At 64.8% G+C, this 57,461-nt stretch carries 47 protein-coding genes; 20 read left to right on the forward strand and 27 right to left on the reverse strand.

Going from position 1 to position 57,461, the window contains the following annotated elements; translation table 11 throughout:
- Window positions 1–13: 13 nt before the first annotated feature.
- From fabG to H146_RS21855, 4 genes are all read right to left on the reverse strand, one after another.
- Window positions 14–736, reverse strand: a complete 723-nt coding sequence (gene fabG / locus H146_RS0107400) for a 3-oxoacyl-ACP reductase FabG (RefSeq protein ID WP_019951240.1) — start codon at window positions 734–736, stop codon at window positions 14–16.
- Complete coding sequence (locus H146_RS18790; RefSeq protein ID WP_019951241.1) at window positions 733–1,224, reverse strand: hotdog family protein; 492 nt, start codon at window positions 1,222–1,224, stop codon at window positions 733–735. The genes fabG and H146_RS18790 overlap by 4 nt, the downstream gene beginning before the upstream one ends.
- The gene (locus tag H146_RS21310; protein ID WP_019951242.1) at window positions 1,214–1,375 is read right to left on the reverse strand and encodes a hypothetical protein; all 162 of its coding nucleotides are present in this window, start codon (window positions 1,373–1,375) and stop codon (window positions 1,214–1,216) included. The genes H146_RS18790 and H146_RS21310 overlap by 11 nt, the downstream gene beginning before the upstream one ends.
- 210 nt (window positions 1,376–1,585) lie before the next feature.
- A complete protein-coding gene (locus H146_RS21855; RefSeq protein ID WP_211213306.1) occupies window positions 1,586–1,756 on the reverse strand; it encodes a hypothetical protein in 171 nt (56 codons plus the stop codon).
- Between the two features lie 481 nt (window positions 1,757–2,237).
- Here H146_RS21855 and H146_RS20665 point away from each other — a divergent pair, with 481 nt between their 5' ends.
- On the forward strand, window positions 2,238–3,134 hold the full coding sequence (locus H146_RS20665) for a LysR family transcriptional regulator (RefSeq protein WP_083920813.1): 897 nt from the start codon (window positions 2,238–2,240) through the stop codon (window positions 3,132–3,134).
- Between the two features lie 20 nt (window positions 3,135–3,154).
- Here the strand turns inward: H146_RS20665 and H146_RS0107425 are convergent, their stop codons facing one another.
- The 17 genes from H146_RS0107425 to H146_RS0107505 form a co-directional block, all read right to left on the reverse strand.
- Complete coding sequence (locus H146_RS0107425) at window positions 3,155–4,570, reverse strand: YfcC family protein (protein WP_019951245.1); 1,416 nt, start codon at window positions 4,568–4,570, stop codon at window positions 3,155–3,157.
- A 46-nt stretch (window positions 4,571–4,616) separates the two neighbouring features.
- The gene (locus H146_RS0107430) at window positions 4,617–5,795 is read right to left on the reverse strand and encodes a M24 family metallopeptidase (RefSeq protein WP_026351824.1); all 1,179 of its coding nucleotides are present in this window, start codon (window positions 5,793–5,795) and stop codon (window positions 4,617–4,619) included.
- A gap of 205 nt (window positions 5,796–6,000) precedes the next feature.
- On the reverse strand, window positions 6,001–6,492 hold the full coding sequence (locus H146_RS18800; protein ID WP_019951248.1) for a hotdog family protein: 492 nt from the start codon (window positions 6,490–6,492) through the stop codon (window positions 6,001–6,003).
- A complete protein-coding gene (locus H146_RS0107440) occupies window positions 6,482–7,663 on the reverse strand; it encodes a beta-ketoacyl-ACP synthase (protein ID WP_033195554.1) in 1,182 nt (393 codons plus the stop codon). Before H146_RS0107440 ends, H146_RS18800 begins: the two co-directional genes overlap by 11 nt.
- A complete protein-coding gene (locus tag H146_RS0107445; RefSeq protein WP_019951250.1) occupies window positions 7,660–8,211 on the reverse strand; it encodes a DUF3261 domain-containing protein in 552 nt (183 codons plus the stop codon). The genes H146_RS0107440 and H146_RS0107445 overlap by 4 nt, the downstream gene beginning before the upstream one ends.
- Window positions 8,208–9,452 (reverse strand): NAD(P)/FAD-dependent oxidoreductase, encoded by a 1,245-nt coding sequence (locus tag H146_RS0107450; RefSeq protein WP_019951251.1) that lies wholly within the window; start codon window positions 9,450–9,452, stop codon window positions 8,208–8,210. The genes H146_RS0107445 and H146_RS0107450 overlap by 4 nt, the downstream gene beginning before the upstream one ends.
- Window positions 9,453–9,465: 13 nt before the next feature.
- Window positions 9,466–11,772 (reverse strand): MMPL family transporter, encoded by a 2,307-nt coding sequence (locus H146_RS0107455; RefSeq protein WP_019951252.1) that lies wholly within the window; start codon window positions 11,770–11,772, stop codon window positions 9,466–9,468.
- A 5-nt stretch (window positions 11,773–11,777) separates the two neighbouring features.
- On the reverse strand, window positions 11,778–12,350 hold the full coding sequence (locus H146_RS0107460) for an outer membrane lipoprotein carrier protein LolA (RefSeq protein WP_019951253.1): 573 nt from the start codon (window positions 12,348–12,350) through the stop codon (window positions 11,778–11,780).
- A 7-nt stretch (window positions 12,351–12,357) separates the two neighbouring features.
- Entirely contained in the window at window positions 12,358–13,329 is a 972-nt protein-coding gene (locus tag H146_RS0107465; RefSeq protein WP_019951254.1) for a lysophospholipid acyltransferase family protein, read from the reverse strand.
- Complete coding sequence (locus tag H146_RS0107470) at window positions 13,329–14,111, reverse strand: glycosyltransferase family 2 protein (protein ID WP_019951255.1); 783 nt, start codon at window positions 14,109–14,111, stop codon at window positions 13,329–13,331. The genes H146_RS0107465 and H146_RS0107470 overlap by 1 nt, the downstream gene beginning before the upstream one ends.
- On the reverse strand, window positions 14,108–15,775 hold the full coding sequence (locus tag H146_RS18805; protein WP_019951256.1) for an ApeI family dehydratase: 1,668 nt from the start codon (window positions 15,773–15,775) through the stop codon (window positions 14,108–14,110). The genes H146_RS0107470 and H146_RS18805 overlap by 4 nt, the downstream gene beginning before the upstream one ends.
- A complete protein-coding gene (locus tag H146_RS21720) occupies window positions 15,772–16,320 on the reverse strand; it encodes a COG4648 family protein (protein ID WP_019951257.1) in 549 nt (182 codons plus the stop codon). Before H146_RS21720 ends, H146_RS18805 begins: the two co-directional genes overlap by 4 nt.
- Before the next feature lie 14 nt (window positions 16,321–16,334).
- The gene (locus H146_RS0107485) at window positions 16,335–16,610 is read right to left on the reverse strand and encodes a phosphopantetheine-binding protein (RefSeq protein WP_019951258.1); all 276 of its coding nucleotides are present in this window, start codon (window positions 16,608–16,610) and stop codon (window positions 16,335–16,337) included.
- Between the two features lie 124 nt (window positions 16,611–16,734).
- Window positions 16,735–17,451 (reverse strand): beta-ketoacyl synthase chain length factor, encoded by a 717-nt coding sequence (locus H146_RS0107490; RefSeq protein WP_019951259.1) that lies wholly within the window; start codon window positions 17,449–17,451, stop codon window positions 16,735–16,737.
- A gap of 78 nt (window positions 17,452–17,529) precedes the next feature.
- Window positions 17,530–19,056, reverse strand: a complete 1,527-nt coding sequence (locus H146_RS0107495) for a PhnE/PtxC family ABC transporter permease (RefSeq protein WP_019951260.1) — start codon at window positions 19,054–19,056, stop codon at window positions 17,530–17,532.
- A complete protein-coding gene (locus H146_RS0107500) occupies window positions 19,043–19,735 on the reverse strand; it encodes an ATP-binding cassette domain-containing protein (RefSeq protein WP_019951261.1) in 693 nt (230 codons plus the stop codon). The genes H146_RS0107495 and H146_RS0107500 overlap by 14 nt, the downstream gene beginning before the upstream one ends.
- A gap of 4 nt (window positions 19,736–19,739) precedes the next feature.
- Window positions 19,740–20,594: a putative selenate ABC transporter substrate-binding protein gene (locus H146_RS0107505; RefSeq protein ID WP_019951262.1), complete on the reverse strand. Its 855-nt coding sequence runs from the start codon at window positions 20,592–20,594 to the stop codon at window positions 19,740–19,742.
- A 444-nt stretch (window positions 20,595–21,038) separates the two neighbouring features.
- Between H146_RS0107505 and zwf the strand changes: the two genes are divergently transcribed.
- From zwf to H146_RS0107520, 3 genes are read left to right on the forward strand one after another with little or no spacing between them, the layout of a single operon-like run.
- Window positions 21,039–22,520 carry a glucose-6-phosphate dehydrogenase gene (zwf, locus tag H146_RS0107510; RefSeq protein WP_019951263.1) on the forward strand — a complete coding sequence of 494 codons (1,482 nt, stop codon included), beginning with the start codon at window positions 21,039–21,041 and terminating at the stop codon, window positions 22,518–22,520.
- Complete coding sequence (gene pgl / locus H146_RS0107515; protein ID WP_019951264.1) at window positions 22,507–23,187, forward strand: 6-phosphogluconolactonase; 681 nt, start codon at window positions 22,507–22,509, stop codon at window positions 23,185–23,187. The genes zwf and pgl overlap by 14 nt, the downstream gene beginning before the upstream one ends.
- A 56-nt stretch (window positions 23,188–23,243) precedes the next feature.
- A complete protein-coding gene (locus H146_RS0107520; RefSeq protein ID WP_019951265.1) occupies window positions 23,244–23,906 on the forward strand; it encodes a bifunctional 4-hydroxy-2-oxoglutarate aldolase/2-dehydro-3-deoxy-phosphogluconate aldolase in 663 nt (220 codons plus the stop codon).
- A gap of 158 nt (window positions 23,907–24,064) precedes the next feature.
- Here the strand turns inward: H146_RS0107520 and H146_RS0107525 are convergent, their stop codons facing one another.
- From H146_RS0107525 to glk, 3 genes are read right to left on the reverse strand one after another with little or no spacing between them, the layout of a single operon-like run.
- Window positions 24,065–24,931, reverse strand: coding sequence for an aldo/keto reductase (locus H146_RS0107525; RefSeq protein WP_019951266.1), 867 nt, complete (start codon window positions 24,929–24,931; stop codon window positions 24,065–24,067).
- A complete protein-coding gene (locus tag H146_RS0107530) occupies window positions 24,928–25,803 on the reverse strand; it encodes a D-hexose-6-phosphate mutarotase (protein ID WP_019951267.1) in 876 nt (291 codons plus the stop codon). Before H146_RS0107530 ends, H146_RS0107525 begins: the two co-directional genes overlap by 4 nt.
- Entirely contained in the window at window positions 25,800–26,759 is a 960-nt protein-coding gene (gene glk / locus H146_RS0107535; RefSeq protein ID WP_019951268.1) for a glucokinase, read from the reverse strand. Before glk ends, H146_RS0107530 begins: the two co-directional genes overlap by 4 nt.
- Before the next feature lie 582 nt (window positions 26,760–27,341).
- Between glk and gap the strand changes: the two genes are divergently transcribed.
- From gap to H146_RS18810, 4 genes are all read left to right on the forward strand, one after another.
- Window positions 27,342–28,343, forward strand: coding sequence for a type I glyceraldehyde-3-phosphate dehydrogenase (gene gap / locus H146_RS0107540; protein ID WP_019951269.1), 1,002 nt, complete (start codon window positions 27,342–27,344; stop codon window positions 28,341–28,343).
- Between the two features lie 142 nt (window positions 28,344–28,485).
- Complete coding sequence (locus H146_RS0107545; protein WP_019951270.1) at window positions 28,486–29,184, forward strand: haloacid dehalogenase type II; 699 nt, start codon at window positions 28,486–28,488, stop codon at window positions 29,182–29,184.
- A gap of 173 nt (window positions 29,185–29,357) precedes the next feature.
- The gene (locus H146_RS0107550; RefSeq protein WP_019951271.1) at window positions 29,358–29,669 is read left to right on the forward strand and encodes a hypothetical protein; all 312 of its coding nucleotides are present in this window, start codon (window positions 29,358–29,360) and stop codon (window positions 29,667–29,669) included.
- 211 nt (window positions 29,670–29,880) lie between these two features.
- The gene (locus tag H146_RS18810; protein ID WP_019951272.1) at window positions 29,881–30,738 is read left to right on the forward strand and encodes a dienelactone hydrolase family protein; all 858 of its coding nucleotides are present in this window, start codon (window positions 29,881–29,883) and stop codon (window positions 30,736–30,738) included.
- Between the two features lie 57 nt (window positions 30,739–30,795).
- Here the strand turns inward: H146_RS18810 and pncB are convergent, their stop codons facing one another.
- Window positions 30,796–31,962, reverse strand: a complete 1,167-nt coding sequence (gene pncB / locus H146_RS0107560; RefSeq protein WP_019951273.1) for a nicotinate phosphoribosyltransferase — start codon at window positions 31,960–31,962, stop codon at window positions 30,796–30,798.
- A 165-nt stretch (window positions 31,963–32,127) separates the two neighbouring features.
- Here pncB and H146_RS0107565 point away from each other — a divergent pair, with 165 nt between their 5' ends.
- Together H146_RS0107565 and H146_RS0107570 are read left to right on the forward strand one after the other, a co-directional pair.
- Window positions 32,128–33,267: a GNAT family N-acetyltransferase gene (locus H146_RS0107565; protein ID WP_019951274.1), complete on the forward strand. Its 1,140-nt coding sequence runs from the start codon at window positions 32,128–32,130 to the stop codon at window positions 33,265–33,267.
- Window positions 33,268–33,305: 38 nt separating this feature from the next.
- Entirely contained in the window at window positions 33,306–33,875 is a 570-nt protein-coding gene (locus tag H146_RS0107570; RefSeq protein ID WP_019951275.1) for a fasciclin domain-containing protein, read from the forward strand.
- 10 nt (window positions 33,876–33,885) lie between these two features.
- Here H146_RS0107570 and H146_RS0107575 read toward each other — a convergent pair whose 3' ends face one another.
- Window positions 33,886–34,914, reverse strand: a complete 1,029-nt coding sequence (locus H146_RS0107575) for a nickel/cobalt transporter (protein WP_019951276.1) — start codon at window positions 34,912–34,914, stop codon at window positions 33,886–33,888.
- On the reverse strand, window positions 34,899–35,522 hold the full coding sequence (locus tag H146_RS0107580) for a DUF1007 family protein (protein WP_019951277.1): 624 nt from the start codon (window positions 35,520–35,522) through the stop codon (window positions 34,899–34,901). The genes H146_RS0107575 and H146_RS0107580 overlap by 16 nt, the downstream gene beginning before the upstream one ends.
- 569 nt (window positions 35,523–36,091) lie before the next feature.
- On the opposite strand from H146_RS0107580, the gene glgA reads away from it, so the two are divergent.
- From glgA to glgB (H146_RS0107630), 10 genes are all read left to right on the forward strand, one after another.
- Window positions 36,092–37,675: a glycogen synthase GlgA gene (gene glgA / locus H146_RS18815; RefSeq protein ID WP_019951278.1), complete on the forward strand. Its 1,584-nt coding sequence runs from the start codon at window positions 36,092–36,094 to the stop codon at window positions 37,673–37,675.
- Window positions 37,672–39,882 carry a 1,4-alpha-glucan branching protein GlgB gene (gene glgB / locus H146_RS0107590; protein WP_019951279.1) on the forward strand — a complete coding sequence of 737 codons (2,211 nt, stop codon included), beginning with the start codon at window positions 37,672–37,674 and terminating at the stop codon, window positions 39,880–39,882. Before glgA ends, glgB (H146_RS0107590) begins: the two co-directional genes overlap by 4 nt.
- Window positions 39,879–41,678 carry a malto-oligosyltrehalose trehalohydrolase gene (gene treZ / locus H146_RS0107595; RefSeq protein ID WP_019951280.1) on the forward strand — a complete coding sequence of 600 codons (1,800 nt, stop codon included), beginning with the start codon at window positions 39,879–39,881 and terminating at the stop codon, window positions 41,676–41,678. The genes glgB (H146_RS0107590) and treZ overlap by 4 nt, the downstream gene beginning before the upstream one ends.
- A complete protein-coding gene (gene malQ, locus H146_RS18820; protein WP_083920815.1) occupies window positions 41,657–43,678 on the forward strand; it encodes a 4-alpha-glucanotransferase in 2,022 nt (673 codons plus the stop codon). The genes treZ and malQ overlap by 22 nt, the downstream gene beginning before the upstream one ends.
- Entirely contained in the window at window positions 43,671–46,559 is a 2,889-nt protein-coding gene (gene treY, locus H146_RS18825; protein WP_019951282.1) for a malto-oligosyltrehalose synthase, read from the forward strand. Before malQ ends, treY begins: the two co-directional genes overlap by 8 nt.
- Window positions 46,560–46,683: 124 nt before the next feature.
- Entirely contained in the window at window positions 46,684–47,091 is a 408-nt protein-coding gene (locus tag H146_RS18830; protein WP_019951283.1) for a DUF2934 domain-containing protein, read from the forward strand.
- A 169-nt stretch (window positions 47,092–47,260) separates the two neighbouring features.
- Complete coding sequence (gene glgX, locus H146_RS0107615) at window positions 47,261–49,486, forward strand: glycogen debranching protein GlgX (protein WP_019951284.1); 2,226 nt, start codon at window positions 47,261–47,263, stop codon at window positions 49,484–49,486.
- 111 nt (window positions 49,487–49,597) lie between these two features.
- On the forward strand, window positions 49,598–51,646 hold the full coding sequence (locus H146_RS0107620) for an alpha-1,4-glucan--maltose-1-phosphate maltosyltransferase (protein WP_019951285.1): 2,049 nt from the start codon (window positions 49,598–49,600) through the stop codon (window positions 51,644–51,646).
- An 88-nt stretch (window positions 51,647–51,734) separates the two neighbouring features.
- A complete protein-coding gene (gene treS, locus H146_RS0107625; protein ID WP_019951286.1) occupies window positions 51,735–55,163 on the forward strand; it encodes a maltose alpha-D-glucosyltransferase in 3,429 nt (1,142 codons plus the stop codon).
- A gap of 4 nt (window positions 55,164–55,167) precedes the next feature.
- Window positions 55,168–57,417, forward strand: a complete 2,250-nt coding sequence (gene glgB / locus H146_RS0107630) for a 1,4-alpha-glucan branching protein GlgB (RefSeq protein WP_019951287.1) — start codon at window positions 55,168–55,170, stop codon at window positions 57,415–57,417.
- Window positions 57,418–57,461: the final 44 nt, after the last annotated feature.

Raw genomic sequence — 57,461 nt, forward strand, 5'->3', positions numbered from 1 at the left:
CGCAAGCAGGCCTTCAATAAAGCCCGCCGTTGACTGCAATCACCTGGCGGGTTACGTAGGCGCTATCCGGCGAGCAGAGGAAACTGACCACCCCGGCGACCTCCTCGGCGCTGCCCATGCGCTGCATCGGTACCACCTTTTTGATCTCGACGTCGCTGCCTGCCGTCATATCGGTGTCGATCCAGCCCGGGGCCACACCGTTGACCGTGATCCGTCTTTTGGCCAGTTCCAGCGCCAGCGACTTGAGCGCCGCGATCACGCCGCCCTTGGCGGCAGCGTAATTCACCTGGCCGCGATTGCCCACCTGGCCCGCCGCCGATGAGAGCGCCACGATGCGCCCGCCGCGGCGGCGCTGGATCATCGGCATCACCAGCGGCCGGAGGACGTTGTAGAAACCGCCCAGATCGACGTTGAGAACGCTGTCCCACTGTTCATCGCGCATGCCGGGGAAAGGCGCGTCGTGGTGGAGCCCGGCGTTGAGCACCACTCCATAGTAGGCGCCGTGCTCGGCGATATCCGCCTCCAGCCGCTGACGGGCCTGCTCGCGCTCGCCGACATCGAATGCCAGCCGCCGCGCGCAGCGCCCCAGCGCCTCGATCTCGGCGCACACCTCGCGTGCTTCGCATTCGCGGCTTTTGTAGTGCACCACGATATCGAAACCGTCGGCGGCCAGCCGCAGGGCGCAGGCGCGGCCGATGCCGCGGCTGGCGCCGGTCACCAGTATCGTATTGGTCATGGCGCGTCTTCCTGATGGCCGGTGTCGGCTGTGTCGGCACGTGGGGTGGGCGGCGTCTGCAGCACGCTCAGGTCGGCTTCGGCCAGCGGTTGGTGGGTCTCGCCGTCATGCAGGCTGCCGATAAAACGCCCCAGGCCGCTGTCGGCAAGTACCTCCAGGCGCACTCGCACCTGCAGTGCGCGGTCGAAGGGCAGCCAGTCGCAGTGCGCCGTAAATCGCCGCGCGCCCAGCAGCATGCCCTCACGTGGTCCCTCGTCACCCTCGCCGGGATTGAGCGTTGACCAGGCGGCCGCCGCCTGAGCCATCCACTCCAGCGCAGCATGCACGTGTACCCCTTCGGCTTCTGCCAGCAGGTCGTCGCGACGTGGTGTGACCTGTGCCACGATCTCGTCGCTGTCGACATTCACCACGCCGTCGAGCAGACACATCGGCCCCTGATGGGGGACCAGCATGGCGATATCGACGGACAGCAGATAATCAGGCGTCATCGGTGCGTTCCAGCAGCAGAGCGGCATTGTTGCCGCCAAAGGCGCGCTTGGCAGGGTCGACCTCCAGCGTGGTGACCTCGGCATCGTCGTTCAGCAGGCCTGGATAGTAGTGGGTGTACCATTCGCAGCCCACCATCAGAATCCGTTTCATGTCGTCGCGCTCGGCGGTAGCAGGCAGAATGCGCTAAGCGGTCAGGGTAGGGGTAGCGCAGCCGCACTCCGCGCTGGTCCAGCGCTCTGAATGCACGAGGCCCTGATAAAGCGTCGCTTTCGCGCCCATGAATTCTCCTCTGGATCAGTATTGTTGTTCATGGAACACCCCCTGTGAAGGGGCTGCTTTCCCGAGACTGAATAGAGAGCGTCAGTAGGGCCTGCCGTTGACCGCGATGCGTCTTGTGGACAGCGCCAGCGGCCTGAGCGCCGTGATCACGCCGCCCCTGATGGCGGCGTAATTCACCTGGCCGCGATTGCTCACCTGACCCGCCGCCGAGGAGAGCGCCACGATACGCCCGCCGCGGCGGCGCTGGATCATCGACATCACCACAGCGGCCGGAGGACGTTGTAGAAACCGTACGGATCGACGTTGAGGACGCTGTCCCACTTTTCATCGCGCATGCCGGAGAACGGCGCGTCGTGGTGGAGCCCGCATAGTAGTTGCCGTGCTCGGCGATATCCGCCTACAGCAGCTCTGATTGGGACCATCAAACGTCTCGGGCATTTTGATCACAATAGCCCGATTTTTTGCTACTGATGTATGACAGCTGTGCCCGCATTGCTCTCATTGTGGCACCATCCTGAAGGCACAGTGAATGATCGCAAGGGGATAGGTGGAGCCGTGCGTTACCAATTTCCGGATGTTGTGTTTTAAATGATTTGTCAAAAGAGTACGTGCATAGGCGCAACGGAATCCGCTTCTGGTGGCGCTATCTTTTAACGAAGAGTCCATGCTCAGGCATCTCCTCCGGGAATGCTTCGCATGATTTTTCAGGCCTTGCAATAATGTGAGATATAAAATGGAATTAAGGCATTTAAGATATTTTGTTGCTGTTGCTGAAAATCTTCACTTCGGTCAAGCTGCACGGCAGCTAAATATTTCTCAGCCGCCGCTCAGTAGTCAGATTAAAAACCTGGAGGAAGAGGTTGAGGTTCAGTTGTTGATTAGAAATAACAAGGAGGTAAGGCTGACACCGGCAGGAAAGAATTTCCTCACGGCGGCTAAAAATTGCATAGCCACCCTGGAGCGTGATATTGCGGTGACGCGAAGAATTGCCGAGGGTAAGCAGGGTAGTGTTTCGATTGGTTTTAGTGGAACAATGTCGTTCCATCTTGTACCGGAGATTGTAAAGAATTTAAATGAACACCATCCGGATATTGATATCCAGCTTCAGCAACTAACCACACATGATCAGGTTGCCAGCCTATTACATGGTGATATCGATGTCGGTTTTTTAGTGTCACCTGTGCTGGATGATCGGATTGATACCGTAGCCATAGTTGAAGAACCATTTGTAGCCTGTTTGCCTGAAACTCACGAATTGGCACAGGCAATTGAGCCCTTGAATCTGGGGAAGCTGAGTTGCGATGCGTGGGTTATGACGCCAAGGGAAGCTGGCCATGGCTACTATGATGCAGTTCTCGCACTCTGTAACGGACATGGATTTAGCCCTCATGTTGTTCAAAACGCTCAGGAGCAACAGACACTTGTTGCGCTCGTCGCGGCGGAGGTAGGGGTAGCGCTATTGCCTGCCTCAGCCGCATGTATCATAAATGAAAGGGTCGTTTTTAAAACTATTAATTCTGACGTTAAAAAAATAAACTCCATGGCGTGGAACCCCGCCTTACTCACAGACGTTGGTGCCTTTTTTGTGAGCTATATTCGCGCCAATTTTATTGGCGGCACGAAAACCTGAAGCCATCGTGCCGCTGTGTGTCAGAATGGGCCTAAATTGATCATGACAGCGATGCTCAAGGCGACAGCACCGATTGCCATCCATATAAGTAGCAGTGGAATCACGAATTTTATCCACTTGATCCATGGAATGCCACCGATGGCAATGCTGGCCATCAAGATACCTGAGGTTGGTGTGACAATATTGGTAAACCCATCTCCAAAGTTATAAGCCAGGACAGCAACTTGTCGCGTTAGTCCAATGGCGTCGGCCAGTGGCGCCATGACAGGTACGACGATGGCAGCCTGACCGCTAGCAGAGCTAATAATAAGGTTGAATCCGAGATTGAAGATATACATTCCCAGTGCAGCTACGACATGTGGCAGCGGGCCCAGCATTACAGCAATACTGTTAACGATAGTATCCAATACATATGCGTCTTCGAGTACAACGACGATAGCTCGAGCCAAACCAACGATGAGCGCTGCATAGAGCATGCCCTGAGCGCCCTGAATAAACAGGCGCACATATTGATTTGGGTTTATCCTGTTGATAGCGGCCGTTCCGAGGCTTATAACCATAAATAGCGCGCCCATCTCGCTAAGCCCCCAGCCTAACGTAAAAACTCCAGTGACGTAACCTGTCATACAGAGTGTGAAATAGGCAAGAATGATCTTATGAAGTTTTGTGAAATTGTTGGGGATGGAAGAAGAGTTTTCAATTTCAGCGGGGAAGGGAGTCTTTCCAAGAATAGACTGGCTTTGATCTTTTGAAATTTTTGATATGTAGCGGCAAAGGTAAATCACTGTCGCGGCAAGTACGCAAAGGTAGACAGCAAATCGGAACCAAAGTCCGCTGAATACAGGAAGGCCTGCAATCTCCTGACCGAATCCCGTAGTGATTGGGTCAAGTCCACCAATCGTATAGCCGGCATAAGCCCCCAGGTAAATAATCGCGACGCCCGCGATGGCATCCAGTTTGAAGGCGCGAGCGATAATAATGCCGATAGGTATAAATGCGATTACGGCGGTTTGCAAGGCGCCTATAAAACCTGCGATGGAGAAAACTACAGATACCGTGACAACAAGGGAGTACTTCTTCCCTCTTGTCTTGTTGATAAGGCGCATGATACCAGCTTGTATGGCTCCCGTGTAGTCGAGTATCGCAAAAGCGCCACCTATGATTAATACCAAAAAAATTATATTGGCCGAGTCAATGAGGCCTGCCTGGATCGAGAGAAAGAAATCCAGCAGTGTCGTTGGGTTTGAGTGGAGAGACTGATAGCTGTCCGGAACAACCATGGGGACGTTATCGCCGGTTGTCCTCTCGAAGCTTCCCGCTGGGATCAACCATGTGGTTATAGAAGCCACGATCAGCATGGCGAGCAGGATAACGTATGAGTCTGGTAAAGCTCTCTTCTTGTCTTTCTTGCTGCTGGGGTTTTGAGGTATATTCATTTTGATCTCTTCTTGTACTGATTGTGTAGGGATATGCTTTCACATTCTAGATAATGAGAGATTCGAGGTCTCTTGGGTAATATGTGATCATTTCCATTCCCTTGTCGGTTACCACAATCGTATCGGAGTGTCGAAACGCGCCTATACCCTCTACATATAGACCAGGCTCTATGGAAAATACCATGCCTGGCTCAAGTATGGTTTGATCACCCAAATCGAAAAATGGCGCCTCATGGTTCAGGAGTCCCATGCTATGGCCCGAATGGTGTTTCGCATAATCCAGGAGTTTGTTTTCCCTGAAGTACTTTTGAACTTCCTCCTCAATACGGCAAGCTGGAAGGCCTGGCCTGATAGTTCGGAATGCTATTTCCTGGGCTTCATGCATGTGGCGAAAGAAATTTTCCTGAGTTTTCGAAACTTCTCCGATAAACATCGTCCGTTCGAGTTCGCTTTTATAGCCCCACACGTCGCTGGCTGCCTGTGAGACTACGTTATAGCCGGTCTTGAACATTGCATTCTGGTTCTGGGAGTGTGGGAAAGCCGAGTGCTCCCCTATCTGACCTCGATAGAAAGCGTGAGCGGGAGAGCCATAAGGCCTATAACCGGCACCCAGGGTGTCGAACATTGCACGAGTTGCTTCATTTGTGGAACGGCTTTCGGCCTCAATCTCTCGCTCTCCGGGAACCGTGTATTTGACCAGTAATGTATGTGCCAGATTGCCCCAACGTGCGGATTCTCTGATTAATTCAATTTCGTTGTGAGATTTAATATAGCGCTGCTGTTCGACGACTCCCTTGAGAGACTTTGTCTCTTTAAATGAGCATATGGTGGTTAGATGAGGGCCTGTATAACCCTTTGCAGAGGCATATCCCTCGGCATCCACACCTACCCTGAGATTTTTAAAATTTCTATCTTCAAGTATGTTGGCCATGTATTTCATTGGATGGGTCTTGCCAGGGTACTCTGGATATTCGTGAGTTTCTTCAATCACCGCATAGCGATGTGCGTGCTCACGTTCCATACGTGGGACCAATAGAGAGAAAATGCCTTTCGGATCGATTATGAGGGCAATCGGACGCTCGGAAGGTCGAAAATGAAAGCCTGTAAGGTAAAAAATATCAGTCACACTAAACAAGACGGCAGCATCACATTCCTTTTTTTGCAATGTTTCAAAAAATGTCTGCTGCCTGGATTTAATTTCCGATTCGGGAATTTCCAAAATCATGCGGGCTCTCCATGGAATAGATTATGGAAAGCTATCAGGTTCTTTCTATAGAGGTAAAATACTGTTTATGTTTTAAACGATACGCGAAACATATCGTTGCTAACGTTTACCCAAAAGCATGGGTCAGCGCTATAATGCCTGCTCTCACTAGTGTCCCCCACTTCCCGATATCAACGGCTGGCGCCGGTCACCAGTATCGTATTGGTCATGGCGCGTCTTCCTGATGGCCGCTGTCGGCTGTGTCGGTGCGGGAAGCGGGCGGCGTCTGCAGCACGCTCAGGCCGGCTTCGGCCAGCGGTTGGTGGGTCTCGCCGTCATGCAGGCTGCCGATAAAACGCCCCAGGCCGCTGTCGGCAAGTGCCTCCAGGCGCACTCGCACACGCAGCGCACGGTCGAAGGGCAGCCAGTCGCAGTGCGCCGCAAATCGCCGCGCGCCCAGCAGCATGCCCTCACGTGGTCCCTCGTCACCCTCGCCGGGATTGAGCGTTGACCAGGCGGCCGCCGCCTGAGCCATCCACTCCAGCGCAGCATGCACGTGTACCCCCTCGGCTTCTGCCAGCAGGTCGTCGCGACGTGGTGTGACCTGGGCCACGATCTCGTCGCGGTCGACATGCGCCACGCCGTCGAGCAGACACATCGGCCCCTGATGGGGGACCAGCGTGGCGATATCGACGGACAGCAGTGAATCAGGCGTCATCAGTGCGTTCCAGCAGCAGAGCGGCATTGTTGCCGCCAAAGGCGAAGGCGTTGGAGAGCGCCAGGCGCGGCGGCGAGCGGTCGAAGCCGGCCTCGATCAGCGTCAGCGGCATCAGTGTCGGGTCGAGCGGCAGCTCGTGCACATGGCGGGGATAGAAGCCGCGTTCCAGCGCCAGCCAGCAGAAGGCCGCCTCCAGCGCGCCGGCGGCGCCCAGCGTATGGCCGGTGAGCGCCTTGGTGGCGCTGGCAGGCGGTGCTGCGTCGCCGAAAAGCGCGTGCAGGGCGCGCGCCTCCATGGCGTCGTTGTGGCGGGTGGCGGTGCCGTGCAGGTTGAGGTAATCCACCTCTGCAGGACGGCGCCCGGCCATGTCGAGGGCAGCGCGCATGGCTTTCAGGGCGCCGCTGCCCTCCGGGTCAGGCGCCGAAATATGGTGGGCATCCGAGCTTTCGCCGTAGCCCGTGAGCTGAATGCCGCCCGTTTCACGGGTCACCACGAACAGGGCCGCTGCCTCGCCTATGTTGATGCCGCCGCGCTCGGCAGTGAAGGGTTGGCAGGCTGTGTCGCTGATCGCGCCCAGCGCATCGAAGCCGTTGATGGTCAGACCGCACAGCGTATCGGCGCCGCCGGCGATCACCGCGTCAGCCTGACCGGAGAGCAGCAGCCGGCGCGCGGCGGACAGCGCCCGGGCGCCGGAGCTGCAGGCGGTGGAGATCGTCCAGGCCGGTCCCGCAAGCCCCAGCCGGTCGCGAATGAAGTGCGCCGGCGCGCCCAGCTCCTGGTGAGCGTAGCGATAGCGTTCATCGAAAGGCTGTCCCGGTCCACAGCGCGCTATCGCCGCTTCTGTTTCGGAGATGCCCGAGGTGCTGGTGCCCATGACGACGGCGATGCGCTCCGGGGCATGATGGCTCAGAGCGGCATCGAGCGCCTCGCCCAGCGCCGCCAGCGCACTGGCGATCAGGCGATTGTTGCGGCTGGCCCACTCGGCCGGCCAGCCCTCGGCATCTGCCAGCGGCGCTTCGATGGCGCCCAGCGCCAGCGGCCGTCCCGGCGTGTAGCGGTCGCTGTCGGTCAGGCCGCGCCGGCCGTCACGCAGTGCCTGGACGATGCGCTCATGATCGGCACCGAGGCTGCAGATCACTGCCGGGCGAGATAGGCGGCAGGGCGCTGTCATGACGCTGAGGTCTCGCCGAAGGGAGCGATCACCATGCGAAAACCGAACTGAAAATCGGTCAGTACCTTGCGGCCATCCCGGAAGCCGTCGATACGCGCGCGCAGGGTATCGCCCTGGTAGATGCGCCGCACCGGGCCATGCTCGAAGTGCTGCTGTTCGACCCGCCATTCACTGCCGGCAAAGGCACGCGCCAGCTCGGCTTCGGAACGCAGGCTCCACTCGAGGCGCTGAGCGAACCAGCCGGCGGGGAAGGGGGGATCCATCAGACTCTGCGTATAACGCGCGCCGTCGGCGTCACGCTCCAGCGTCATCAACCGCTGGCCGGTGGGTGTCGTGACCACCACGCGCATCCCCTCCGGGGTGAGGCGGGTGACCGTCAACAGGGTGCGCTCGGGCTGCGTATCGTCGAATGGCTCGAGAGTCAGGCGGCGCTTGAGGGTTTGCGTTTCGCTCCAGCCGGCCGGCGGCTGGGGCGCCATGCTCGGCACGCTACAGGCGCTCAGCGTCAGGACAAGCAACAGGGCAACAGCAGGACGCGCTTTGATCATGAGGCGTATCCGCACAGGGCGGCCAGGGTATCGAGGTGACGGCGCGGCCGCGCCACGAAGGGGTTATCGGTATCCCACACATAACCGGCCAGCACGGCGCTGATAGGGCGTCGCAGCCAGTCGGGCGGTTCGGGGTGAAAGATGATGGCCGGTAAACGGCCATCGTACCAGGCCTCGACGAAGGCGCGAAAGACATCAATGCCGCGTCGTAGCGGCTGCTCCCATTCGCGCTGCCAGTCGACCGCTTCGTCGTCCAACTGGCGGTCGATCAGCGGCGCGGCGAGACAGGCAGAGCGCACTGCCACGGTTACGCCGGAGGAGAAGATAGGGTCGAGAAACTCACCGGCGTTGCCCAGCAGCCGGTAGCCGGGGCCGATGAGCGAGCGGGTATTGCGGCTGTAGTCGTCAAGCGCCGCTACCGGGCGGTGAAAGTGGCGAGTATCGAGCCATTCGCCCAGTTCCTCGAACTGCGCCAGGCAGGCCCTGAAGGCGTCAGACGGGTCACCGCCGTCGTTCAGCGCGCTCGCCTGTGAGGTCTCGCCGACGAAACCCAGCGAGGCGCGACCGCTGGAGAAGGGAATCAGCCAGTACCATAGCGCCGCCGAATCGCTCAGGCCGATCTGAATGCTGTCGCGCTGAAAACCCGGCGCCGGTGTTTTCAGCGATAGATGGCTGAACAAAGCGCGCCGCGCGCTCAGGTGCGCCTCGCTGCGGGTTCCCTCGAGGCGCGGCAGCAGCTGGGCGAAGCCGCTGGCATCCAGCACCAGCCGCGCGCCGAGGCGATAGCGTTGACCGTCGTCACGCTCGATCGTGACAGCGGGACGTACCGGGTCGGCGTCGAAGGCGACGGCACGCTCGCCGAAGCGGGTTTCGGCGCCGCGCGCCGCGGCGGCCTCGATCAGGCGTTGATCGAAATCGGCACGCTCTACCTGCCAGGCGCGACCGGGGCCGGCACAGCTCTTGTCGCTGAAATCGATATCGACGCGCTCGGCGCCGCGCACGAAGCGCGCGCCGCCCTTGTGCTGAAAACCGGCCGCCGCGATGACACCGTCGAGACCGCTGCGCTGCAGATCGTCGAGGCACTGCGGCAGCAGGCTCTCGCCGATCGCAAAGCGCGGGAAGTGGCTCGCCTCGATAACCCTGACATGCCGGCCGCGCTCGGCCAGCAGGGCGGCGGCGACCGCCCCGGCGGGGCCGGCGCCGATGATGGCGATGTCGGTATCGATGTCGACTGCGCGCATGGCTGCCTTCTCCTCACCCGTCGGTAGCCGATTCGCGCCGCTGCACCAGCGCAGTAAGCAGCCATACGCCGGCCAGCCCGATCAGGGTGGTCATGCCGATATAGTGCAGCACGGGCGTGGCGCTGAAGGCCAGCAGGCCAAAGGCCAGCAGGCTGGAGAGGATCGACAGGGTGATCGCCAGCCAGGCGTGGTGCGCGCGGGGATGCTCCTGCATGAAGATACCGGCATCCAGCCCGATGCCCAATACCAGCAGCAGTGCCAGCTGGTGAAAGAGGTTGATCGGTACGCCGAGCAGCGCATAGAGGCTCAATACGCCGAGAATGGCACCGCCCGCCGGTGCCAGCACGCGCCAGCTGCGGCGTCGGTAGCGCAGCGTCAGCAGGGCGGCCACCAGCGCCAGCGCACCGGCCACCCACAGGGCGATCTGACGGCGCAGCTCGCCCAGTACCGTCGAAATGCGTGCCACCCGGTCGACCAGCTCGACCCCCGGGGTCTGTTCGGCCAGTTCGGCCAGCGACGTGCGGGCCTGCGCGTCGGCACGGCCGCTGAGGGTGATCATGCCGGCCACGCCGCTGTCGCTTGCGTCGCTGTTGGCGCCCAGCCACAGGCGCCGGTCGGCCTCACCGGCGGATGTGGCCAGCCACGCCTGCAGGTCGAGAAAGGGCGGGGCGTCGAGTTCGGCGCGGGCGCGGGGTGCCAGTGCCGCGGGCAGGCCGGCGGCGGCCAGCAGGGGATCGAGCTCGCGGTCGTAGAGGGTACGGGTCAGCGCCAGGTTGTGGCGCTGGCGCTGATGTGAAGGGACATGCTCGGCAAGGCTCGAATAGCCGCCCAGGTGGCCTTCGGCCACCAGCCGGTCGAGAGGTGCGGCAAGTGTCTCGGCGCGTTCGAGAAAAGCCTCACGGTCGGCGGCGTCGATCAGCAGGTAGAGTGAACCGGTATCGCGCCCCAATTCGCGCTGGATCAACTGCTCGTCCTCGATCAGGCGCGGCGACGAGGTGTTGATCAGCCGCAGGCTGTCATCGCTCTCCAGGCGTAGACCGACCAGTACCAGTGCCGCCACTGCCAGCAACGCTGCCCGGCGCGGCCCCAGCCGGCCGCGCAGCCGTGCCAGTACCTGCCACAGCCGAAGCGCCAGCCGTTCGGTGCCGGGGTGGCAGCTTATCCTGATCAGCGGCAGCCACAGCACTACGCTGAGCCAGGCGCCGATCAGTCCGAGGGCAGCGAATACCGCCATCTGCTTGAGCCCCGGCAGTGGGGTAAAGGCCTGCACGACATAGGCGGTAACGCTGGTGACCAGCCCCAGTGCCAGACCCGGCAGCATGCTGGCCAGCCGGAACCGGCTGCCGCCGAGCGTGCGGGCGCACTGCAGGTGCAGGGCGTAGTCGATCGCCACACCGATCAGGCTGCCGCCGAAGGCCAGCGTCAGCAGGTGAATACTGCCAAACAGAGTCAGGGTCAGACTGAAGGCAAACAGCCCGCCGGCTGCCAGCGGCAGCAGCAGCGTGGCCAGGGTGCGCGGCGAGCGAAACACCAGCAGCAGAATGGTCAACACGCCGAGCAGCGAGCCCAGCCCGATGGTGTTGATCTCGCGGCTCGCCTGTCGTGCGCCGTCGGCGGCGTGGAATACCATGCCCGAGCGCCACAGCTGCACGTCGGGATGGGCCGCTTCGAAGTCGCGCAGCGCGTCGGTGAGCCGCGACTGCAGGGCCGGCGTCCAGGCGCTGCCGGCCAGCCGGCCGGTGATCGCCACCAGCGCGTGGCCGTCGACCTCGAGCGTGATCAGCTCACCGCTGGTGTCAAGGCGGCTGGAGAAGGCGCCCTCGACCCAGCGGTCGAGCAGCGCGAAGGGGTCGCGCAACGGATGCTGATCCAGCGCGGTGGGCATCACCAGGGTGGCCAGTGCCTGCTGGCGCAGCGCCGCGGTGTCGCCGGCGGCGATATCGTCGGCCAGGCCCGGTGTCAGCAGCCGATAGCGCGCCGGACCGAGAAGATCGATCAGGCTGTCGAGCGGAAAGTCGCCGGGACGGTAGCGCAACTCATCGATTGCTCCGGAGGCGCGCAGTCGTTCGGCCAGCGCGTCGCTGGCACGGCGCCTGTCGGGGGCGTCAAGCAGCAGCACGAAGCGGTCGGTAAAGGGGGCGGCAAGCTGGGCATTGGCACGCTCGATGCGCGGTGACTGCGCGGTTTCGGGCAGCAGGGCGGTCACCCGGGTGTCGAAGCCGGCGCCGTGCATCAGCTGCCAGCCGCCCAGCGCCGCACAGGCCAGCAGTACCGATAGCCACAGCAGTGCCAGCCACCGTATGGGCGTGGTTCCCGGCATCACGCTCAAGTGCCCGGGCTGGCGTTGGTCGCGGTGTCGGTCAGCAGGTGAATATCGAGGCGGTCACCGTCGGCCATGGCCATCTGCACGTTTTCGAGCTGCGCGCCGCCACGCATGTCGATGCGTTCGAGGTATTCGGCAAGCCCCGCCTGGCGCGGCCGCAGCGTGGCATGCCAGTTCGCCTCGCTGCCCTGCAGATCGATCTCGAAGCGCTCGGCCAGCGCCGCCAGCCGGCCGTTGAGCAGCTGCATGATCAGCGTCGCCACGCCGGCCGGGTCATCCTGGAGCGCCTCGCCGTTGTGGCGAATGCCCGCCTCGGAGAGCTCCAGCGTCTCCTTCACCGGCTTTTCGAGTTGCCAGATCACCCGTTCGCCCTGCTCGAAGCGATAGCGACCGCTGCCTTCGATGCGGGTATCCAGATCGGCCAGGTAGCGGCTCTGCTCGAAGCGCCCGGAGACGTCGCCGCTGACGGCGAGATGCTCGGCCAGTGACGCGACGCTCAGGGCGTGAGCCGCCGGCACGATCGACAGCGCCAGCATGGTGGTCATCAGCAGTAGACGTAAACGGCGAAAGGGCATTGCGATATCAGCTCCCGGAGGACTCCGGCACGCGCTGTTCCGGGGTGGCGGACCGGGCGTGCCAGAAGGCATAGAAATTGAACCACTGTAGTGGATAGCGACAGCAGTAGTGTTCCAGACGTTCCACGAACAGGGTCATGGCGGTGGCGATCCATGTCGAACGTTCGCGCCGTGACGGGTCGGCGCCGTCGCCGAGGGACTCGAAGTGGACGTGATAATGCCCTTGATGACGGGCGCAGATCAAAAAGTAGAGCGGGCAGCGCAGCAGGGTGGCGAGCCAGAAGGCGCCCTCGGGAAAGGGCGCCGTCGCGCCCAGAAAGGAGATATCCCGGCGTCTGGCATGCTGTTCGATGGGGTCGCGATCGGCGGCGATGACCACGAAACCGCCGGCTGCAATACGCGCCTGCAGGCGTTGAGCGGTGGCCGGTCCCATGTCGCTGACCTCGATCAGTTCCACTGCCATGGGCCGCTCGATATCGTCGAACAGCGCGTTGAAGCGCCGGGCATGGTGGGTGTGCATCACCAGACTCATTGACAGCTCCGGTCGCAGCCGCCCCAGCAGCTGGCAGATTTCATGGTTGCCGAGATGGCTGACCACGATCAATCCGCCGCGGCCGCTTTCGATGGCGGCGGCGAGACGGTCGCGATCCATCACCCGGACACGGTCGAGATCGAGCCGACCGTGGAGGGCAAGGATACGCTCCAGCATGGCGGTACCAAAGCTGGTGAAGTGGGCCAGGGTGGCAAGACGCGGTAGTCTGACGCCGGGGCAGAAGTGGCGCAAACGGTGCTGATATTCCCGCGAGGCGCGCCGCGCCAGCGGCCGACGCAGCCAGTAGTAGAGGGTCACCGGCGCCAGTACGGCGCGAAACACGCCCATGCCCAGGCGCTCGTGAATCGCCAGCATCAGGCGAATGCCGGCGGTCGAGCCGGATTCGCCGATCGACGCCCAGTGGCGCTCCCGGTCTGCGCGCGACATCAGCGCTGCTCCTCGCCGGCGGGCGTGGCGCTGCGGCGCGCCAGCAGTGACGGCAGGCGGCGCAGCATGCCAGCGGTCAGGCGCAGGTGCATGCGGGCCATCAAAAGGTTGTCGCGCAGCAGCCGGAAATGTGACACGCCATCCACCGGGTAGCGCACGCGCACCGGCAGATTGTCGACCGCGCCACCCTGCCAGAACCAGCGCACCAGCACTTCGGTATCGAACTCCATGCGATCGCCACAGGCGTGACGTGCCAGCAGGGCGTTGATCGCCGCCAGCGGATAGAGGCGCACGCCGCACATGGTGTCGCGCAGCCGTATCGACAGGGTGTTGCCCCATACCCAGAGGTGGGTAATGTAGCGGCTGGCGAAGCGCAGCCAGGGCACGCTGTGATCGAAACGGGGATAGCCGATCATCAGGCACGTCGGATGGCGTCGGCCGGCGTCGATGAAAGGCGCCAGCGAGGCGCTGTCGTGCTGGCCGTCGGCATCGACCTGCAGGGCGTGGCTGTATCCCAGCGCGGCGGCATGGCTCAGTCCTTCGCGCACCGCACGCCCCTTGCCGCCGTTATGCGCCAGTCGCAGCAGCCTGACGTCGTCTTCAGCCGTCAGTGCGTCGAGCACGCCGGCGCACTCCCGGTCGCTGCCGTCATCGACCAGCAGGATCGGCAGTCCCAGCGCTTCGCGCAGGGCCTGACAGGTTGCGGCCACGGCGTGCTCGTGGTTGTAGACCGGTATCAGCACGCAGGGGCGAAAGGCGTCATGCGGGTGCTGCTCGCTCAAGAAACGTCTCCTGCCGGCAGTAGCGTCATCTGTAGATGATCGCCGCGATGGGAGAAAAGCCGCACGGCCAGCCGCCGGTTGGCGCTGCGGCCGAGCGTCAGGGTAGCGCGATCGCCGGGCAGCAGGGCGGCGGGAAAGCGCACCCGGTGCAGGTCGCGCCAGCCACCGGGGTTGTCGAACAGCGCCTCGGCACGCTGTCGCGCCCACTGGATCAGGACGATGCCGGGCACCATCGGCCGCGCCGGGAAGTGGCCCGCCAGCGACGCCAGCCGTTCGGGTATTTCCAGCGTCAGCCGCCAGTCGTTGGCGCCGAGCTGCTCTGTCCCCAGCCAGCGCGGCTGGCGGCGGTCATCAAGGTCGTCGAACAGCGCGCGCGCCGCGGCATGGGTCAGCTTGCCCTGGGTGTTGCGCGGCAGCCGCGTCACGAAGCGCCAGAAACGTGGCAGTGTCACTGCCTCGAAGGTGGCCGACAGGTGTTCGCGCAGCGCGGCGATCAGCGCTCGGCGCGCCTCGTGGTGGGCCGGCAGCCGCTCTTCGTCGAGTGCCACCAGCGTGCCGATGCGACCGCCGGCGTGGTCGAGGGCGAGACAGTGGGCGGCGTTGACGCCCGGCGCGCATTCGAGGTGACGCGCCATTCCCTCCAGCGAGACACGGCGGGCGCCGATCTTGACGATACGGTCGGCGCGTCCCAGCAGCCGGAAACGCTGCGGCGTCGCCTCGACGAGCGCAATGCGGTCGGCGGCCGCGCCGTTATCGTCCACGCAGCGCGGCGAGACCAGCCGGGCACCAGCGGCGTGAGCTGTGAGGCTGACGTCGTCGAGTGGCGTCCAGAGTGTCTCCCGTGCCGGCTGACGAAAGCCCAGTGCGCCACATTCGGAGCTGCCGAAGATTTCCACCACCGGCGCGCCGAAACGCGCTTCGACGTCACGGGCGGTTGCCGGGCTCAGCGCTGCCGCAGCGCTGAAAATGCGCTGCGGCCGGCGCTCGCCTGGGCCGCTCGGCGTGTTCGGCAGCCGTGAAAGCTGAGGCGGCGCGCTGATGACTGCGCTGACCGATAGTCGTGCCAGGCTGGCGTCGAGCTGTTCCGGCCAGCTCAGCGTCTCCAGCCCGAAGGGGCGATTTTCGACCAGCGCGCGCAGCAGGCCGGCGGTGAGTCCCCAGGTGTGCTGATGGCTTACCTGACTGATCACCGCCCCCGGGCCCAGCGGCCAGTGGCGATAAAAGGCGTGAACCTCGCCGTCGAGCTGCGAGAGCGTGCGCTGAATGGGGGTTGGCGTGCCGCTGGAGCCGGAGGTGAACAGCACCACCGCCGGCTGCTGCGCCGCCAGCGCGGTGACAGGCAAGGCCGGCGCTGTGGTGGTCGCCAGCGTACCATCGAGCAGCGTCACGCCCTGCCCGGCAAGGGCCGCACGGGTGGCAGGCAGATTGTCACCCGGCAGCCACACGCGGCGGCCGGCGTGCCACAGCCCCAGCAGGGCAGTCACAAAGCGCCACGGGTCGGGCTCGAAAAGCGCCACTTCGCCGGCCGGCAGCGCCGCGCCCGCCCAGCGGGCGACGGCGTCAAGGAGCGCGGCGCGGCGGCGCGACGCCGTGGTCGACACGGCGACGATGTCATCGGCGTCGCCCTTCGACCAGGGCGCGGCGGAGAGTGGCGTGAGACTCATGCCGCCGCCCGGCGTCGCGCGCGCCGACGCACAGGGTATTCGAGGGCCATCAGCAGGGCGGGCGGCAGATACGCCAGTGCCCCGTTCCACAGCTGCCACAGCCACAGCGGCGCCCATAGCGCGGTGGCCAGCGCCGCCAGCGTATTAGCGCTCAGCAAAAGCCCCCAGACCAGCGTCAGGCGGCGGGTATAGCGCACGCCCGAGGCAGGCAGTCCGGGTTCGCTCAGGCGTGCCAGGCGTTCGATCAGCGGCGTCCTGGCCAGGCTGGCGAGAAAGGCCGCGGCCAGCGCCAGATTGAGCGCTACCGGATAGCAGCGCACGCCCACCTCCGCCCGGCCGCCGATCAACGTCGCGCTCAGCAGCGCCGCCAGCGTCAGCGTCAGCCAGCGCCGCTCACTGCGCCGCAGGGCGGCGATCAGGCAGAGTGCGATCAAAACGATCAGCAGCGCCTGCACGCCCAGCAGGGGCAGCACCACCCACAGCGCCAGCGGCAGGGCGGCGAGCGGCAGTAGCGCGAGCAGTGACGACGGCGGGCGCGGCGGCATGGCGGCTATCGCCTTCAGTCGGTGCGGCGTTCGGCAACCAGCGCGCTCAGCTTGCGCAGGCTGGCGAAGTGGTCGCGGTTCTCCTCGGCATCGCTGTCAAGGCGAATGCCATAGCGCTTTTGCAGGGCGAGGCCCAGCTCCAGTGCATCGATCGAGTCGAGCCCCAGGCCGTCGCCGAACAGCGGTGCCTGCGGGTCGATATCGTCGGCGCTGATATCCTCGAGCTCCAGCGCGTCGATAATCATGTGGGCGACATCGCGTTCCAGCTCGCTCAGCGGGTGATCGGACATCCTGCTTCTCTCTGTTGCCGCAGCGGTCTGACGCCGCTGCATGCCGGCCCCGTGGCCGGGGTGGCGTGGTGTCATGGTGGCGCTATGATGCCAGATTCGCCCGCCGCTTGCCTGCGCTCGAGGTTTATGCCGGCCCGGCAGGGGCCAGCCGCCAGCGGCGCGGCGGCGCCCTGGTAGCCAGCGCCGCGCCGTCGGTCAGCCAGTCGACCAGCTGCGCGACGGTGATCGGCGCGGGTTCGGCGCTGTCGCGTGGCTCGCTGGTCAGCGTGCGACTGCCGGGTTGGTCGCGCAGAGAGAGCTGCAGAGCCACCGCCGCCGGATACTCGGGGGCGTCGATGCGATAGCGCGCCGGTACCGGCGAGTCGGTCAGCACCAGCACTACGCTGTCGCACCCTTCGGCGAGATAGCCGCGGGCCTCGGCAAGCAGCGCCTCGAACTCCTCGCCGGCGGCGGCGATAGCGGCCATTGAGGTGTGGTTGCCGGCGGCAATGGAGTAGACGCCGAGTACGGCGTTGTGGACCGACAGGCCGAAGCGCGCCGGCGACAGCGGCTCGCCTGCGGCGAGGGTGTCGAGCATATCCAGCGGCCGGTGACCGTCGCCGTGGCGCGAGGCGTGCAGTATGGGCACTTCGCCGGCGCCGATATCGAGTTCGCTCAGCAGTTCGCACACCGCGCGCCCCATCGGTGTCAGACGACGGCGCAGCATGGCCGGCACCGCGGCGGCGGCGGGTCGCTCGTCGGTCATGATGGCGCCACTGTCGGCCCGGCCGGCGCGCTGCGGCAGCCAGCCACGCCAGCCGAGCAGCTGTAGTTCGGGGGCAGTGACACGGGGTGAGGACATGGGGCTCTCCGTAACCAACAGCGGCGATTTTAAGCAGCCCCGGGTGGATTGATAAAGCCCGCGCTCTTTGCATGCGCTTCAGTTGAAGGATGTCGCGCCCGGTACCGGCGTGCGGCGTCCGCCGCGCTCGGCGGTGTGGCGCAGCCGGCGCAATACGGCGTCGACGGCGACGTTGAGCAGGGCGGTAAGGGTCAGCAGCGCCACGGCATAGTCGAACTGCAGCCAGGCAAAGCTCGAGTCGATGTGAAAGCCCAGCGTCGCCACCCCCAGCATGCCGAGCAGGGCGGTTTCGCGCATGATCACCTCGGCGCGGTAGAACAGCAGCGCCAGCAGCCCCGGGTAGACCCCTGGCAGCAGTTCGTAACTGTACAGGTCAAGGCCGCGCAGCCCCGGCATGCCGGGCGTCAGGCTATCGGCGTGGCGAGCCACCAGAAAGGCGATCAGTGCGCCGTTGTGCAGCGCCAGTGCCAGCCAGGCGGGCAGCATGGAGGGGCCGGTCAGCAGCAGGAAGATAAAGGCCAGCAGCAGCTCCGGGGTCGAGCGCAGAGCGATCAGCAGGCCGCCGTTCAGGGTGCGGCTCGGGCGGCTGCCGAAGTGGCGGCTGACCAGTGGCCAACACACCAGGGCCACCGCCAGGCTACCGACGGTGCCCAGCAGCGCCAGCAGTAGCGTATTGCCGATCGCCGGCAGCAGGTCGGGCAGCCCCGCCAGCCAGCCCGGCAGGGCGGCGAGATCGCCGTTGCGCAGCGGCGGAGGCCAGATATCGACGCTGACGAACTGCCACACCAGGGTGAAGTCGACCGCCGGCCAGGGGCCCAGCAGCCAGGGCGTAGCCAGCAGCCACAGCGGCAGCAGACGGCGATGCGCCCACCAGGGCAGGAGTGCGATCAGCAGGTAGAAAATCCACAGCAGCGCGCCGGCTTCATGATAGCGCCCCTGGCGGAAAGCGCTTTCGAGGTGATAGCCCAGCGTGGGGATACCCACAAAACCCAGCAGTACGCTGGCGCGCAGGGCGCACTCGAAGCGGTAGCGGGTATAGGCGGCCAGCCGCTGGCGGGCCAGCGGCAGCTCGACGTAGAGAAAGCGTGACAGGCGGTCGGTGGCGCGCGCCAGGGTGTCGCCCGGCGCGCGCTCGACCTGCTCTAGAATCTCGGCGTAGACGCGGGCGAAGGTGGCGGCGTAGGGCAGGGCGATGGCGGCCAGCGCGGTAACTGCCGAAAGGCCGAAGACCTGCAGAAAGAGCAGCGCCCAGAAAAGCTCGTGGATGGCGCGCACGAAGGCGCAGGCGCTACGCAGCAGCGCCGAGCGGTTGAACAGCAGCGCCAGTGGAAAGCCCAGTGCGACACCCAGCGCGACTCCCCAGAAGGCGAAGGCGATGGTCAGCGCCAGGGCGTGCAGCGGCGACTCGGTAGCGCTGAAGTCGGGCTGTATGAAGCCCGCCAGCATGCGGCCCAGCTCCGCCCAGGGGGCGCCGGTGGTGATCGACAGATCGGCCAGCGGCAGCAGTACGGCGGTCAGCAGCAGCAGGCCCAGCGTCAGCCGTACCAGCGGCGCACTGCGAAGGCGCTGTCGCCAGCCGGGTAGCGGGGCGTCAGCGCTGGGCATAGAGGGCGTCGATGCGGCTGCGGTCGAGGGTGTCGACGGGGGCATCGAAGACGATGCGGCCGTCAGCGATGGCGATGATACGCTGGAAGTGTTGCAGGGCCAGTTCACGCTGATGCAGTGCCACCACGCTGGTGCTGTGGCGCTGCTCGGTCAGAGCCAGCAGTTGGCTCGCCTGGCGCGGGTCGACGCTCGAAACCGGTTCGTCGCCGACAAACACCTCGCGGTTCTGATAGAGGGCTCGGCCGATCATGACGCGCTGGCGCTGACCGCCGGAGAGGCTGTCGACCCGCCGCAACAGCAGCCCGGCCAGCCCCAGTTCGGCCGCCAGCGCGCTGATGTCGTGCCAGGCGGCGCGGCGCGGACGCACCAGGTTGACGAGATTCTGCCAGCGCGAGAAGGCGTGCAGACGCCCCATGTAGATGTTGTGATAAGCGCTCAGTGACGGCACCAGCGCATCCGCCTGGGGGCACCAGGCGGCACTGTCGGCGAGCCGTTCGCGCAGTGCCGCCAGCAGTGTCGACTTGCCCGCGCCACTGCGCCCCAGCAGGGCGACCCGTTCGCCGCGATGCAGGGTCAGGCTGACCCCGGGCAGTATCACCCGGTCGCCGTAGCCGAGGTCGACGCCGTCGAGCTGTAAAAGCGCCTCGCCCGCTCGTGCGCTGCCGTGGTCCTGCGCCATGGCGTCAGGGGCGCAGCAGATCGAGCGCCTGCCCCGTCTCCTCGATGGGGGCGTAGTCGTCGTTGTCGGCGGCAATGAAGCCGGAGCGGGGAAAGCTCTCCAGCAGGCTCGGGTCGCTCATCGACAGCAGGGCCTGCTGAATCTGCGCGGTGGTATCGTCGCCAAAGCGTTCATCGACATCGCCGCGAATGGTCCATTGATAGTCGGGATAGGGCGGCGTCTGCCAGATCACTTTCACCTCGTCGCTATCGACCCGACCGTCGGCCACGGCGGCATCCCACACCTTGTAGTTGACCGCGCCCACGTCGAAGCTGCCGGCGGCCACCAGCGCAATAGTGCGGCTGTGATCGCCGGAGAAACCGACCCGTGAGAAGATTGCCTGCGGCGACGCATTGAAGCGCTGGCGCAGGTAATACTCCGGCATCAGCCGGCCCGACGTCGAGGTTCGGGCGCCGAAGGTAAAGCTCATACCTTCCATGTCCTCGGGCAGCTGCGACTGATCGGCGGCCAGTCCGGTATCGGCGCCGGCAATGAAGTAGCTGCGAAATTCGGCGTCCTCCACGCCCTGGGCGATCGCCTGCGAACCGGGCACCAGCGCGCGTGCCTGGACGCCGGTCAGGCCGCCGAACCAGGCCAGCTGCACCTGATTGTTACGAAAGGCGCTGACCGCCGCCGGATAGGACTTGACCGGCACGTACTCGACATCCAGCCCGGTCTGCTCGGCGAGATAATCGGCGACTCGCTCGAAGCGTTCGACCAGTCGTGCCTCGTCCTCGTCGGGGATGGCGGTGAAATGAAAGGTTTCGGCATGAACGCTACCGGCAGCGAGTGCCAGCGCAAGGGCGGAAAGCCAACGCATCGGGGAAACTCCTCAGAGTGCGTGCTTGAAAGGGAGCGTTATTGAAGTAGTCGCGTGGATCGTGCTCCGGCATCCTGGCACGCTGACCGGTTAATACAACCCCCGGTGGTTTGTGGCTGATGACCGGCCGGCGCGATACCGTATCGTGAAGGGCGCCGGATGTTCACGCGGACGGCTGAAGTGTGTCATACATTGGTCTAATAATATGGAGCAAAGCGACAAAATCAGGGGTCGAAAAGGCAAAAGAGCGTCCCCTCTCGCCATGATGGCTGATATCATTGAAGCATATACAGCCACTGTAGTGTCCGGCTATGGTCATACCATAGCGCTGCAAACTGCTGCTGTTACGCTGCGGGTTGCAACCACCGAAACGATCATTTGCGAGGGTGACGAGCCGATGTCCAGGGTTGTCGCAGTTCCGGCCGGATCGAAAGGGAGCACGGCATGAGTTTAAAGGACGACACCAGTACTGCCGTCGATCTGGCCCTGTTCGGGGCGCTGGGTGATCTCGCCCTGCGCAAGCTCTACGTGGCACTTTACCATCTTGATCGTGAAGGCCTGATGGCCGACGAGACGCGCGTTCTGGGGCTGGCCCGACAGGATTACGACGGCGATGCCTTTCGCGCCAGGGTGCGCGATGCGCTGGAGTCGCGCGTGCGCGCCGACGAGCGCAGCGAAGAGAGCATGACGCGTTTTCTCGGCCGGCTCGAATATCGACAGGTCGATTTCAAAACGCCCGGCGACTACGCCGCTATCGCCCAATGGCGCAGCGACAGCAGCCTGCCGCTGACCATCTATCTGTCGGTGCCGGCGGCGCTTTACGGCGATATCTGCTCGAGTCTCTCCAGCGCTGGCTGTCTTGACGACGCCTCACGGGTGGTGGTCGAAAAACCGATCGGCTACTCGCTGGAGAGTTCGCAGGAGATCAACGACGCCATTGGTGCGGTATTCGACGAGAGCCGCATCTACCGCATCGACCACTATCTGGGCAAGGAGACGGTGCAGAACCTGCTGGCCCTGCGCTTTGCCAACCCGCTGTTTGGCGGCCAGTGGAACCAGTCGCACATCTCCCACGTCGAGATCACCGTGGCCGAAACGGTGGGTATCGAAGGGCGTTGGGGCTACTTCGACCAGGCCGGTCAGCTGCGCGACATGGTGCAGAACCACCTGATGCAGCTTTTGTGCATGATTGCCATGGACCCGCCTTCCAGTCTCGATGCCGACAGCATCCGCGACGAAAAGGTCAAGGTGCTCAAGGCGCTGCGGCCGATCGACAGTGAGCGGCTCAATACCGATGTGGTGCGCGGGCAGTACATTGGCGGCACCATCGGGGGCAAGGCGGTGCCGGGCTATCTCGACGAAGAGGGCGCCAACGTCGATTCGCGTACCGAAACCTTCGTCGCCTTCAAGACCGAGATTCAGAACTGGCGCTGGGCCGGCGTGCCTTTCTATCTGCGCACCGGCAAGCGCATGCCGGAGAAGCTGTCACAGATCGTGATTCACTTCCGGCCCCAGTCGCACTACATTTTCGACCCCGATCAGCGCAGCATGGCGACCAACCGCCTGATCATCCGGCTGCAGCCGGACGAGGGCATCGCCCTGCAGGTGCTGACCAAGGACAGCGGGCTGGACAAGGGCATGCGCCTGCGTACCGGGCCGCTGTATCTGGACTTTCATACCGCCTTCCCCAGCGCGCGCATTCCCGATGCCTACGAGCGTCTGCTGCTCGAGGTCATGAAAGGGCAGCAGTATCTGTTCGTGCGTCGCGATGAGATCGAATATTCGTGGCGCTGGGTCGATCGCCTGATCGACGGCTGGGAGTCCCGCGACATGGCGCCGCGGCGCTATCCGGCGGGCTCCTGGGGGCCGGTATCATCGATTGCCATGATTACCCAGGATGGACGCAGCTGGTATGAAGACTACTGAAACCCCGGACGAGCGCTCTCGTCTCGCCCTCGATCTGGCCCGCAGCGTCGCCGTGGCGCTGGAAGAAGACCTGAGCCGTCAGCAGCGGGTCACGCTGGTGGTTTCCGGCGGCAGCACGCCAAAGCCTTTTCTGCAGGCGCTGAGTGCCATCGAGCTGCCCTGGTCGCGGGTCGACGTGACGCTGGCCGATGAGCGCTGGGTGGCGATCGATGACGATGACAGCAACGATCGTTTCGTACGCACGCATCTGCTGATCAACCATGCGGCGCAGGCGTGCTTTCATTCGCTGGTCAACGACGCGGCCGGTCCGGAGGAGGGCGCCGCCGAGGTCGGTGAGCGCATCGCAGCGCTGAGCTGGCCGGCCAGCGTGGTGGTGCTGGGTATGGGGGGTGATGGCCATACGGCGTCGCTGTTTCCCGACAGTGAGCAGCTGAGCGCCGGTCTGGAGAGCGATGAGACGGTGATCGCGGCGCATGCGCCCAGCGTGTCGCAGCCGCGTATCAGCCTGACCCGCCACAGGCTGATGCAGTCGCGGCGACGCTACCTGCATCTCACCGGTGAGGATAAAAAGCGCACTTTGGCGGCCGCGATGGCCGGCAGCGACGTTCACGAGCTGCCGATCCGCGCTTTTCTCGACGCCTCACTGGCACTTTACTGGGCTCCGTGACAGGATAAATTATCGGCTGTCGGGTCCTGCATGGATCGACGGCAACAGGAGGTTCTATGCCATCTGATAAACAGCTTCCCTCCACGCGCACTACCGAGCTTGACAGTATCTGTCAGCGCGTCAGCGTCATTCCGGTACTGACCATCAACCGGCTGGAGGACGCCGTGCCGCTGTGCCGTGCGCTCTACGAAGGCGGACTGACGGTGCTGGAAATCACCCTGCGTACCGACTGTGCCATGGAGGCGCTGCTGCGACTGCGCGATGAACTGCCGGAGGCCAGCATCGGCGCCGGTACCGTGCTGACGCCGGCCCAGTATCGCCGCGCCGAGGATGCCGGGGTCGATTTCGTGGTCACACCGGGGACCACCGACCGCCTCTATGAATACGGTATCCAGAGCCATGTACCGCTGCTGCCCGGCGTCTCCACGCCCACCGAGCTGATGACCGGCTGGCAGTATGGCTACCGCCGCTTCAAGTTCTTTCCCGCCGAAGCCAGCGGCGGCGTTGCGGCGCTCAAGTCGATGGCCGGACCCTTCCGGGACGTGCACTTCTGCCCGACCGGCGGGATCACGCCTGACAACGCCGCCAACTATCTCAGGCTGCGCAACGTAATGTGCGTGGGCGGCACCTGGGTGGCGCCAAAGGAGATGATCGAAGAGGAGAACTGGGACGCTATCCGCGATATCGCCCGCGAAACCGTCGAAACGGTCAAATACTGAACTGCATGAGGCGGGCTGAACGGCTCGCCGCAACCCTCTCTCTCGGCAGCCTCGGCTGTTGTTTGCCCGTCTGTTCGCAGGCGGGCTTTTTTGCATCCGTCTACCGAACCGGCAAGTGTCGGCATTGATTCGTCGCCGCCACGCCCGGCGGGGCTGTCTCAGGGCACCCGGAAGGCGCGCGCCGCTTCCAGCAGCGCGAACCACTCGGGGCGCGACAGGGTCAGGCCGGCATCGCTTGCCAGCGTGCGCAGGCGTTTCTCGCGCAGCGTACCGACCACCGGCACCGGGCGGCCGGGCAGGGTGGTCAGCCACGCCAGCGCGACGCCCGCCGGGCTGACGTTGTGGCGCCGGGCAAGATCGCCGAGCATCTGGCCCAGCTGGTTTTCGAAAATGCGTCCGCCCCATAGCGGCGAGCAGGCCAGCCCGGTCATGCCGTCCTGCTGAAGGCTCTGCCACAGGCCGTCGAAAAGCACCGTGTTGTGGGCCACCGACAGCGGCAGCTGCTGGCAGGCCAGCGGTGTCTGCATGGCGGACTGCAGGTGACGCCACTGGGCCGGCAGGAAGTTGGCCACGCCCACTCTTTTGACGCGGCCGTCGGCGATGAAGGCGTCGAGCGCACGCCCGGTCGCCGCGACGTCCATCAGCGGGTCGGGCCGCATCAGCAGCAGGGTGTCGATCCGCTCGACGCCCAGCGCTTTCAGCACCCCTGTCAGGGAGCGTTCGAGCCCCTCGGGGCTGGTGTCATAGTGCTTGGTTCCCATTCCCGACGAGTCCTGCAGCGCCGGAATCACGCCCAGTCGCACCACCAGCCGCATGTTGCGGGCGAGATCGGCGTCCAGGCCGATGGCGCGCCCCAGCAGATCGGTGAACTCACCGCCGCCGTCGATGGGAGCGTGGTCGAACCAGTGCAGACCCTCGTCGACGCGCGACGACAGCCAGCGTGCCAGTCCGGCCGAGGACAGCAGGGCATCGTAGCGATGCAACCGGCTCAGGCCGATGACAAAGGGGGCGTCGACCATGCTCATGGCGCAGTGGGCTCCGCGGGTTCGGCGCTGATGTGCAGCGCCAGCAGGTGCTGGGCGCCCGGGGCGAGCCACACCGGGTCGAGGCGGGTGCAGGCCGGCTCGATGCAGAGGAAGGCGTAGCGCTGTTCATCGGGAACGTCACCCGGGGCGCTGTCGCCGGGATGCCATACCACGCTCGAGTCGCTGCCCTGTTTGGCGATGCGCAGACGGCGCTGGCCGTCGTCGAGCAGTAGCGGTCGGCTCGAGTGGTAGATACGATCCAGCGCGCCGCGCACGCCCAGTTCGCCATTCTGATCGCGCTCGGCGAAGTCGTCGAGCTTGTCGAGATAGCGCGCGCCGGCCAGCCCTTCGACACGCGCGCGATGAACGTCCGCTACGGCGAAATAGGCGTGCAGCGCCTGGGTCAGTTTGAGCGGCGTCTCGCCGCGATGCTCGGTGATCAGTTCCAGCTCCAGCCGCCGGGCGTTGGCGCGAATGACCAGCCGCGGTGCGAGCTGGTCATGCAGCGGTTTTTCGGGGGAGAGGTGAATTTCGACGCCCCCTTCGATCTCTTCGTCGATGGCGTCGATGCGCCAGTCGGCGGTGCGCGCCAGGCCGTGCATGGGCCCCTGGCCATCTTCCGGCTCGGCGAACCAGGGCCAGCACAGCGGTACACCGCCGCGAATGGCGCCGGGCACTGCTTTGGGTGTCGGGGTCGTCCACAGCCAGCCGCGCTCGCCGGCGGGGGCGTAGTGCAGCAGGTGAGCGCCCTGGCGCGACACGATCAGCTCGCCCCAGGACTCGTTGATGACCAGCAGGGAGCGGCCCTGCCAATCAGCGTCGCGGCGTCCACGGGTCGCGCTCAGCAGATCTGCAAACGTCTCCGCAGTCATGACACCTCCTCGTTGTGCAGGGCTTCGGCAGCCCCCAGCAGGCCGGTCCATTTGGCAGTGACCACCCAGGTCACGATATCGGCATTGTAAGGCGACATGCGCCCCTTGTCGGCAAAGGCGGTGCGAAATTCGCTCTCCTGCAGCATATCCAGAATACGCGGCAGGATACCGCCACACAGATAAACGCCGCCGCGGGCGCCCAGCGTCAGGGCGGCATCGCCGGCGACATGGCCGAGAATCCGGCAAAACTGCATCACCGTACGCCGCGACATCTCGTTGCCATCGCGGGCGGCATCGGTGATCGCTGCCGGCGAGTCCAGGCTTGCCTCGACGCCTTCGAATTCGCACAGCGCATGGTACAGGTCAAGTAATCCCTGACCGCACAGCACGCGCTCTATCGAGACGCGGCCATAGCGCACGCGCAGCCATTGCAGCAGCGCGATCTCGACGTCATCGGTGGGGGCAAAACCGGCGTGGCCGCCCTCGGCGGAAAGCGGAATCCAGTAGCGCTGGCTGGGCGCCAGCCCGGCCATGCCCAGGCCGGTTCCCGGCCCCATCACCAGGCGGGCGCGGCCCGGCTCGCTCCTGCCGTCGCCGACGCGCACCAGGTCGTTGTCGTCAATGTGCGGAAGCCCCAGCGCCATTGCCGTGAAATCGTTGATGACCTTGAAGTTTTCAAGCCCGAGGCGGCTTTTCATGTCGCGCTTGCCGAAATGCCAGGGGTTGTTGGTCATGCGGATGTCGTCGTCGTGTACCGGGCAGGCGAAGGCCAGGCAGGCCTCGGTGGGGGCGTCGCCGCCCACCTTGTCGAGGTAGGCACTCACGGCGTCATCAAGGTGGGTATAGTCGGCGCAGGCAAGGGTCTCGATATGCTGCAGATCGAATTCACCCGGGGTGACCAGAGCGAAACGGGCGTTGGTGCCGCCGATATCACCAACAAGGGCGGGGCGTGTCATGGGGGCCTCCTGAAGCAGTCTGTCCTGTCCGGGCTGTTATGGTTGTCGACGTCAAAAACAGCGTGCGTCGTCAGGTCGCATCCTGCCATATCCGCGACGTCGAGTGGGTGATATCGGCCCGGTTTCCGCCATTATAGCGACTGTGAGCCTTTTGCCTTGTCTTGTAGCGATCAGGCTGACACGATTCACCCATGGCATACGCCATTGCCCGCTCGTACTCGTTGGTGGCGCCGCCGGCTTTTCTTGACCATGCTGAATAAAAGGATAAAAGTGTCGATTGCGCCCGCGAACCGGCAGGCAGCGATGCCTTTTCCGGGGCCGAGGCGCCAGCGCGCTGCGGCATCGGGTTTGCACAACACGGTTTAACGCAACATCCTACAAGTATTGCGGACGAACCGGCGCACCCTGAGTGAACCGGTCGTTCATAACAAGGCCGAAGACCGAGAGAATTGCGGCTCAGCCCTGCAGTATTCGACGCCTACCGGCAGCCTGACGACAGCGCAGCGTCGTCCCGCCGCTGCCGGGGATATTTGAATCCTCGCAGGCCATGGGCTCTACTCAATGAATTCCGGAGGAAATAACATGACGCTTCGTGTCGCAATCAACGGGTTCGGACGTATCGGACGCAACACCTTTCGTGCGCTATACGAAAACGGCTACCGCGACCGTATCGAGGTAGTGGCCATCAACGATCTGGGCGATCCGGCGCTCAACGCCCTGCTGCTGGAAAATGACACCACGCATGGCCACTTCAACGCCGAGATCAGCCACGACGACGACAGCTTCACCGTCAATGGCGACCGGGTACGCATCCTCTCCGAAAAGGATCCGGCCAAACTGCCCTGGGGTGAAATGAACGTCGATCTGGTGATGGAGTGCACCGGTATCTTCACCAAACGCGCCGATGCCGCCAAACACATCGAGGGCGGTGCCAAACGGGTACTGATCTCCGGCCCCAGTGGAGATGCCGATGCCACCGTGGTGTTCGGCGTCAACGAACAGACCCTGACCGCCGAGCAGACCGTAGTCTCCAACGCTTCCTGTACCACCAACTGTCTCGCCCCGGTGGTCAAGGCGCTGCTGGATTCGGTAGGCATCGAAAACGGCCTGATGAATACCATTCACGCCTACACCAACGACCAGAACCTGGCCGACGTTTATCACAAGGACCCGTTCCGGGCGCGCAGCGCGACCCATTCGATGATTCCGACCAAGACCGGTGCGGCCTCCGCGGTGGCTCAGGTACTGCCGGAGATGGCGGGCAAGCTGGACGGTTTCGCCATTCGCGTGCCGGTTCTCAACGTGTCGGTGGTCGATCTGACCTTCACCGCCTCGCGCGAGACCAGCCGTGAAGAGATCAACCGCATCATGGAAGAGGCCGCTGCCAAATCGCCGGTCCTCAACGTCAACGCCAAACCGCTGGTATCCATCGACTTCAACCACAACCCCAGCTCTTCGACCTTTGACACCAATCACACCCGTGTCAACGGCCGGCTGGTCAAGATTCTCTCGTGGTACGACAACGAGTGGGGCTTCTCCAACCGCATGCTGGATACCGCCCTGGTGATGGGCGAGACGCTTTAAGCCGCGAGAGACCCGCCGGGTCCTGCGGTAGTGTTTCATGGGGCGCCTTCGGGCGCCCCTTTCTGTGACTGTCTTTCAAGAGCCGTCTTTCAAGAGCCGTCTTTCAAGAGCTGTCTTTCAGGAACTTTCTCATGGAGGAGATATGACCACGCTTCTGGCCTTTGACGTTTACGGCACCCTGATTGACCCCTGGGCTATTGCCGACGAGCTGCAACCGACGCTGGGTGACCGGGCCGATGCCGTTTCGGCGCAGTGGCGCGCCAGTCAGCTGCAGCTTTCTTTTCGGCGCGGCCTGATGGGGCGCTACGTTGACTTTGGAACCTGCACGCGGGACGCGCTTGATGTTGCCATTGCGGCGCAGGGGCTCGAGGTGGATGAGACAACGCGCCGTGAGTGGATGGCAGCCTACCAGCGGCTGCCCGCCTTCGATGAGGTCGATGCCGCCCTGGCCGGCCTGGTGGCGGCCGGTTTTCGCTGTGTGGCCTTCTCCAACGGCACCGCAAAGGCCATGCAGACCGTGCTGGGCAACGCCGGCATTGATCATCACTTCGAGGCGATGATCAGCGTCGATGCGATCAAACGCTTCAAGCCCGACCCGGCGGTCTATCACGATATGATACGTCGTACCGGTGCGCTGCATCGCGACAGTTGGCTGGTATCGAGCAACAACTGGGATGTGCAGGGCGCGCGCCATGTTGGCCTCAATGCGGCCTGGATTCACCGCGATCCGACGTCGATCATCGAGGATCGGGCGCTGGTCCCCAACCTCGAGGTGAGCGGGCTTGACGAACTGGAACCGGCGCTGGCCCGGCATGAGACGGGTGGCGCGGCGCTGAAATGAAAAACTGTCGCTGCTGGGCGACAGAAATATTGACAATTTTGAAGTGTTCTGCTCGTCTTGCTGTGTTAGTGTATAAGCATCTGATAGACAATCAGAACCGGTTTTTTGCGCTCGAATGCAACACAACACCAGGGGACGACTGCCGTTCGAAGGCAGCAGCAGGTCAGCCAGCCATGTCTGATAATATTTCCAGAAAGTTCGTCAGCGGCGTTCATCAGCTGCTGGGCTCGACGCTGCGTGACAGCCGTCGCGAGCGCCAGGGGCGTATTGTGGGTATCGATCAGACGCGCGAGCATCCGGTCATCGATATTGTCTGGCAGGGCCAGGCCAAAGCGGAGCGCACCATTATTACCTTCGACCAGCTCGATGATCTTGTCAGGGCCTGCGCACAGCGCGACAGCGGCAGTAAAGCGCCATGCGACGCTGAAGCCAACGGCGGCGGGTCGGAGCCGTCCGCAACACTCGAGCAGCGCTACCGCGCCTGAGACGTTCGCTTCCTTATCCTTTTTCGGGCCTCGCCGCTGTAGCGGCGAGGCCCGTTTTTATAGCGGCAGCGGCCTGCGGGTCTGCACTGACCCGGCCGGGCATGTCACCCGTTCATCGCTATACTGAATGTAGCGACCTTCGCTGCACCGCAAGGAACCAGCCCGGCTCGGTGTAACGGCATCAATGATTCAAGGTAGACAGGGAGCACCCATGAGAAACGTTTTTCTCGGCCTTTGCCTCGGGGCCGGCATGCTGCTGGCCGGTACCGGTGCCTGGGGCAATGAAGAGGGAACGCTGGGGCGCATCGGCCCCGATGTGGAGACGCGCACTTTGAGCTATAGCGTCGATGGTGAAACGCACAGCGGCTATCTGGCACGTGATACCCGCATGGAGGGCGAACGCCCGCTGGTATTGATAGTGCACGAGTGGTGGGGGCTGACCGACTACATCCGTCAGCGTACCGAACAGCTGGCGGCGCTGGGCTATGTGGCACTGGCCGTCGACATGTATGGCGGTGGCAGAACGGCGACCCATCCGGACGACGCCGGCAGTTTCTCGCGGGAGGTCATGAGTGACTGGCCGGCAGCGCAGCGCAACCTGGAAACGGCGATCGCCGAGGCGAGCCGGGTGCAGGGCGTCGACGCCGACCGCGTGGCGATTATCGGCTACTGTTTCGGCGGTGCAGTGGCGCTCAATGCCGCACTGGCCGGTATGCCGCTCGATGCCGTGGTGAGTTTCCACGGCAGCCCTTCGCAGGTGGTTGATGCGCCACAGCACTTCGACGGCCGCGTGATCATCCAGAACGGCCTGGCGGATCCGCTGGTCGAGCAGAGTGCGCTGCAGTCGCTGGCGGATACCTTCGAGTCAGTGGATACCGATGTCACTGTGGTGCAGTATCCGAACGCCATGCATGCGTTCACCAACCCTTACGCGGATGCGAAGGCGAGAGAGTTCGATCTGCCGCTGGCCTACAGCCCCGCCGCCGATGCGGCGAGCTGGCAGGTGATGCTCAACGTCTTCAATCGAGCGTTTTCCACCGGCGCCGAGCAGAGCGGTAGCCGGCAGTAACGTCGGCTGAGATCGCCCGCTCACGAGCGCTCCGGGCTCCTTTTGCCAAGCAAGCGTTCAGGTCGGCAGGGACAGGATGCGGCGGGCAAGGTTGAGCATATCGGCCTCGCCCGTATTCTTTTCGCGGATGTCGGAGAGCTTGACCACCGGCAGCCACTGCTGACCCTCCGGGCGCGTTTCGGTCATCTTGACCACCATATTGAGCGGTTTAAGACCCACATCGTTGGTGAAGTTGGTACCGATGCCGAAGGACATGCCGATGCGACCCTCGCAGAAGCGGGCGATCTTCTCCACCTTGTGCGGGTCGAGGGCATCGGAAAAGATGATGGTCTTGCTGCGCGGGTCGATGCCGTAGTGCTCGTAGTGGTCGATGGTCGCCTTGGCGAATTCGATCGCATCGCCGCTGTCGTGGCGAATGCCGTCGAACAGTTTGGCAAACATCTTGTCAAAACTTTCGAAGAACACCCGCGTGGTGAAGGTGTCCGACAAGGCGATACCCAGATCGCCGCGATAGACCCGTACCCAGTGCTCCAGCGCCAGGGTGTTGGCCATCTTGAAGCCGAAGCGGGCGGCGTGAAACATGAACCATTCGTGGGCGTGAGTGCCCAGCGGTTTGACCCCGTGACGATGCGCCAGATGCACGTTGCTGGTACCGCTGAAAGCGCTGCCGCCGTAGCGTTTGAGGGCGCCCACAACCCGGTCGTGTACCGCATAGGAGTGGCGCCGCCGGGTGCCGAATTCGGCGATGCGCACCCCCAGTTCGCCGTAGTGCTCGATCTTGTCGCGGGTGCGCTGTACCACCACCTCATCGTCGTCGCGCGGCTCGCCGTGCATCTCGTACCAGATCTGGCTGATCAGCGTCATCAGCGGTACCTCCCACAGGATGGTGCGGTACCACAGTCCCTCGATGGTGACATGGAGCGAGCCGCCGTGCTGCTCGATGGTCACCTCTTCGGGCTTGTAACGAAATCCCTCCAGGAAGTCATGATAGGTGGGGTCGAGATAGGGGCAGGTGACCTCCAGAAAGCGCCGCTCCTCGGCGCTCAGCGCCAGTGCCGCCATGGCATCCACTTCGCGGCGCAGGCGCTCGCCGAAGCCCGGCGGGAAGACGTGTTCGCCGCGGTTGATGAACCCGTAGCGCGCCCAGGCCGTCGGGAAGAGCTTCACCACCGCGTTTTGCATGGTGAATTTGTAGAAGTCATTATCGAGAAGCGAGTGCAGCATGGAGCGGATGGTGTCTCTGTCGGAAAACCTGAAAAGGTGGGCATGGCACCAGCGCCACCTGCCGCAGCACCGATGGCTGCCTGACCGAACAGAATAGCGCAGCCTGAAGGCTGACTCCATCCTGTGGCGGCTACCCTGCCGCCCCCACGCCAAAGGAGAGGCGTCATGCATCTGAAGGTCCGCGATATCGATGCCGTCTGCGACATCGAGACCGCGCAATGGAACGCGCTGACCGGGACCGACTACCCCTTCCTGCGCCATGAGTTTCTCGACGCGCTGGAGCGTTCCGGGGCGGTATCGCCGCACAGCGGCTGGACCCCGCGGCATCTGACCCTGTGGCAGGGGCAGCGGCTGGTGGGTGTCATGCCGCGCTACTTCAAGGATCACTCCTGGGGTGAATACGTTTTCGACTGGCAGTGGGCCGATGCCTGGGAGCGTGCCGGCGGGCAGTACTATCCCAAGCAGCTCAGTGCCATTCCCTTCACCCCGGCCAGCGGGCCAAGGTTGGCGCTGGCCGAGGATATCGACGCTGGCGCGGCGCTGACCGCGCTGGCCGAGCATATTGAGGCTGCCGGGCTGCTCTCCTGGCATCTGCTGTTCCCCGATGCCGATCAGGCGGCGCGCTGGCGCAAGGCCTGGCCCGCGCTGCTGGAGCGCCAGAGCATGCAGTATCACTGGTTCGATCGCGGCTACGGCGACTTCGACGGCTTTCTCGCCACCATGACCTCGAAGCGGCGCAAGGAGACCCGCCGCGAAAGGCGGCTGGTTGCCGAGCAGGGATTGACCATGCGTCGTCTGACGGGCCGCGACATCGACGAGACGGCACTGCACCACTTTTATCGCTGCTATCAGATCACCTATCTCGAACACGGCCAGCGCGGCTATCTCGACTTCGAATTCTTTCGTCTGCTGTGGCAGCGCATGCCGCAGGCGCTGGTGCTGATCCAGGCGCTGGATGGCACGGCGCGGCCGGTTGCCGCAGCGCTCTGTCTGCAGGGATCGACTACGCTTTATGGGCGTTACTGGGGCAGCGAAGTCGTGGCCAGCTGTCTGCACTTCGAAACCTGCTACTACCAGGGTATCGAGCACTGCCTGGCGACCGGCCTGAACCACTTCGATCCTGGTACCCAGGGAGAGCACAAGATTGCGCGCGGCTTCGAGCCGATCGTTACCCGCTCGCTGCACTGGCTGGCCCATGACGGCTTTCGTCAGGCGGTCGAGGCGTTCCTCGGCCACGAGCGCGGGGCGGTTGACGAGTTACGTCACCGGGTGTCGGATATGCTGCCGTTTCGGCGCGGTGACTGACGCCCCGCATCGGGATCCATGAAGCGGAGTTTGCAACGATGATCAGAAGAGTGACAATCGCGCTACTGCTGGCGGCCCTTATGGCTACCGCTACGGCCGCCTCGGCCGGCGCTTCCGAGTCGGGCCAGCAGTCCCGACAGCAGCAGCCGGGCGAGCGTCTGCGCGGAGAACAGCGCAGTCTGCTGCAGGCGCTCGAGGAGGCCGGGAAGTTCAACACGCTGCTTAAGGCGCTTCGCCGGACGGGGCTTGCCGAGGAGCTGGCGGATGGCGGCCCCTGGACACTTTTCGCCCCCACCGACCGCGCTTTTGCGCAGCTTTCGGACCAGCGCCGCAAGGCGCTGCTGAGCGGCAATGACACCGCCTGGCTGCGCAAGCTGCTTGAGCATCACATTCTGCCCGGGGCAGTGCCGGAGAGCGAACTCGGCGTGCTGTCCCATCCCCAGGCGCTGAACGGACAGCTGCGCATCAGCCGTACCGACAGCGGCTGGCAGGTCAATGACGTCCCCGTAGCGGGCAGCGAGATACGCAGCCGTAACGCCATCATTTATCCCATCGACGGCCTGCTGACGCCCTTCGATACGACCAACATCAGTCCGGGCAACCACTGAGCAGGCCGTATCAGAAAGCGCTGGGGCGCACCATCAGCGGTGAAATGTCGGCACTATGGGTATTCAGCAGCAGCGTAATGCCCAGCGCGGCGATGAAAAGACCGGCGCACAGCGCTGCACCCTGTCCGGTCAGCAGTTGCCAGCGTGGCGGCGTGCGATGCCCCAGTCGTGTCATGCGCGAGCGCACCAGTACCGTCAGCAGCGCCAGCAGCGATGTCGACAGCGCGGTGCCCAGCGACATGGCGGCTACCGCCAGCACCCCGGCCCACCAGAAGCCCAGCAGGGCCGCTACGCCCAGCACCATCACCGCGCCGCTGCAGGGCCGCAGGCCGATCGCCAGCACCGCGCCGAGTGCCTCGATAGCGCTGCCGCGGGTTGACTCGGGTTCGACGTGGTGGGCGCGACCGCAGCTGGCGCACACCGCCGCGCTTTCCAACGTGGACGGGGCGCGCTGCGGCGCCAGGGGCAGCGCTACAGCAGAAGCGGTCGTCACCATACTGAAGATAGGCGTTGCCGCCGGTGGCTGCCTTGCAGTGGCGTGCTGCAGCCGGCGCAGCGAGCGCCACACCAGCCATAGACCCAGGCCGACAACCGCCACGAAACTGGCGCGCTCGGCCCACAGCGTCGACGTCATTGCCTCGCGGGTGACCAACCCCAGCCCCAGCACCAGCACCGTGACCAGCGCAATCGCCACAGCCCCCTGCAGCAGGGCGGCTGCCAGCGTCATGGCAATGCCGCGGGTCAGGGCGGCGCGCCGTGCCAGCAGCCAGCTGGCGATCACCGCCTTGCCGTGTCCCGGGCCCAGGGCGTGAAAGACGCCATAGCCGAAGCTCAGCGCGATCAGGTCAAGCCAGTCGCTGATAGCGTCGCGGCGTGACAGCGCCATCATCGCCTCGGCAAGGCCGCGGTGCAGGCTGCGCTGATAGTCGAAGACCATCACCGTAAAGCTTCCCCACAGCGTCGTGAGGGGAGCGATGGCCAGCAGGACGGCCAGTGCCATGACGGCAATCAATGCGGCCACGATCAGGGGGCGGGACATGTCATCACTCCGGTTTCGGCAAAAAAGCGGCCGATTTTTTCATCCTCGGGCTGCTCGTCGGCATCCAGCGCGGCCGCGGCGGCGACTTTCGCCGGGTCGGGGTCGGCCGCAATGATCTCGCTTTTGCAACCCGCCGGAGCGTTCTCCAGCACGACAGGGGTGTCGCTGCGGTCACTGTGGAGAAACTCGATGTAGTAGGTCGGGTCGTAAATCTGCCAGCGCAGCGGTTCGGTGGGCGGTAGCGGTTCGTCGAGAGGCAGCTCGAAGGCGAACTCTACCCGGTCGTTATCGAGCCGTGTGGTGTAGTGTTCGATATCACCGACCTTCAGTTCGCGCTCGCCGCTGAACAGATGGGTCAGATTGCCGTTGGTATTGAGGTTGGCGGCAATCTCCTGGCCCACCGCATCGAGGCCCTGCTGCAGCGTCGTGCCTTCGACGCTGCCGAGCCCCTCGGTCAGGGTCAGACTCTGAAAGGGGTCCAGCAACCAGTACTGTTTGAAGGCCACCACCCGCGAGCTGTCGTCGAACACCACCGCCACCCGATAGTCGACCCAGCCGTGGGGATGCGCCATCGCCGCGCCGGCCACCAGCAGCATGATGAGCGCCATGAGTGCCCGAGCCGGATGTCGTGCTGAACGAGGCGGGTGTCGTGCTGAAAGAGTGGCGTGCATCGTTCGCCCTTTTACCTGTGTCGGAGGCGGTTATCTTGCCCTGGAAGAGAGTATGGCGGCGAGAGGCAATGTCGGATAACCGAACAGGGACGGCCGTTGTCGCGCGGCGGCGATTTTAGTGATGCGGCAGGTCGCAGGGGCGACTATGCTTAAGATAAATCGGGCCGATGAAAAAAATTACAAAAATAGTTCCGGCGTCATCGAATGGGCTTTGACGCCGGGGCGCGATGAGGACTATATCTGGTCTTTAGCCGGGCAGGCGCTGGCCACGTTCCGGACAACATTCAATAGTGAACGATCATCAGGCTGCGGTGGTGCCGGATGCACAACCAACTTCGAGCCCTGATAGCGGCGGCAGGGAAGAACGACGCGACACTGTGCCCCCGGTGAGGAGGCCGGCCAGCGCGACGCTTCCGACGGGACATCCCCAACGACCTTGCCACCGCCGGCTCTATTGGTTCGCGACCCTTTCGGCGTCAGCGCGCCCTCTTGAAGAGAGGTGGCGCATGTCTCATTCAGCCGTGGACACGATTCGGACGCCCGACGCCGGTGCTTCGAGCGGCGTCGCACCGCCGTCTTCCCGTGCCATTGCCCCGAGCGGCCTTCATGCCGGCCAGAGTGAGCCGGCCGAGCCCATTTTGTTCGTAACCTCCGAGCTTGCCGACTTCGTCAAGGTGGGGGGGCTGGGCGACGTTTCCGCGGCGCTGCCGCGAGCCCTGCTCAACCACTACGACATGCGGCTTTTGATGCCCGCCTATCGCGAGGTGATCGAGAGCATCTGGCCGATTCGCGTTATTGCCGAACTGCCTGGCCTGGCCGAGATTCCGGCCTGTGAACTGGGCCGCATCGATCTGCCCGAGGGGCTGACGGTCTTCGTACTGCTGTGCCCCGAGCTGTTCGAGCGCCCCGGCAGCCCCTATCTTGACGAGAATGGCCGGGAGTGGCCGGACAACGCCATTCGCTTCGCTCGGCTGTCACTGGCGGCGGCGCAGATGGCGAGTGGCGCGGTGACCGCCGACGATGACGGCTGGCGCCCGGCGCTTTTACATCTTCACGACTGGCAGGCAGGCCTGGCGGCGGCCTATCTGCGCTGGCAGGGCGACGATACGCCCTGTGTCTATACCATCCACAACCTGGCCTACCAGGGCCTTTACGCTCCCGAGTGGATGAGCCGGCTGGGCATCCCCGAAGCCGCCTTCGAAAGCGGCGAGATCGAGTTCTACGGCAACTTCTCCTTCATGAAGGCGGGGGTGATCTACAGTGACCATATCACCACGGTCAGCGCCACCTACGCCCGCGAGATCACCACCCCGGCCTTCGGCTGCGGCCTCGAGGGGCTGCTTTCCGAGTGTGCCGCCGCGGGGCGTCTCAGCGGTATCGCCAACGGCATCGACGACAGCTGGAACCCGCGCACCGACGCCTATCTGGCCTGCGCCTTCGCGACCAACGACTGGGCCGGCAAGCGTGCCAACACCGATTACATCCGCCGCATGTTCCGTCTCGCCGTCAGCCACGGCCCGCTGTTCGCGGTAGTGTCGCGGCTGGTACATCAGAAGGGGCTCGATCTCACCATCGCCGCCGCCGAGATGATCGTACGCGCCGGCGGTCAACTGGTGGTGATCGGCTGCGGCGAGCCGCCCATCGAGAACGCCCTGCGCAATCTCGAGGCGCGCTTTCCCGGCGCGATCGGCGTGCATATCGGCTTCAGCGAGCGCGAAGCGCGCTGCATTTTCGCCGGCAGCGACTTCCTGCTGATGCCGTCGCGCTTCGAACCCTGCGGCCTGTCGCAGATGTATGCCCAGCGCTTCGGTTCGCTGCCGATCGCGCATCGCACCGGCGGTCTGGCCGATACCATCGAAGATGGCGTGACCGGTTTTCTGTTCGATCAGCTGTCGCAGGAGGCCTTTCAACACGCCATCAACCGCGCCTTCCGCATCTTCGGCTGCACTGAGCTGTTCTACGCCATGCGGCGTGCGGCGATGGCCATTCACTATCAATGGCGGCTGTCGGTCACCCCCTACCGGCGGCTCTATCATCAGTTGATGACCGGTGACGCCGAACACACTTCACTGCGCCGCGAGGTGGTATGACTTCGATGTTGACCGGCCATGTGGCCGACGCCTCTGAACTCAGGGCGCTGCGTGCTCTCGGCGATGCCTGCCACGACGCCCCCTTCGCCTGGCTGGGACCGCACCGCTATCACGACGCTTCACTGGTGCGCGTCATGGCGCCGGGGGCTGATCGGGTCGTGCTGGTCGATGCCGAAGGTGCGTCCCTGGCCGAGGGTGAATACATCGAGGGCGGCGTCTTTATCGCCGAGTTGCGCGAGGCTCGCGATTACAGGTTGAAAATCGTCTGGCCCGGCGGTGTCGAACAGGTCACCGAAGACCCTTATCGCTTCGCGCCACTGCCCGGTGAGCTGGACCTGCATCTTTTCTGCGAGGGTCGCCACCACGAGCTGGCGCGCGTTTTCGGTGCCCGGGCGATGACCATCGACGGTGTTGCCGGCGTGCGCTTTACCCTCTGGGCACCCGGCGCGCAGCGGGTATCGGTGGTAGGGGATTTCAACGGCTGGGACGGCCGCCGCCATCCGATGCTCAAACACGCGGGCAGCGGCGTCTGGGCGCTGTTCGTGCCCCACCTGAACGCCGGCGAGCGCTACCGCTTCGAACTGCTCGACCGCGACGGTCGGCTGCGCAGCAAGGTCGACCCGCTGGGGCGTCAGTTCGAGGCAACCCCCGGCGGGGCGTCGATGGTCGCTTCGAGCCAGCCCTTTCAGTGGAACGACAGCGCCTGGCTGGCACGGCGTTCGGCCAGCGATGCCCACCGCTCGCCGCTGGCGATCTACGAGCTGCACGTGCTTTCCTGGCAGTACGATCAGGCCGGCGCGTCGCTGAGCTGGGACGAGCTCGCCTCGCGGTTGATCCCCTGGGTCGCCGATCTGGGCTTTACCCACATCGAGCTGATGCCGATTACCGAGCACCCCTTTGTCGGCTCCTGGGGCTATCAGCCCATCGGCCTCTTTGCGCCCACGGCGCGGATGGGCTCGCCCGAATCCTTCGCGCGCTTTGTCGATGCCTGCCACGCCGCCGGCATCGGTGTGATTCTCGACTGGGTGCCGGCCCACTTTCCCAACGACGAACACGGTCTGGTGCGCTTCGACGGCACGCCGCTGTATGAGCACGGCGACCCCCGCGAGGGCGTCCACCCCGACTGGAACACCCTGATCTACAACCTCGGCCGCCCGGAAGTGAGGGGCTTTCTGATCGCCAGTGCGCTGCAGTGGCTGGAGCAGTTTCACATCGACGGCCTGCGCGTCGATGCCGTCGCCTCGATGCTCTATCGCGACTACAGCCGCGCCCCGGATGCCTGGCTGCCCAACGCCGAAGGCGGGCGTGAAAACTTCGAGGCGATCGACTTTCTGCGCGAGCTCAACGCCGCCGTGGCCAGCCGCTGCCCGGGCGTGATCACTATTGCCGAGGAGTCCACGGCCTGGCCCGGTGTCACCGCGCCGGCCTCGACCGGCGGGCTGGGGTTCACCTTCAAGTGGAACATGGGGTGGATGCACGACACCCTCGAATACATGAAGCGCGATCCGCTCTATCGCCGCTGGCATCACCACGAACTGACCTTCGGGCTGCAGTACGCTTTCTCCGAGCACTATATTCTGCCGCTCTCCCACGACGAGGTGGTGCACGGCAAGGGCACACTGCTGTCGCGCATGCCGGGCGATGAAGGGCTCAAGCTGGCCGGACTGCGCGCCTACCTGGCCTTCATGTGGGCCCATCCCGGCAAGAAGCTGCTGTTCATGGGCGCCGAGCTGGGGCAGTGGCAGGAGTGGCACCACGACCGCGAGCTCGACTGGCAGCGCCTCGATGAAGCGGGCCCGCGCGGTTTGTGCCGGGCGATTGCCGACCTCAACCGCATCTACGTCGAGGATCCGGCGCTGCATCTGCACGACATCGAGCCCCACGGCTTTTCATGGGTGATCGCCGACGACAGCGACAACAGCGTGATCGCCTTCCTGCGCTACGCCGAGCAGGGCCAGGCGCCGCTTCTGGTGGTCTGTAACCTGACGCCCATCGCGCGTGAGCACTACCGTATCGGCGTGCCGGTTCAAAGTATCTGGCGCGAAGTATTTAATAGCGACAGTATCTTCTACGCTGGTAGTAATCAGGGTAACGGCAGCGCCGTTCATGCCCACCCCGAACCGAGCCATGGTCATCCGGCGTCGCTGCTGCTGACGCTGCCGCCCATGAGCACGCTCTACCTGCGACAGGGAGACTGGCCTACATGAGTGCTACCAGCGCGTCGTCCGCCAATGGCGAAGATTTTCATCACCCCTGCCGTTTCGGTGCCGCTGCGGTCGACGACGACCGTACCCGCTTCACGCTGTGGGCGCCATCCGCCGGGCACGTCGCCGTCGAGATCGAGCGCACCGCGGGTAGTGACCCCGAGCGCCTCGAGATGCAGCGCGATGACAGCGGTGTCTACAGCCTCGAAGTGGCGTGCACTCCCGGTACCCGCTATCGCTACCGCATCGACGACGAGCTGTCGGTCCCCGATCCCGCCGCGCGCGCCCAATATGGCGATGTCGACGGCCCCAGCCTGGTGGTCGATCCCGCCGCCTATCGTTGGCAGAACGCCCACTGGCGCGGCCGCCCCTGGCACGAGTGCGTGATCCTCGAAGTGCACGTCGGCGTTGCCGGCGGCTTCGAAGCCCTCGCCGAGCGGTTGGCGGAGTGGTCGGCGCTGGGCATCACCGCCATCGAGCTGATGCCGCTCAACGAGTTTCCCGGCGCGCGTAACTGGGGCTATGACGGCGTGCTGCCCTATGCCGTAGAGGCCTCCTATGGTGCGCCGGAAGCGCTCAAGGCGCTGATCGACCGGGCCCACGGGCTGGGCATGATGGTCTTTCTCGACGTGGTCTATAACCACTTCGGCCCGGACGGCAACTATCTGCCGCACTACGCCGCGGACTTCTTTACCGGTGAGCGTACCCCCTGGGGCGACGAGATCGACTTCGAGCGCCGCGAAGTGCGCGATTTTTTCATCGACAACGCCCTGATGTGGCTGCTCGAGTACCGCTTCGACGGCCTGCGCTTCGATGCCGTACATGCCATCAACAACGATGACTTTCTTCGCGAGATGAGCGATACCCTGCGCCGCAGTACCGCGCCGGACCGCCATGTGCATCTGATGCTGGAGAACGAGCGCAACAGCGCCTCGCTGCTGCAGACGCACTACCGCGCCCAGTGGAACGACGACTTCCACAACGTCATGCACGCCCTGCTGACCGGCGAGAGCGAAGGCTACTACGCCGACTACAGCAAACACACCACCGACAAGCTGGCCAGCTCGCTGCTCGCCGGTTTCATCTTTCAGGGCCAGCCCGACCGGCGCGGCCAGCGCCGCGGCGAGCCCAGCGGCCACCTGCCGACGACGGCCTTCATCAACTTTCTGCAGAACCATGATCAGGTCGGCAACCGCCCCATGGGCGACCGCCTGATTACCCTGATCGATGACGAGCGGCTGGAAGCGGCCACTGCGCTACTGCTGCTGTGCCCCACTGTGCCGATGCTGTTCATGGGCGAGGAGTGGGGCGAGAAGCGTCCCTTTCTGTTCTTTACTGATCATCGCGACGAGCTGGCCGAGGCGGTGCGCGAGGGGCGTCGTGGCGAATTCGCCGACTTTGCTGCCTTCAGTGACGAAGCCTCGCGTGACGCCATTCCCGACCCCAATGCGGCGTCTACCTTCGAGCGCTCGGTGCCGCGTGCCCACCTTGAGGACGATCCCGAGGCGGCGATGTGGAACGCCCGCTACATGACCCTGCTCGATCTGCGTCACGCCGAGATCATCCCGCGCCTGCCGGGCACAGCGGCCATGGGAGCGGTACCGCTGGGTGAAGGGGCGGTACTGGCACACTGGCGCATGGGGGATGGCACGGTACTGGCGATCGGCGTCAATTTCGGCAGGCAGGGCGTAGCGATCGAGGTGCCGGACGGGCAGCGCCTCTATGAGCTGGGGGAGTCGGATAACGCCGATGTGCTGGTGCCGGGAGCGGTGCGGGTATGGCTGAGCAGTCACCTATGAACGCCGAATTGATCGCGCTGGCCGAGCTGGCCGGTATCATGATCGATTGGCAAGACAACGACCGGCAGGCACAGCGCCTTGAGGCATCGACCCTGCGCCGGGTGCTGGCAGGTCTGGGTTACCCCGCCGACAGCGACGCCGAGATAGCCGACAGCCGCGCTCGGCTCGAACGCCTGGCGCACCCTGAAGGCCCCCGGCAGTGGCCGCCGCTGATCACCGCCGAAATCGACGCCACCGTCGAGCTGCCTTCTGCGCTGACGCCCGGCACCCGCTGGCGGCTGACCGATGACCAGGGCCGTGCCAGCGAGGGCGTGCTCGGCGAGCGTGGCGCCCTGAGCGCACCGTCGCGCCCCGGCTACTACCGTTTCGAGATCGGCGACATCGCCCTGACGCTGGCTGTCGCGCCGGGCCGATGCGTGAGCTTCAGCGATCTGGCCGGCGGCGCGGCGATGCCCATGGCCGGGCTGGTGGCCCAGCTTTATGGCCTGCGCCGCATGGACGACGAACACGGCATGGGCGATATCGAGGCGCTGGCGCGGCTTGCCGAGGCCAGCGCGCTGGAGGGTATCGATGCGCTGGCGATCAGCCCGCTGCATGCCCTCTTTGCCCATCAGCCGCAGCGCTACTCGCCCTATTCGCCGGCCACCCGTCTGGCGCTCAATCCGCTCTACGTCAGCCTGCCGGCGACCTCCGGTGAGGCCGCCACGGGCGAGCTGATCGACCCGGTGGCGGTGGCCGAGGAGCGGCGTGTGGCGCTCGATCGCGCCTTCGCGGCGCTCGACGGTCAGCAGCTGGCCGATTTCGAAGCTTTCCGCCGCCAGCGCGGCGAAACGCTCGAGCACCACTGCCGCTTCGAGGCGATCAGTGAGGTGTACGGCGCGCTGGACGACTGGCCGGCGGCGCTGCGCCGGGTCGACGATCCGGCGGTAACCGAATTCGCCCGCAGCCACGCACAGCGTGTGGCGCGTCACGCCTGGGCCCAGTGGCAGATCAGCCACGAGCTGGAGCGCGCCCAGAGCCGTGCCCGCGCCGCCGGTATGCGGGTAGGGCTGATCGCCGACATCGCGGTGGGCGTTGATCCACAGGGTTCCGAGGTGTGGAGTCGGCCGCGGCAGATGCTCGGCGCATTGCGCATCGGCGCGCCTCCTGATGCCTTCAACGCTCGCGGTCAGGAGTGGGGCGTCACCGGCTTTTCGCCTCAGGGGCTGGTGGCGTGTGGTTTCGAAGGCTTTATCGCCACCCTGCGCGCCTGTCTGCGCGGCGCCGGCGGTCTGCGTATCGACCACATCATGGGGCTGTCGCGGCTGTGGCTGATTCCCGCAGGCGGCACACCCACCGAGGGCGCCTATGTGCGTTTTCCCGAAGAGGACCTGCTGCGGCTGGTGGCGCTGGAGTCGTGGCGCCACCGGGCGGTAATCATCGGTGAGGACCTGGGCACTGTCGAAGCCGCTTTCCGCCAGCGCCTGGCACGTGCCGGTATCGCCGGTATGGGGGTGATGTGGTTCGAGCGCGATGACCAGGGATTCAGCGCCGCCGCTGACTATCCCGAGCGTGCGGTGGCGATGACCACCACTCACGACCTGCCCAGCCTGGCCGGCTGGCTGCGCGGGCGTGATCTCGACTGGCGTATCGAGCTCGACATGCTGGGCGAGGGCGAAAGCGCCGCCGGCCAGCGCCGCCAGCGGCAGGTCGAGCGCCAGCAGCTGGCGGTCACCCTGGGAGTCGACGACAGCGCCGATACCCTGCAGTGGCTGACGGCGGCGATACGTCATATCGGTGCCACGCCAACGCCGCTGGCGCTGCTGCCACTGGAGGACCTGCTGGGCCTCGAGGAGCAGCCCAACCTGCCCGGCACCCTGGATGAGCACCCCAACTGGCGGCGGCGACTGCCGCTGGCGGTCGAACAGTTCTACCGCGACGGCGAGATCGCCTCGCGCATCGCGGTCTTCAGACAGGCACGCTCGGCACGGGCCGGGCTCGAAGGAGTCGGCCATGAGTGATCTCGCCATCAGCGCACCCCGGGCATTAACCGGCGTCGACACGCCGCTTTCGATGATGCGGCTGCAGTTTCATCCCGACTTCGGTCTCGACGCTGCCACTGCGCTGGTCGACTACTTCGCCGCTCTTGGCGTTACCCATCTCTACGCCTCGCCCATCTGGGCGGCGCGCAGCGGTTCGACCCACGGTTACGACGGCATCGACCCGACCCGGCTCAATCCCGAAATCGGCGACGAGGCGGCGCTGGAGCGGCTGGTGGCCCAGCTGCGGGCGCATGACATGGGGCTGATCGTCGACTTCGTGCCCAATCATTTGGCCGTGGGCGGTCGCGACAACCCCTACTGGCTCGATGTACTGCGCTGGGGACGGGAGAGCCGTTTCGCCGATATGTTCGATGTCGAGTGGGACGGTGGCGGCAACCCGGACCTGCAGGAGCGCCTGCTGGTGCCCTTTCTCGGCACCCCCTACGGCGAGGCACTGGCCAGCGGCGATATGCAGCTGGCCTTTGATGCCTCCAGCGGCCTTTTCCACATTGACTACTTCGAGCACCGTTTCCCCATCGACCCGCGCTGCCAGGCGCTGATGCTGCTGGAAGCCGGGATAGGGGAGATGGCGGCGCCGTTCGAGCAGATCGAACAGGCGCTGTCGCTGGAGGCGGGCGCCGAGCGCGCCGGTCTGGCGCTGGCCGAATTCGCCCGCAGCGCCGAGGGTAAAGCACGCATCGAGGCGCTGCTGGGTGCCTACAGCGGCGACAGCGAGGCGGGATGCGAGCGGCTGCATGCGCTGCTGGAGCGCCAGCACTATCGGCTGGCCTTCTGGCGCACCGCTCACGACTGCCTCAACTGGCGGCGCTTTTTCGATATCACCGAACTGGGCGGCATTCGCGTCGAGGATCCGGCGGTGTTCGCCCAGACGCATGTCTATCTGCTGGAGCTGATCGAGCGCGGCCTGGTGGACGGCGTGCGCCTTGATCACGTCGACGGTCTCGCCGACCCGGCCGCCTACTGTCGCCTGCTGCGCCAGCGGGTCGACGAGGCCGCGGCGCGCCGCCCGGGTGGCGTGCCGCGCCACCCGCTGCCGATCTACGTGGAGAAAATTCTCGAGGGCAATGAGTCGCTGCCCGAGGACTGGGGCGTTACCGGCACCACCGGCTATGAGTTCATGAACGCCATTTCGAAGCTGCAGCACGACGCCGGCGGTGAACCCGCCCTGAGCGCGCTGTGGCACGCCATGTCGGAGCGTGAGGCCACTTTCGAAGAGGAGGTGGCGAAGGCGCGGCGTGAAATGATCGAGACGGCGCTGGCCACCGAGTTCGACCGCGCGGTGCGGGCCTTCGTTGCAGTGGCCCGCGCTGACCGCGCGACCCGCGACATCACGCCCGGCATGATTCGACGCGCGACCCGCGAGCTGGCGATACAGTTTCCGGTCTATCGCTCCTACGCCGACGAAAAGGGACGCCCGGCGCGGGACAGGCTCTTTTTCGCCCACGCGCTGAAAGCGGCGCGCGCCCACCTCGACCCGCCCGACCATGTCGCTCTCGAAGCGCTGGACGACTGGCTGGGGGGAAGGGCGCCAGAGACGTTCGACGAGCCGCAGCGCTCGCATCGGCTGACCGCCATGGTGCGTTTTGCCCAGTTCACCTCGCCGCTGGCCGCCAAGGCCGTAGAGGATACCGCCGGCTATCGCAGCGCGGTGCTGATCTCGCGCAACGACGTGGGCTTCGACGGCGCCCATTTCGCGGCGCCGGTAGAGGCCTTTCATCGCTATAACGCCCGGCAGGCGCGTCACTTCCCCCACGCCATGCTGACCACCGCCACCCACGACCACAAGCGCGGCGAGGATGTGCGGGCGCGGCTGGCGGCGCTCTCCGAGCTGGGCGACACCTACGCCGAACGGGTGCGTCACTGGATGACGCGCTCACCCGTACTGCGCGATGGCAGCGATGCCACCGGCCCTACGCCCGGCGAGGAGATGATGCTCTACCAGATCGTCATCGGCGCCTGGCCGCTGGCGCTCTCACCGCAGGACAGCGCCGGGTTGTCGACGTTCGCCGAGAGGGTGGCGGACTGGCAGCAGAAGGCGCTGCGCGAGGCCAAGCTCAGCTCTCACTGGCTGTTCCCCGACGAGCGGCACGAGGCGCAGTGCCGCCACTTCACCATGGCGCTTTTGACCGCACCGGAAGGGGAAAGCCTGCGCCGCGACATTCACGCCCTGGTCGAGCGGCTGGCCGGCCCGGGTGCGGTAAATGGCCTGGTGCAGGCGCTGGCGCGGATGACCGCGCCGGGCGTGCCGGACTGCTATCAGGGTACCGAGCGCTGGGACTTCTCGCTGGTCGACCCCGACAATCGTCGGCCGGTGGATTTCGCCGCCCGCCGCGCTCAGCAGGAGAGTGTCGTCGACTGGCCGGCGCTGGTCGGCGACTGGCGCGACGGCCGGGTCAAGCAGGCGTTGATCAACGCCGTGCTCGATCTGCGCCGGCGCCTGCCGTCGCTCTTTCTGGAGGGCGACTACCAGCCGCTGGTGGTCGAGGGGGAGTGGGCCAGCAGGGTGGTCGCCTTCAGCCGCAGCCTGGGAGAGCAGTCTGTTGCTGTCATTATGCCGCGCCATGTAGTGGCCCTGAGTGACAGCGGGACGCTGGCGATCACGCCGCAGCGCTGGGGCAACACCCGGATTCAGGCCCCCGCCGAGGATGGCTGGCGCTCGCTGATGGGTGGCGAAGCGGTCGAAGGGGCGCAGTGGCCGCTGAGCGCGCTGTTCGCCACTCTGCCGCTGGCGGTGCTGGTGCGCCACGGCGACGACACCACGGTCAGCGTTCAGGCCGAGGCACGTCAGGCCGGCGTAAACGATTTTGATGCCGATACGGCGGCGCTGGATAGCGCTTGAGCCGCCATTGTCGTAAATAGTGAGATGTGGATACCGCTGTTGCTCGAGCCCTTGTCGGATAGTCGGCGACGCGACAGCGGTCGATGTATTCGACCCTTCCAACGACAACCAGGAGGAGTGCGCCATGGCTGATGATCAGCTACGGACTCGACTGCTCGCCTACCGTATCTGGGAGGCCGAGGACTGCCCCGACGGTGAAGCGGAGCGCCACTGGCATCTGGCCTGCCGGCTGGTGGCCGCCGAGCGCATTACCGATCTTCCCCAGGAGGTGCCGGCGCCGCGAGCGGCGCGTCGACCGCGCCCTGCGGCAGATTCGGCGCCTGCGGTACCGACATCGCCGCCGGCCGCTGTAACGACCGCCGAGGAGGGCGCAGCGGACAGCCCGGCCGCGCCGGCCGCTGCGCCGAAAGGCACCACCAAACGCAAATCTTCGGGCGGCAGGAAAGCCGCCGCAAGCGACGTCAAGGGGGCCGCTACCCGGCGCCGCAAGCGTAGCGACAAGACCTCCGGTGACGACGGCGCGGCACCCTAGCCTGGTGACGCGGCATCCGGGTCGGTATTGAACGGCCTTGCAGGGGAAAAGCTGCCCACCCCCGCATGCCGAAAGCCTGCTCCGGGCGGGCGAGGTCCGGTTTCGGAGCACGCTTTGTACAATGGTATTCAGGGAAGACAACATCAGCGGTTTCATCACGGAGTAGACCATGTCGAGTACACCGATTCATCCCGGCGCCCCCTCCCCCGGTATTGTCGCGGGCGAGAGCGAACCACGGGTCAGAGATGACGCCGGCAATACCCATCGCAGCCGCGTGCGCGAGGGGCTGCCCTATCCGCTGGGTTCCAGCTGGGACGGTCTCGGGGTCAACTTCGCGCTTTTTTCGGCCAATGCCACCAAAGTGGAGCTGTGCCTTTTCAGCGATGACGGTAGCGAGGAGCTCGAGCGTATCGAGCTGCCGGAGTTCACCGATGAGGTGTGGCACGGCTACCTGCCGGATGCGCGACCGGGTCAGCTTTACGGCTATCGCGTGCACGGCCCCTACGACCCCGAAAACGGTCACCGCTTCAATCCCAACAAGCTGCTGATCGACCCCTGCGCCTGCCAGCTGGTGGGCGAGTTGCAGTGGGATGACGCCCTCTACGGCTACACCATCGGCCACGAAGACGGCGACCTGAGCTTCGACGAACGCGACAGCGCGCCCTTCATTCCCAAATGCCGGGTCATCGACCCCGCCTTCACCTGGGGACGCTCGCGGGAGATTCATGTGCCCTGGGACCGCACAGTGGTCTATGAGGCCCATGTGCGCGGTCTGACCATGCAAAATCCCGCCGTACACGAGTCGCGTCGCGGCACCTTTTCCGGCATCGGCGATCCGGCGATGCTCGACTACCTGCGTCATCTGGGCATCAGCTCGCTGGAGCTGATGCCGATCCACGCCTTCGCCGACGATCGCCACCTGCAGGAGAAAGGGCTGCACAACTACTGGGGCTACAACACGCTCTCCTTTTTTGCGCCGCACCCCAATTACATGGCGACCGAAACCATCAGCGAGTTCAAGCAGATGGTGGCCGGCTGCCACGCCGCGGGTATCGAGGTGATTCTCGATGTGGTCTACAACCACACCGCCGAAGGCAACGAGATGGGGCCGACGCTCTCCTGGAAGGGCATCGACAACGCCAACTACTACCGTCTGATGCCGGAGGAGAAGCGCTACTACATCAACGACACCGGTACCGGTAACACTCTCAACCTTTCCCATCCGCGCGTGCTGCAGATGGTCACCGACTCGCTGCGCTACTGGGCCGACGAGATGCGCGTCGACGGTTTCCGCTTCGACCTGGCGACCATTCTGGGGCGCGAGCCGCACGGCTTCGACGAGGGTGGCGGCTTCCTCGACTCCTGCCGTCAGGACCCGGTTCTGTCGCAGTGCAAGCTGATCGCCGAGCCCTGGGACTGCGGCCCCGGCGGCTATCAGGTAGGTGGCTTTCCTCCCGGCTGGGCGGAGTGGAACGACAGGTTCCGCGATAACGTGCGCGCTTTCTGGAAGGGCGACGAGGGCCAGCTGGCCGAGTTCGCTACCCGTCTGACCGGTTCGGCGGACCTTTTTAATCATCGCGGCCGCAAGCCGTACGCCTCGGTCAATTTCGTCACCGCTCATGACGGCTTCACCCTGCGCGATCTGGTGACCTACAACGACAAGCACAACGAGGCCAACGGCGAGGACAACAACGACGGTCACGACAATAACCACGCCTGGAACCACGGCGTGGAAGGCGAAACCGACGACCGGCAGATTCGCGACCTGCGCCTGCGACAGATGCGCAACATGCTGGCCACGCTGCTGTTTGCCCAGGGCACGCCGATGATCCTGGCCGGCGACGAATTCGGCCGTACCCAGGGGGGCAACAACAACGCCTACTGCCAGGACAGCGAGATCGGCTGGGTCAACTGGGATCTTTCCGAGGAAGGTGACTCGCTGCTCGATTTCACACGCCATCTGATTACCCTGCGGCGACGCTACCCGATGCTCCACCGTTCCCGCTTTCTTACCGGTGAGTGGAACGATGAGCTGGGGGTACGCGACGTCAGCTGGATTACCCCGGAGGGTGAGGAGATGGAAGTGGGCTACTGGGAGGATCCGGCATCGCGCGCCATCGGTGTGCTGCTCGACGGTCGTGCCCAGCCCACCGGTATCCGTCGCGCCGGTTCGCACAGCACGCTGCTGATGCTGATCAACGCTCATCATGAGCCGATCGACTGGCGCCTGCCTGCTGTCTCCTGCGGCAAGCACTGGGTTTTCCGGCTCGATACGGCAGAGCCGTCGCGCAAGGAGGGCGGACATTTCGAATTCGATACGCACTTCGAGTTGATCGGACGTTCGCTGGTACTGCTGGAGCTGGTACGCGACGACAGCGACGCCTGTCGTTTCTGATCCGCCACGGGTTGCCGGCCACAGCCGCCGGCATTCAGGGGTCCGGCGCGACGGCATGAGCAGGCATGGCGCCTGCTGCCGTCTCGCCCATCAAGCAAGGAGCGAGCCGCGATGTCGATGGAGCAATATCCGCCATCCCGCGCCGATGACGGCCGCAAGGGCGGCACCCTTTCAGACAGTGAGCGTGCCCACCGCGCGGCGCTGGCGCCACGCATTGCCATCGAGGATATCCAGCCGGCGGTGGACAGCGGGCGTTTCGCCGCCAGGGCGGATGTCGGCAGAGCCGTCAACGTCAGTGCGGTGATCGTCGCCGACGGTCATGACGTGCTGGCCTGTGCCGTCCACTGGCGACGTCGCGGCGACTCGGCATGGCACTGCATCGCCATGTCGCTGGTGCGACCGCTGGGTAACGATCTCTGGGAGGCGAGCTTTACGCCAGGTCGTGCGGGGCCCCACGATTTTGTCATCGAGAGCTGGTGGGACCGCTACGCGACCTTCCACTACGAGCTGAGCAAGAAACACGCCGCCGGCGTGCCGATCGCGCTGGAGTTGCGCGAGGGCAGGGCGCATCTCGAGCGCGCGCTGGAACTGGCCGCCGGCAGTGGCAGCAGCGCCGATGTTACCGCGCTCGAGGCCTGTCTGGCGCGTCTCGATGATGCCGCTGGCGACGCCGAGCGGGTCGCGCTGCTGCTGTCGCGGGAGACGCTGGCGCTGATGCAGCGCTGCGACGAGCGGCCCCATTTGAGCCGCAGCCGGGCGATGCCGCTGGAAGTAGAGCGCGAGCGCGCCCATTTCGCCAGCTGGTACGAGCTCTTTCCGCGTTCCGAAAGCCAGGACGAGAGCCGCCACGGCACTTTCGCCGATGTGCAAAAGCGTCTGCCGATGATTCGCGATATGGGCTTCGACGTGCTCTATTTCCCGCCCATTCATCCCATCGGTCACACGCACCGCAAGGGTCGCAACAATACTCTGACGCCCGGCCCCGACGACCCCGGCAGCCCCTACGCGATCGGCAACGAGCACGGCGGCCATGACAGCATTCACCCGCAGCTCGGCAGCCGCGAGGATTTTCGCGCGCTGGTCGCGGCGGCGGCCGAGCACGGCCTCGAGATCGCCCTCGACTTCGCCATCCAGTGTTCGCCGGATCACCCCTGGCTCGACGCGCATCCCGGCTGGTTCGACTGGCGCCCCGACGGCACCATTCGCTACGCCGAGAACCCGCCCAAGAAGTACGAGGATATCGTCAACCTCGACTTCTACACCGAGGCGGCCATTCCCGAGCTGTGGCTGACGCTGCGCGATGTGGTGCAGCACTGGGTGGATGAGGGGGTGAAAATATTTCGCGTCGATAATCCCCATACCAAGCCCTTCCCGTTCTGGGAGTGGCTGATCGACGATATTCGCAGCCGCGATCCGGACGTGATCTTCTTCGCCGAGGCCTTCACCCGCCCGGCGATCATGGCGCGGCTGGGCAAGATCGGCTTCAATATGAGCTACACCTATTTCACCTGGCGCAACACCAAAGCGGAGCTGACCGAGTACCTGACCCAGCTCAACGCGTCGCCCCTGCGCGAATGTTTTCGGCCCAACTTTTTCGTCAACACGCCGGATATCAACCCCACCTTCCTGCAGAGCTCGGGGCGCCCCGGGTTTTTGATCCGGGCCGCGCTGGCCACCATGGGCTCGGGGCTGTGGGGTATGTATTCGGGCTTCGAGCTGTGCGAGGCCGCCGCGATACCGGGCAGGGAGGAGTATCTCGACGCCGAGAAGTATCAGCTCAGGCCGCGTGACTACCATGCGCCCGGCAATATCAGCGCCGAGATCGCCCGGCTCAACTGGATGCGCCGGCGCAACCCGGCGCTGCAGAGCCATCTCGGCATCCGTTTCCACTACATTGATAACGATCGCATTATCTATTTTGAGAAGTCGACGCCGGAGATGGACAACGTGGTGCTGGTGGCGATCAGTCTTGACCCTTTTCACGACCAGGGCGGCAACTTCGAACTGCCGCTGTGGCGCTTCGGGCTGGAGGATGACGCCGCCATGCAGGGCGAGGATCTGATGAACGGCCATCGCTGGGTGTGGCACGGCAAGTGGCAGTCGACGCACCTGACGCCGCAGATGCCGTTCGGCATCTGGCGACTCACGCCGCTGGGTTAAACAGGGCAGCCGCCACCCCGGCGGCCTGTAGCGGGGTGGCGTTCACATCGTTGCCCTATGGGCAAAGCGATTACGAAGGGGAGTGACCATGAACGTCAGGGAAACCACCGGTACCACCTGGCAAAGTGCGGATGACGCCCGCCCCGCCTTTATCGATGATCCGCACTGGTACAGGGACGCTGTCATCTACCAGGTGCACGTCAAATCCTTTTTCGATGCCAACAACGACGGTATCGGCGATTTCGAGGGCCTGATCGCCAGCCTCGACTACATTGCCGGGCTGGGCGTCAACACCATCTGGCTGCTGCCGTTCTACCCCTCGCCGCGCCGCGACGACGGCTACGATATCTCCGAATACTGCGCGGTCAGCCCCGACTACGGCACCCTCGAACAGGCCCAGCAGTTCATCGAGGCGGCCCACGCGCGCGGACTGAGGGTGATTACCGAGCTGGTCATCAACCATACCTCCGACCAGCACCCCTGGTTTCAGCGCGCCCGTCGCGCCCCCAAAGGCTCGCCCGAACGCGCGTTCTACGTCTGGTCCGACAGCGACGAGTACTACAGCGGCACCCGCATTATCTTTCTCGACACCGAGTCCTCCAACTGGACATGGGATCCGGTCGCCGGCCAGTACTTCTGGCACCGCTTTTACTCCCATCAGCCCGATCTCAACTTCGACAACCCCGTCGTATTCGACGAGGTGATGAAGGTGATGCACTACTGGCTGTCGATGGGCGTCGACGGCCTGCGCCTCGATGCCATCCCCTACCTGGTCGAACGCGACGGCACCAACAACGAGAATCTGCCCGAGACCCACGAGGTGCTCAAGCGTATCCGCGCGGTGATCGACGAGCACTATCCCGACCGCATGCTGCTCGCCGAGGCCAACCAGTGGCCGGAGGATACGCGCCCCTACTTCGGCGACGGCGACGAGTGTCACATGGCGTTCCATTTCCCGCTGATGCCGCGCATGTACATGGCGGTGGCGCAGGAGGACCGCTTCCCGATCACCGATATTCTGCGCCAGACCCCGGATATCCCCGAGGGCTGCCAGTGGGCGATCTTTCTGCGCAACCACGACGAGCTGACGCTGGAGATGGTCACCGATCGCGAGCGCGATTACCTGTGGAACCACTACGCCGCCGATCGCCGCGCGCGTATCAATCTCGGTATTCGTCGCCGGCTGGCGCCGCTGCTGGAGCGCGACCGACGCCGTATCGAACTGCTCAACAGCCTGCTGCTGTCGATGCCGGGAACGCCGACGATCTACTACGGCGACGAGATCGGTATGGGGGACAACATCCATCTCGGCGATCGCGACGGCGTGCGTACCCCCATGCAGTGGTCGATGGACCGCAACGGCGGTTTCTCGCGCGCCGACCCGGCCAGCATGGTGCTGCCGCCGGTGATGGACCCGCTCTACGGTTTTCAGACCGTCAACGTCGAGGCGCAGAGCCGCGACAGTCACTCGCTGCTCAACTGGATGCGCCGCATGCTGGCGGTGCGGGGACGCCAGCAGGCGTTCGGCCGCGGCGCGTTGCGTTTTCTGTATCCCGCCAACCGCCGCATTCTGGCCTACGTGCGCGAACTGACCCGCGACGACGGCAGCCAGGAGAGCATTCTCTGCGTTGCCAACGTATCGCGCACCGCCCAGGCGGTGGAGCTGGACCTGAGCGCCTGGGAAGGGCGGGTACCGGTAGAGATGATCGGCGGCAGCAGCTTTCCGCCCGTCGGTCAGCTCAACTACCTGCTGACCCTGCCGCCCTACGGCTTCTACTGGTTCATGCTGGCCCCCGAGGCGAGCATGCCGGTCTGGCACGAAGCGCCGCGGCACATCATGCCGGACCTTTTGACGCTGGTGATCAAGCGCCATCTCGACGAAGTGGGGCGCGGCAGCCCGCGCCGCACTCTGGAGCGCGATATTCTGCCCCAGTACCTGCCGCGTCAGCGCTGGTTCGCCGCCAAGGGCAGCCTCATCGACAGGGTGTCGCTGCTCTGGGCGGTGCGCTTTGACCGCCGCGGCACGGCGGACAGCGCCGCCGACGTGCCGATGCTGCTGGGCGAGGTGGCGGTGCACTATGCCGATGCCACGCCCTGTGAGTGCTACGCCCTGCCGCTGGGACTGGTCGACGAGGTCGACAGCCCGCTGCTGAGCCAGCAGCTGGCGATGGCGCGGGTAAGGCTGGGACGTGAGGTGGATCTGCTGACCGATGCCTTCGCGCTGCCCGAGTTCGCCCGTGCGATTGTCGCGGCGCTGCGCGAGGGTGTCAGCCGCTCGCTGGCGGATAACCTGGTCGAGACGAGCGGCGAAACCTCTGCGCCCGGCACCCTCGAGTTCACACCCACCTCGCAGCTGGCGGCCCTCGCGCTGGCCGACGATGCCGAGGTGCGCCACCTGCATGCCGAGCAGTCCAACAGCTCGTTGATTATCGGCGATCAAGTGATGATCAAGCTGCTGCGTCGCGTCGAAGGCGGTATCCACCCCGAGGCGGAGGTGGGGCGCTATCTCACCGAGCGCGGTTTTACCCATATGGCGCCACTGCTGGGGGAGGTGACCCGCCGCGACAACGACGGTGTAGCGCACGTGCTGATGGTCGTGCAGGGCTATATCGACAACCAGGGGGATGCCTGGAGCTGGACGCTCAATAATCTTGAGCGTGCCATCCACGATGCCAGCGAAGCCAATCATACCGGCGTCGAGGAGCAGTTGACGGCGCTTGCCGACCTGAGCCGTTTCGCCGCTGCACTGGGGCTGCGGCTGGGGCAGATGCATGCGCTGCTGGCGCAGCACGACGACGACCCGGATTTCGCCCCCGAGGTGGCTGACGCGGCGCGCTGCGCCGACTGGGCGCAGCGGGTGAAGGAGCAGGTGCAGCGTGCGCTGGCCATTGCCGAGCACCACCTGACGGGATTTGGCGAAGAGGAGCAGCAGCTCATCCACTGGCTGCTGTCGCGCCGCGAGCGGCTGATGGCCGCGGTCGACGAACTGGCCGCGCAGTCTGTCGGCAGCCTCTGCACCCGTACCCACGGCGATCTTCACCTCGGCCAGGTACTGGTTTCTCACGACGATGCCTGGATCATCGACTTCGAGGGCGAACCGGCCCGGCCGCTGGCCGAACGTCGCGAGAAAACCACGCCGCTGCGTGACGTTGCCGGTGTGGTGCGCTCCTTCGACTACGCCTCGGCGATGGCGCTTGATCGCGCCTGGCAGGCCGACGTGGCGCAGGATCGCGAGAAGATCAGCCGCGGCGTGATCGAGGGATACCGTCAGCGCGTTACCCAGGCCTTCCTGCTCGCCTACCGCGAAGCCGCTCAGCAGATCGGCCATCAGTGGCAGTTCGACAACGGTGCCAGCGCCGCACTGTCGCTTTTCACGCTGGAGAAAGCGGTTTACGAAATCGCCTACGAAGCGGCCAATCGCCCGGCCTGGCTGGGCGTGCCGCTGCGCGGCCTGGCCGCCATGCTGGAAGCCCTCATCAACCAGGCGCCCGATCCGTTCGCGGCGCCGGGAGCTTAACCCCATGACCGAATCGACGCTTTATGGCGAGCCCGCCGGCTCCGACGTCTCGCTCGATATTCATCCCGACGCGGCTCAGGCACTGGTGGAGGCTAGCCATGGCGACCCCTTTGCCGTGCTGGGTCCCCACGAGGTCGACAACGCCATGGTGGTGCGCGCGCTGCTGCCGGGGGCGCTGGGTGTCGATCTGCTGGCACACGACAGCGACCGGGTGCTGGGTCGGCTGCAGCCGGGTCAGGTTCCCGATCTGTTCGTCGGCCGGCTGGATCACGTCACCCCCTATCGGTTGCGCATCCGCTGGCCTTATGGGGAGGAGGTGCGCGAGGATCCCTACGCCTTCGGTGCACTGCTCGGCGAGCTCGATCTCTATCTGATCGGCGAGGGCAACCATCGCCAGCTCGGCCACTGCCTCGGCGCTCAGGTGACCAGCGTCGACGGCGTCCCCGGAGTGCGCTTCGCGGTATGGGCGCCCAATGCCCGGCGCGTCTCGGTGGTGGGCGCCTTCTGTCAGTGGGACGGGCGACGCTTTCCCATGCGTCTGCGTCAGCCTACCGGGGTGTGGGAGATTTTCATCCCGCGGCTGGCGGTCGGTACGGTCTACAAGTATGAAATTCTCGGTCCCGACGGCCTGCTGCCGCTCAAGGCGGACCCGGTGGCGTTGGCCACCCAGGCGCCGCCGCAGACCGGCTCGGTGGTGGCCGAGCCGCTGCAACACGAGTGGCGCGACGAGGTCTGGATGGCCGGACGCGCAGAGCGTCATCAAGGCGATGCGCCGATTTCGGTCTACGAGGTGCACGCCGCTTCCTGGCGACGTCACGGCGGTGACGAGGGGGCGCTTTACACCTGGCAGGATCTGGCCGAATCGCTGATTCCCTACGTTGTCGAGATGGGGTTCACCCACATCGAGCTGCTGCCGATCATGGAGCATCCCTTCGGCGGCTCCTGGGGTTACCAGCCGCTGTCGCAGTTCGCTCCCAGCGGCCGCTTCGGTTCGCCCGGTGGTTTCGCTGTCTTCGTCGACGCCTGTCACCGCGCCGGCATCGGCGTGATCCTCGACTGGGTGCCGGCCCACTTTCCCACCGACCCTCACGGCCTGGCGCGCTTCGATGGCACCGCGCTGTACGAATACCAGGACCCGCGCGAGGGGTTCCACCAGGACTGGAACACCTACATTTACAACCTTGGCCGTCACGAGGTGCACGGCTTCATGCTCGCCTCGGCGCTGCACTGGCTGAGGGAGTTTCACGTCGATGCGCTGCGCGTCGATGCCGTCGCCTCGATGCTTTACCGCAACTATTCGCGCCGCGACGGGGAGTGGATTGCCAATATCCACGGCGGCCAGGAGAACCTCGAGGCGATCGACTTCCTTACCCATCTCAACAGCGTGGTGGCCGAGGAAGCACCGGGGGCGCTGGTCATCGCCGAGGAGTCCACTGCCTGGCCGGGCGTTACACGTCCCACGCAGGAAGGGGGGCTGGGCTTTGGCTACAAGTGGAACATGGGCTGGATGCACGACAGCCTGAGCTACATGAGCGAAGATCCGCTCTATCGTCGTTATCATCACGATGCGGTGACCTTCGGGCTGGTCTATGCCTTCTCGGAGCATTTCATGCTGCCGATCTCCCACGACGAAGTGGTGCACGGCAAGGGCTCGCTGATCAACAAGATGCCCGGCGACCGCTGGCAGCAGTTCGCCAACCTGCGCGCCTATCTTGGTTTCATGTGGACCCACCCCGGCAAGAAGCTGCTGTTCATGGGCTGCGAGTTCGCCCAGTTCCGCGAGTGGAGCCACGATCGCGAGCTGGACTGGTTTCTGCTTGGCGAACCGCCACATCGGGGCGTGCAGCAGCTGGTGGGTGATCTCAACCGCCTTTACCGTGAGAGTCCGGCGCTTTACGAGCAGGACGGCGTAGCCCAGGGATTCCAGTGGGTGGTGGGCGATGACAGCGATAACAGCGTTTTTGCCTGGCTGCGCTGGAGCCGTCACGGCGAGCCGCTGCTGGTGGTGCTCAACATGCTCCCGCAGGTGCTCGACGGCTATGAGCTTGGCGTGCCGAGCGGCGGCTGGTGGCGCGAAGTGTTCAACAGCGATGCCGGTCACTATGGCGGTAGCGATGTGGGCAACCAGGGCGGCCGGCAGGCGCTCGAGCTTGACCGCCACGGTCACCCCTTCGCTCTGCGGCTGCGGCTGCCGCCGCTGGGGGTGTTGGTACTGGCACCGGGCGACCGTTCACAGGGCGAACAGGGCGCTTGAGGCCCTGGCGTTACAGACCGCTGTATGACGGTGACGGTTGACCA

Source organism: Kushneria aurantia DSM 21353, from assembly GCF_000382245.1.
In the GTDB taxonomy this organism is placed as follows: domain Bacteria; phylum Pseudomonadota; class Gammaproteobacteria; order Pseudomonadales; family Halomonadaceae; genus Kushneria; species Kushneria aurantia.

Bases quoted from the DNA above. Each gene is read 5' to 3' on its own strand.
- fabG (WP_019951240.1), bottom strand. From the start codon at position 736: ATGACCAATACGATACTGGTGACCGGCGCCAGCCGCGGCATCGGCCGC.
- H146_RS18790 (WP_019951241.1), bottom strand. From the start codon at position 1,224: ATGACGCCTGATTATCTGCTGTCCGTCGATATCGCCATGCTGGTCCCC.
- H146_RS21310 (WP_019951242.1), bottom strand. From the start codon at position 1,375: ATGAAACGGATTCTGATGGTGGGCTGCGAATGGTACACCCACTACTAT.
- H146_RS21855 (WP_211213306.1), bottom strand. From the start codon at position 1,756: ATGATCCAGCGCCGCCGCGGCGGGCGTATCGTGGCGCTCTCCTCGGCG.
- H146_RS20665 (WP_083920813.1), top strand. From the start codon at position 2,238: ATGGAATTAAGGCATTTAAGATATTTTGTTGCTGTTGCTGAAAATCTT.
- H146_RS0107425 (WP_019951245.1), bottom strand. From the start codon at position 4,570: ATGAATATACCTCAAAACCCCAGCAGCAAGAAAGACAAGAAGAGAGCT.
- H146_RS0107430 (WP_026351824.1), bottom strand. From the start codon at position 5,795: ATGATTTTGGAAATTCCCGAATCGGAAATTAAATCCAGGCAGCAGACA.
- H146_RS18800 (WP_019951248.1), bottom strand. From the start codon at position 6,492: ATGACGCCTGATTCACTGCTGTCCGTCGATATCGCCACGCTGGTCCCC.
- H146_RS0107440 (WP_033195554.1), bottom strand. From the start codon at position 7,663: ATGACAGCGCCCTGCCGCCTATCTCGCCCGGCAGTGATCTGCAGCCTC.
- H146_RS0107445 (WP_019951250.1), bottom strand. From the start codon at position 8,211: ATGATCAAAGCGCGTCCTGCTGTTGCCCTGTTGCTTGTCCTGACGCTG.
- H146_RS0107450 (WP_019951251.1), bottom strand. From the start codon at position 9,452: ATGCGCGCAGTCGACATCGATACCGACATCGCCATCATCGGCGCCGGC.
- H146_RS0107455 (WP_019951252.1), bottom strand. From the start codon at position 11,772: ATGCCGGGAACCACGCCCATACGGTGGCTGGCACTGCTGTGGCTATCG.
- H146_RS0107460 (WP_019951253.1), bottom strand. From the start codon at position 12,350: ATGCCCTTTCGCCGTTTACGTCTACTGCTGATGACCACCATGCTGGCG.
- H146_RS0107465 (WP_019951254.1), bottom strand. From the start codon at position 13,329: ATGTCGCGCGCAGACCGGGAGCGCCACTGGGCGTCGATCGGCGAATCC.
- H146_RS18805 (WP_019951256.1), bottom strand. From the start codon at position 15,775: ATGAGTCTCACGCCACTCTCCGCCGCGCCCTGGTCGAAGGGCGACGCC.
- H146_RS21720 (WP_019951257.1), bottom strand. From the start codon at position 16,320: ATGCCGCCGCGCCCGCCGTCGTCACTGCTCGCGCTACTGCCGCTCGCC.
- H146_RS0107485 (WP_019951258.1), bottom strand. From the start codon at position 16,610: ATGTCCGATCACCCGCTGAGCGAGCTGGAACGCGATGTCGCCCACATG.
- H146_RS0107490 (WP_019951259.1), bottom strand. From the start codon at position 17,451: ATGTCCTCACCCCGTGTCACTGCCCCCGAACTACAGCTGCTCGGCTGG.
- H146_RS0107495 (WP_019951260.1), bottom strand. From the start codon at position 19,056: ATGCCCAGCGCTGACGCCCCGCTACCCGGCTGGCGACAGCGCCTTCGC.
- H146_RS0107500 (WP_019951261.1), bottom strand. From the start codon at position 19,735: ATGGCGCAGGACCACGGCAGCGCACGAGCGGGCGAGGCGCTTTTACAG.
- H146_RS0107505 (WP_019951262.1), bottom strand. From the start codon at position 20,594: ATGCGTTGGCTTTCCGCCCTTGCGCTGGCACTCGCTGCCGGTAGCGTT.
- zwf (WP_019951263.1), top strand. From the start codon at position 21,039: ATGAGTTTAAAGGACGACACCAGTACTGCCGTCGATCTGGCCCTGTTC.
- pgl (WP_019951264.1), top strand. From the start codon at position 22,507: ATGAAGACTACTGAAACCCCGGACGAGCGCTCTCGTCTCGCCCTCGAT.
- H146_RS0107520 (WP_019951265.1), top strand. From the start codon at position 23,244: ATGCCATCTGATAAACAGCTTCCCTCCACGCGCACTACCGAGCTTGAC.
- H146_RS0107525 (WP_019951266.1), bottom strand. From the start codon at position 24,931: ATGAGCATGGTCGACGCCCCCTTTGTCATCGGCCTGAGCCGGTTGCAT.
- H146_RS0107530 (WP_019951267.1), bottom strand. From the start codon at position 25,803: ATGACTGCGGAGACGTTTGCAGATCTGCTGAGCGCGACCCGTGGACGC.
- glk (WP_019951268.1), bottom strand. From the start codon at position 26,759: ATGACACGCCCCGCCCTTGTTGGTGATATCGGCGGCACCAACGCCCGT.
- gap (WP_019951269.1), top strand. From the start codon at position 27,342: ATGACGCTTCGTGTCGCAATCAACGGGTTCGGACGTATCGGACGCAAC.
- H146_RS0107545 (WP_019951270.1), top strand. From the start codon at position 28,486: ATGACCACGCTTCTGGCCTTTGACGTTTACGGCACCCTGATTGACCCC.
- H146_RS0107550 (WP_019951271.1), top strand. From the start codon at position 29,358: ATGTCTGATAATATTTCCAGAAAGTTCGTCAGCGGCGTTCATCAGCTG.
- H146_RS18810 (WP_019951272.1), top strand. From the start codon at position 29,881: ATGAGAAACGTTTTTCTCGGCCTTTGCCTCGGGGCCGGCATGCTGCTG.
- pncB (WP_019951273.1), bottom strand. From the start codon at position 31,962: ATGCTGCACTCGCTTCTCGATAATGACTTCTACAAATTCACCATGCAA.
- H146_RS0107565 (WP_019951274.1), top strand. From the start codon at position 32,128: ATGCATCTGAAGGTCCGCGATATCGATGCCGTCTGCGACATCGAGACC.
- H146_RS0107570 (WP_019951275.1), top strand. From the start codon at position 33,306: ATGATCAGAAGAGTGACAATCGCGCTACTGCTGGCGGCCCTTATGGCT.
- H146_RS0107575 (WP_019951276.1), bottom strand. From the start codon at position 34,914: ATGTCCCGCCCCCTGATCGTGGCCGCATTGATTGCCGTCATGGCACTG.
- H146_RS0107580 (WP_019951277.1), bottom strand. From the start codon at position 35,522: ATGGCGCTCATCATGCTGCTGGTGGCCGGCGCGGCGATGGCGCATCCC.
- glgA (WP_019951278.1), top strand. From the start codon at position 36,092: ATGTCTCATTCAGCCGTGGACACGATTCGGACGCCCGACGCCGGTGCT.
- glgB (WP_019951279.1), top strand. From the start codon at position 37,672: ATGACTTCGATGTTGACCGGCCATGTGGCCGACGCCTCTGAACTCAGG.
- treZ (WP_019951280.1), top strand. From the start codon at position 39,879: ATGAGTGCTACCAGCGCGTCGTCCGCCAATGGCGAAGATTTTCATCAC.
- malQ (WP_083920815.1), top strand. From the start codon at position 41,657: ATGGCTGAGCAGTCACCTATGAACGCCGAATTGATCGCGCTGGCCGAG.
- treY (WP_019951282.1), top strand. From the start codon at position 43,671: ATGAGTGATCTCGCCATCAGCGCACCCCGGGCATTAACCGGCGTCGAC.
- H146_RS18830 (WP_019951283.1), top strand. From the start codon at position 46,684: ATGGCTGATGATCAGCTACGGACTCGACTGCTCGCCTACCGTATCTGG.
- glgX (WP_019951284.1), top strand. From the start codon at position 47,261: ATGTCGAGTACACCGATTCATCCCGGCGCCCCCTCCCCCGGTATTGTC.
- H146_RS0107620 (WP_019951285.1), top strand. From the start codon at position 49,598: ATGTCGATGGAGCAATATCCGCCATCCCGCGCCGATGACGGCCGCAAG.
- treS (WP_019951286.1), top strand. From the start codon at position 51,735: ATGAACGTCAGGGAAACCACCGGTACCACCTGGCAAAGTGCGGATGAC.
- glgB (WP_019951287.1), top strand. From the start codon at position 55,168: ATGACCGAATCGACGCTTTATGGCGAGCCCGCCGGCTCCGACGTCTCG.